The organism is Rugosimonospora africana (assembly GCF_016862975.1).
Classification (GTDB): domain Bacteria; phylum Actinomycetota; class Actinomycetes; order Mycobacteriales; family Micromonosporaceae; genus Rugosimonospora; species Rugosimonospora africana.
Genome location: NZ_BONZ01000030.1, coordinates 226,550 through 284,220, shown reverse-complemented (window position 1 = coordinate 284,220; position 57,671 = coordinate 226,550). Strand labels below are relative to the sequence as shown.

Sequence of the window (57,671 nt, the reverse complement as noted above, 5' to 3'; positions counted from 1 at the left end):
TGCGCGGCCAAGCGCAACGGGTACTGCAACCCGCAGCTGGACAAGCTGCTCTCCGAAGCCGGTGCGAGCAGCGACGAACAGGAGCGGGTGAAGCTGTACGGCGAGGCGACGCAGATCATCTGGCAGGACGCGGTCGGCATGTTCCCGATGGCGGTCAAGTACGCCTACGCCTGGAACAAGCGCCTCGCCGGGTTCAGTCCGGACCCGAACGGGCTGCCCGACTTCTCGCACCTGCAGGTGCGCTCTTGAGCGCAAGCGAAATGACCGCAACCGAAATGACCGCACGGATGCTCGCGGCCGGCTCCACAGCGCCGGCCGCCCCGTCGGAGCCGCTGCTGGAGGTCGACGGGCTCGTCGTGGAACTGCCCAGCACCGGGACAAACCCGCGACTTCGAGCCGGTGGCAGCCGGCCGGGAGCGGTCCGCGTCGTCGACGGGGTGTCGTTCGACATCCCGCCGGCAACGACGGTCGGGCTCATCGGCGAGTCGGGCAGCGGCAAGACGATGACGGCGAACGCCATCATCGGCCTGCTGCCCGACGGGGCCGCGGTCGGCGGGCAGCTGCGCTTCCGGGGCGAGGACCTGCTGCGGACCGACCCCGCGCGGCGGCGCGGGCTGCGCGGGCACGAGATCGCGATGATCTTCCAGGACCCGCTGGCCGCCCTCAACCCCACCCAGACCATCGCCCGGCAGGTCGGCGAGATCCTCCGCCGCTCCGGCCGGCCGCGCGCCGAGGTACGCCGCCGGGTCGTCGAACTGCTCGACCGGGCCGGCGTCCCGGAGCCGACCCGCCGGATGCGCAACTTCCCGCACGAGTTCTCCGGCGGCATGCGGCAACGGGCGATGATCGCCCTGGCGCTGGCCGGCAGCCCGGCCCTGCTGCTCGCCGACGAGCCCACCACCGCACTGGACGTCACCGTCCAGGCGCGCATCCTGCGCCTGCTGCACTCGATTCAGCAGGACGAGGGCCTGGCGATGCTCCTGGTCAGCCACGACCTGCGGGTGGTGGCGCACGTCGCGCACCAGGTGGTGGTCATGTACGCCGGCCGAGTCGCCGAGCGCGGCCCGACCGGCGCGGTCCTGGGGCGGCCCGCCCACCCGTACACCCGGGCGCTGGTGAACAGCGTGCCCGCGGTGCGCACCCGTACCGCACTGGCCCACCCGCTGCCAGGCACGCCGGCCACACCGGCGAACCGGCCGGCCGGGTGCGCCTTCCACCCGCGCTGCCCGATGGCCCGGGAGCGGTGCCGCACCGAACAGCCGGCGGTGCGGTCGGTCGCGCCGGACCGCTGGACCGCGTGCCACTTCGCCGAGGAGCTGTTGCAGGCATGACCGGCCAGAATCTCGTGGAAGTGCGCGACCTGCGGGTCAGCTTCGGCCGGCGCACCGGCAGCCGGCTGCACCGGTGGACCGGCACCGGCACGGCGCCGAGGGAGGTCGTCGCCGTCGACGGCGTGAGCCTCACCGTGGCGGCCGACGAGACCGTGGGCCTCGTCGGCGAGTCCGGATCGGGCAAGACGACCCTCGCCCGGGCGGTGGTCGGGCTCGCCCGGCCCGACGCGGGTACCGTGCTGCTCGACGGCGACCGGGTCGGCCCGGTGGGCCGGCGCACCGCAGCCCAGCAACGCGCCGTCCAGATGGTGTTCCAGGATCCGCGCTCCTCCCTCAACCCGCGGATGAGCGTCGCCGCGATCATCGGCGAGGCGTGGCGTACCCACCCGGTCTCCGCCCCCGCGGGCGACCGCGCAGCCGCCCTGCGCCAGTTGCTCGACGATGTCGGGCTGGACGAGAGCGTGGCCCGGCACCGGGCCGGCGAGCTGTCCGGCGGACAGTGCCAGCGGATCAGCATCGCGCGCGCCCTGGCCGTCAAGCCGAGGCTGCTCGTCTGCGACGAAGCCGTCTCCGCGCTCGACGTCTCCGTCCAGGCCCAGATCCTGCGGTTGCTGGACGACCTGCGGCGGCGACACCACCTGGCAATGCTGTTCATCTCCCACGACCTCGGCGTGGTGCACCAGATCGCGGACCGCATCGCGGTCATGCGGCGGGGCGTGCTGGTGGAGGAGGGCCGGGCCACCGATGTCCTCGGCTCCCCCCGGCACGAATACACCCGCAGTCTGCTCGACGCCGCGCTGGAGCTGGACACCGAGGACAGTCCACCGGTGCCCGACCCGGCCGGCGGCGAGCCGATGCCGGCCGGCGGCACCAGCGAACGTACGACGGAAAGGTGATACGTGAAGATCGAGCGGGCGATGTCGGCCGAGGTACTCATCGTGGGCGGGGGCCTCGGCGGTGTGGCGGCCGCACTCGCCGCCCTGCGCCGTGGCCGTTGCGTACTGCTGACTGAGGAGACCGACTGGGTCGGCGGCCAGCTGACCAGCCAGGGAGTCCCGCCCGACGAACACCCGTGGATCGAGCAGTTCGGGTGCACGCGCAGCTACCGCGCGCTGCGCGAGTCGATCCGCGACTACTACCGCACCTGGTACCCACTGACCGACGACGCCCGCACGGCGCGGGATCTCAACCCCGGCGAGGGTCGGGTGAGCCGGCTGTGCCACGAGCCGCGGGTGGCCGCCGCCGTCCTCGACGCCATGCTCGCGCCCTACCTCGCCGCCGGCCGGCTACGGCTGCTGCTCGGGCACCGTCCGGTGTCCGCCACCGTGGACGGCGACCGGGTCACCGGGGTGACGGTCGCCGACGCCTCGGGCGCCACCCGGGAACTGACGGCACGGTTTGTACTCGACGCGACCGAGCTGGGCGACCTGCTCCCGCTCGCCGGTGTCGAGCACGTCACCGGGTTCGAGTCCGGCGAACGTACCGGCGAACCGAGCGCCCCGCGGCACCCCGAGCCGGCGAACATGCAGGCATTCTCGTGGGTCTTCGCCATCGACCACCGGGCCGGCGAAGACCACACCATCGACCGGCCAGCCGGCTACCCCGACTGGGTCCGCTACCAGCCCCCGAAGTGGCCGAACCCGTTGCTCAGCCTCGTTGCCCCCGACCCGCGCACGCTGGAGACGGTACCCCGCACCTTCGTCCCCAACGCCGACTCCGGGCCGGTCGTCGCCGACCAGAGCAAGGACCCCGGCGACAAGGACCTCTGGGTGTTCCGGCGCATCCTGTCCCGCCGGATGCTGCGGCCGGGGCTCGCCGACAGCGACATCACGGTGGTGAACTGGCCGATGATCGACTATCTGCCGGGTCCCATCATCGGGGTCAGCGAGCAGGAGCGGGCCAAGCACCTGGACGGCGCGCGGGAGTTGAGCCTGAGCATGCTCTACTGGCTGCAGACCGAGGCGCCCCGCCCGGACGGCGGCACCGGATGGCCGGGGTTGCGGCTGCGCGGCGATGCCATGGGTACCGGTGACGGACTGGCCAAGGCGCCGTACATCCGCGAGTCCCGGCGCATCCAGGCGAAGCGCACGATCGTCGAGCAGGACCTGTCGCTGGCCGTACGCGGGGAGAACGGCGCGGTGGCGTATCCCGACTCGGTGGGCGTCGGGATGTACCGCATCGACCTGCACCCGTCGACCGGTGGCGACACCTACATCGACGTCGCCAGCTGCCCGTTCCAGATCCCGCTCGGCGCTCTCCTGCCGGTACGGATGCGCAACCTCCTGCCCGCGGGCAAGAACCTCGGGACCACCCACATCACCAACGGGTGCTACCGGCTGCACCCGGTCGAGTGGAACGTCGGCGAGGTCGCCGGCGCACTCGCCGCGCACTGCCTGGAGCACGACCTCGAACCGCACCAGGTCCACGCGACGGGACGGCTGCTCGACGCGTTCCGCGACGAGCTGGTCCGCGACGGCGTGGAACTGGCCTGGCCGCAGGTCAAGGGCTACTGACGCTCGCCGCGGCGGCAGCTCGGGCGTCGTGCCCGACCGGTCGCGTCGGGCTCAGGGCGTGTGCCGGCGGTGGCCACGCTCCTGGTGAGGCACGGTCTGGACGGTCGGCACCGTCGGCGACGGGAGGGTCGCCACCTCCTGCACCTCACGCTCGTACACGGGCGCGGGGTCGGGCAGCGACGGGAAGTGCGGGTTGTGGTGGCCCAGGCGCAGCGCCGAGGTCAGGTCGCCGACCGTCCTGCGGCGCCACGCGCTGATGTTCGGCTCGGCGACGCGGAACCGCCGTTCCAGCAGCCTCAGCATCGAGGTGTGGTCGAAGACATCACTGCACACCCAGCCGCCGCTGCTCCACGGCGACACGACCAGTGTGGGTACCCGGTAACCGAGGCCGATCGGACCGGCGATGCCGGCGGCGCCGGACGGCAGCGGCGACGCGGTCACCCATTCGCCGGGCGTACCCTCCGGGGCGGTCGGTGGTGGAACGTGGTCGAAGAACCCGTCGTTCTCGTCGTAGGTGACGATGAAGACCGACTTCGACCAGATGTCCGGCCGGGACGCCAGTGCCTCGAGCGCGTTGTAGATGTACTCCGCACCGGCTGCCGGCAACGCCGGGGCGTGCTCGTTCGCCTCCGGCAGCCCATACACCGACGGCAGGTACTGCGAGTCCAACCACACGACCTGAGGCAGCCGGTCGTTGACCACGTCGTCCGCGAAGTCCGACGGGTGGTGCGGCGTCATCCCGTTGACGTACAGGTCCGAGCCCGCCTCCGCGGTGCGGAACTGGTGGAACCAACCCAGGTCGGTGTCGAGCGGGTTCGCCGTGTAGTACTTCCAGCTGATCCCCGCCTGCTGCAACCGTTCCGGGTAGGTGGTCCAGGTCAACGGTGCGGTGGTCGCGAAGCTGTTGTCCACGACCGGCCCGCCGGCCTTGCCGTCCGGGTCGATCGTTCCGCTGATGGCCATCACCCGGTTCGGGTGTGTCGGGCCGAAGACCGAGCAGAAATACCGGTCGCACACCGTGAAGGCATCCGCGAGCGCGAAGTGGAACGGCAGATCTTCGCGCGTGTAGTAACCCATCGCCAGCGGCCCGACCACATTGCCGTCGGCGGCCCGGTGCGCGGGCATCCAGTTGTCCATCCTGCCGCCGTTCCACGACAGGTGCTGCGGCCCCCAGGCATGGGTCGTGGTGTGCACCGCCGCCGAACTGGTCGTGGTGGTGTCCAACCGGAACGGCAGCACATAGCCGTCCGGGTGGACGGTGTCGGGCTGGTAGAACACCGAGCGGCCGTTCGGCAGGCGCAGCGCGTGCGGGTCGTCGAACCCCGCCACTCCGGGCAGCGTGCCGAAGTAGTGGTCGAACGACCGGTTCTCCTGCATCAGGAAGATGACATGTTCGATCTGTCGCAGCGACCGCAGCGGTTCGGGTCGCTTCCCCAGCGCCTTGCGGACGGAGCCGGGCAGCAGAGCCAGACTCGCCGCGCCACCCGCGGCGCCCAGAAGCCTGCGTCGGCTGACCCCGTCGGACATTCCCTCTGGCATGACGATGCCTCCCCGGAAGACCGTTCTCGCCCCTGCGCGAGCCTGTCAAGCAGGCGTGTCCAGGGAGCGACGCGCGATCGATTCATTCATGAACGTAAGACAATCGATCCGACAATACGCCCGCTCACCTCACCGACCGGTGCCCGGCCGGTACGTGTCCTCACTGCTGTGCTGGATCCGCCGCCGTTCGCCGAAATTGCCGCCAATCGGCGCAATAGGTGATATTTTGTCAGCGCGGCCAGGCCGCCAGCTGTCAGAGGAGCCGTGCCGATGCCTTCTACCGAGAACGTCGACATTCTCGTCATCGGCAGCGGCGAAGCCGGCAAGTACCTCGCCTGGACGATGGCGGGCGAAGGCCGGCGCACCGCCGTGGTCGAGCGCAGCCTGATCGGCGGGTCCTGCCCGAACATCGCGTGCCTGCCGAGCAAAAACATCATTCACTCGGCGAAGGTCCGCTGGTTCGCGACGCGGGCGGCCGAATTCGGCGTCGAGGCCGAGTCGGTCGCGACGGACATGACCGGCGTCCAGGCGAGAAAGCGGGCGATGGTCGACGGCCTGCGCCAGCTTCACCTGGACCGCTACCGGGCCAGCGGCGCTGAGCTGATCATGGGCGGGGCGCGCTTCGTCGGTGAGCGGACCGTCGATGTCGAGCTGGTTGACGGTGGCACCCGCCGGATCAGCGGCGAGCGGGTGTTCCTCAATCTGGGTACTCACGCCAGCATGCCGGACGTGCCCGGGCTCGCCGCCGCGCGGCCGATGACCCACATCGAGTTGCTCGACCTCGACCGTCTGCCCGAGCACCTGATCGTCATCGGCGGCGGCTACATCGGCCTGGAGTTGGCGCAGGCCATGCGCCGCTTCGGCGCCAAGGTGACGGTCGTCGACCACGGGCCGCAGCTCGCCCGCAGCGAGGACGCGGACGTGGGCGCGGCGATCCTCGAACTGTTCCGCGACGAGGGCATCACCGTTCAGCTGGGCGCCGAGGTGCGCAGCGTCGAGGGGGCCTCCGGCGACCGGGTCCGGGTCGTCACCGGGTCGCGGGGCGGCGACGTCGTCGAGGGTACGGACCTGCTGGTCGCCACCGGCCGTACGCCGAACACGAGTGGCATCGGGCTGGAGCTAGCCGGAGTCACGCTCACCGAGAGCGGCTACATCGCCGTCGACGAGCACCTGGCCACCACGGCCGCGAACGTCTGGGCCATGGGCGAGTGTGCCGGCAGCCCGCAGTTCACCCACGCGTCCTTCGACGACTTCCGCATCGTGTACGACAACGTGAGCGGAGGCAGCAGCACCACCCGCGACCGCCTGCTCGCGTACTGCATGTACACCGACCCGGAACTCGCGCGCGTCGGATTGACCGAGTCCGAGGCCCGCCGCCGTGGCGTCCGGTACCGCCTGCTGTCCATGCCGATGGCCGCCGTGTTGCGCACCAGGACGCTGTCGGAGCCGCGCGGGTTCATGAAGATGCTGATCGCGGCGGACAGCGACGACATCCTCGGGTTCACCGTTTTCGGTGCCGAGGCCAGCGAACCGATGGCCGTCGTGCAGACGGCGATGGTGGGTCGGCTGCCGTACCCGGAACTGCGCCGCACGGTCTTCGTCCACCCGACGATGTCCGAGGGGCTCACGTTCCTACTGAGGAACACTCCCACCGCGCCGACCGGCTGAGGCACCCCAGTCCTCGGTCATGGCGACGATGCGGGCGGTCACCGCGTCCGGATCGACGAGTTGGTGCAGATGCTCGCCCCGGACCTCGTCGACGTCCCAGCCCCGATCCCGCGCCTCGGCCGCCATGCCGTCGTACGGCGGCCCGAACAGCAGGTACCCGCAGGGCCGGTCATCCCAGCCGGCAGGCACGGGAACCCGCTGCTCGTAGTAGCTCAACGGAAGCCGGGGCTGCTCGGCCGAGACCGCCGACCTGGTCTGCGGATCGGGAAACAGCCGCGCGACGTCGTCCTCGTCCCACCACGCCGTCCACTGCGGCAGCCGGCCCCCGGTCACGGTCGTCCGCAGGTAGTCCAACCGCTCCGGTGAGGCGGTGGGCGTCGGCCCGGTACGGGAGGGCAGCCGCGCGTCGACGAACAGGCACCCGGCGACCGGACGCCGAGCCGCCTGCACGACAACGGGAACGAACACGCCGGCGTTGCTGTGCGCGACCAGCAGAATCGGCTGGTCCCGCGGCAGGCTCGCCACCGCGTCGTTGACTCGGGCGGCGATACGTGGCCAGAACGGTGGGTCGTCCGCGTCGGTCACGTCCACCAACGACGGCACCGCCGTCACCGCACCCGAGGCTGCCAGTCTCGCCGCGACGGGAGCCCACGTCGAAGGGCCTAACAACAGGCTGTGTACGAACACGAACACCGGATCCACCCACCCATCATCGGCCACGGCCTGCCCCGCGCCCGCACGGCGTCGCGGTCACGCGTTCTTCGGAACGCGGTAGCGAAGGTTGGTGACCCGGCCGGCGGTGGACGGCGGGGCGGGTTCGAGCGCGATGGGGTGGCCGACCGTACAGTCGAACAGGCGGGTACCCGAGCCGAGGAGCACCGGGGCGAGGAGTACCACGATCTCGTCCACCAGCCCGGCCAGTGGGGCCCGTCTGCTCCGGGCACCCTGACCGGTCGAGCGTCAGCCGCGCAGGATGCCGACACCGCCGTACAGGTTGGCCTCGCGGGCGTCCCGCTCGCTCACCGGCTGCTCCGGGTGCCACCGCGGTAGCAGCGTGACGCCGGGATCGACGGGCTCGTAGCCGGCGAAGAAACCGGCGATCTCGGTCTCGGTGCGGAACACCGCCGGGGTGGGAGTGCGCGCGTACGCGGCCTGGAAGTCGGCGATCTGCTGGTCGGTCAGGGTGACCTGGGCGCCGTGCGACAGCGCCAGGTAACTGCCCGCCGGGCAGGCGTCCCGGTAGGCCGCAAGCATGCCGGACGGATCCTGGTCGTCCGGCAGGAAGTGCAGGATCGCCACCGCCAGCACCGCCACCGGCCGGGAGAAGTCCAGCAACTCGGCCACCTGCGGGCTGGCCAGCACCCTGGCGGGATCACGGATGTCGACGTCCGCCACCGCCGAGTACGCGTCGTCGCGCAGCAGCGTCCGGGCGTGCGTCACCGCGACCGGCTCGTTGTCGACGTAGGCCACCCGCGCGGTCGGGTTGTGGCGGCGGGCCACCTCGTGCACGTTGCCCACGGTCGGGATGCCCGAGCCGAGGTCGAGGAACTGGTCGATGCCCTGTCGCACGAGGTAGGTGACGGCCCGGCCGAGGAACTCCCGGTTGACCCGGACCGCGATGCGGAAGTGCGGGAACACCGCCGCCGCCTGCCGCGCGGCCTCCCGGTCCACCGCGAAGTTGGACGCGCCGCCGAGCAGGTAGTCGTACATGCGCGCGGAGTTGGGCCGCTGCCCGTCGATGGTCACGAATTCATCGGTCCCGAAGTCGCGGTCGTCTGCCACGGACCCATCCTGGCACCGATCGATCGATTGCTGGTTGGCGGCCGGTACCGATCCGGCCGCGACAGTCGTCCAGCCCCCCGCCGAACCCGCCGACCGTACGGCGTATGGTCTTCCGTACATCGTACGGGCGATAGTGGCGAGGACGACTGCCGCAAGAACGACTGCGGCAAGGACGACTGCGGCAAGGACGACTGTGACGAGGGCGACGAGCATGGCGAGCGGACCGGCACTGGCAGACTTCGGGCACGACGCATGGTGGCTGATCGTGCTGAAGATCATCGTAATCTTCGCGTTCCTGAACGTCATGACGATCTTCACGATCGTCTTCGAACGCAAGGTCGTGGCCCGCATGCAGCAGCGCACCGGGCTCAACCAGGTGGGTCCCCGGGGCTGGCTGCAGTCCCTGATGGACGGGCTGAAGCTGATCCTCAAGGAGAGCGTCATGCCGACGGAGGTCCGCCGGGTCGTCTACGTGATCGCGCCGGCCATCTCCGCCATCTGCGCCTTCGTCGCGTTCTCGGTGATCCCGTTCGGTCCCGAGGTCAGCATCGCCGGCCACCGCACTCCGCTGCAGCTGACCGACCTACCGGTGGCCGTACTGCTGGTGTTCGCCTGCTCCGCGATCGGCGTGTACGGCGTTGTGCTGGGCGGCTGGGCGTCCGGGTCGCCGTACCCGCTGTACGGTGCCGTGCGATCGGCCGCGCAACTGATCTCCTACGAGGTCGCCATGGGCCTGCCCCTGGTCGCCGTGCTCATCAACAGCGGGAGCCTGTCGACCTCACAGATCGTGGCCGGCCAGACGCGGGTGTGGTACGGAATCATCCTGGCACCGAGCCTGGTGAGCTATTTCATCGCCGGTGTCGGTGAGACCAACCGGGCGCCGTTCGACCTGCCCGAGGCCGAGTCCGAGCTGGTCGGCGGTTTCCACACTGAGTACTCCTCGGTCATGTTCATGCTGTTCTACCTCGCCGAGTACATCAACATGATCACGGTCTCGGCGCTCTGTACGACTCTGTTCCTGGGCGGCTGGCGGGCACCGTGGCCGCTGTCCATGGTCGACCACGGCGTACTGAACCGGGGCTGGTGGCCGCTGCTGTGGCTGGTCGCGAAGATCCTGATCCTGCTGTTCGTGTTCGTCTGGGTGCGCGCCACGCTGCCCCGGCTGCGGTACGACCAGTTCATGCGACTGGGCTGGAAGGTCCTGGTACCCGGAAATCTCTTGTGGATTGTGGTCGTCGCCGCGCTGCGGACGGCCGGCCTCGGCGGCCTGCCGGCGCGGATCGGGATCGGGGTCGGCGTCGCGGTGCTCGCGCTGCTCATCGTGAGCCTCTGGCCGGGTGGCGCCCGCCCGGCATCCGGGCCCGCCGACTCACCGGCCCCGGCACCAGGCTCGGCACCGGGTGGCTATCCGCTGCCGCCGATGGACCTGGTGGTACCCCCGTCTCCCCGGACCCGGCGCCTGGTGACGGATCGGTCGACGGCCCCGGCGGCGGGCGGCTCACCGGGTGCTGAGGCAGGCGCTGCGGCGGGTGGGTCACCTGGAGCCGAGGCGGGCCTCGATCCCGTCCAGCAGCCAGTCCAGACCCTGCTCGAAGCTCCGCTCGTCGGTCCTGCCGAGGACCGGCCGCAGGGCCCGCAGTAGCGGGAAGTCCTCGCTCTCGGTCACCTGTCGCAGGTACGGGTCGATGGTCGCCTCCCAGTCGTTCAGCGCGCTGCCCTGCTGGCGGGCGGCTTCGCCGTACACGGTCTCCCGCTGGACGAACCCGAGCGTGTAGTCGTCCACGGCGCAGATCACCTGCCATGCCGTCGCCGGGTCGGTGCGCAGGTCGTGCATCGCCGCCAGCGTCTCCTCGAACAGCCGCATCGCGTTGGGCCCGAGCAGGGGACGGCGACCGTAGAGCCGCACGGCCCAGGGGTGGCTCAGGCACAGAGCACGCTTCCGCCGGGCGATCGCGATCAGCGACGCCCGCCAGTCCGGCTGCGGCGGCCCGGTGACGCGGGCCTCGCCGATCAGCTCGTCGAACATGAGATCGAGCAGATCGTCCTTGCTCGCGACGTGGGTGTAGAGGCTCATCGTGCCGGCGCCGAGCTCGCTCGCCACCCGGCGGATGGAGACCGCTCCGAGGCCCTCGGCGTCGGCGATCCGCGAAGCCGCGGCCACGATCCCCGCCCGGTTCAACGCGTCTCGCCGAGGTTCCGAGCGCGCCCAGACCGGGCCGGGCGCCGCGGGCGACCGGCGGCGCCGTTGCCGTTCCGGCTCCCGCCGGGCCTCTTCCGCCTCGTGCACGCCGCCGATGCTACGTCGTGTGGGTCGGACCGTACGGTAGGCGGTACAGCACACACCGAATGGGCTTGTGGCGCACCTCACGCGGCCGGCCCTGTCACAGGAACCGGGTGGTCCGGCATCTCGTGTTCGTCACGTGCGACACGAGGAAGGACGGAAGTCATGGATACCCGGTTCAACATGTTCGGCAACGAGCTCGCCGCGAAGTTTTCCAAGCGGTTCGCCAACGCCAGCCTGGTGATCGCGCAGTCGTCGCTGCCGAACTCCATCCAGGAGCTGGTCTCGCTTCGCGCCAGCCAGATCAACGGCTGCGGTTGGTGCATCGACATGCACACCAAGGAGGCCGCGGCCGCCGGTGAAACCTCGGTCCGGCTCAACCTGGTCGCGGCCTGGCGCGAGACCACCGTGTTCACCGAGGCCGAGCAGGCCGCGCTGGCACTGGCCGAGGAGGGCACCCGGCTCGCCGACGCCTACCAGGGTGTGTCCGACGAGACCTGGGCCCTGGTGCGCAAGCACTACGACGACGATCAGACCGCCGCGCTGGTCTGCCTGGTCGCCATGATCAACGCGGCCAACCGGATGGGCGTGATCGTGCACCAGAAGGGCGGTTCGTACGAGGCCGGCATGTTCGCGGCCTCGCTCGGCTGATCGACGGCGGGACGTTGTCCCGCCGGGTCACGGATGGCCACGTGGCGGCCGCTCTCAATCCGGCCGCCACGCGGCCGGTCCGGCCGGTCACTCGCCCACGTCGGGAGCCGGCGGCTCCGCACTCACCAAGGGCCGCGCGCCGGTCAGCGCCTGCCGACCCAGCTCACGTCGGGATCCGGACCGATGCGCAGCGAGTCGGCGATCCGTACCAGGTCCGGCCGGGTCTGGGCACCGGCGACCCGCAGCGTCCGGCCCTTCGGCAGCGGGATCTGCAGGATCTGAGGGCTGACGAAGACGCCCCGGGTGCCACGCACCGTCACGGTGTCGCGCGCCGCGCCGCCCGCTGCCGGCACGGAGGGCCCGACATCGGCCACCGGACCGATGGTCGCGGTCACGCCGAACGACAGTGCGTCGGACACCGGGCCGAGTCCATCGGGCATGTCGAGGTGCGGCAGGGGCGCCCCGGCGCTGTACGGTTCCGAGTAGGTCGCCATCTCGGCCCACCCGTGCGGGGACGCCATCACGATGCTGCTGCCGTGGCTCTGCCGCCCCATCGACTCGTGGGTGTTGGCGGGCAGCCAACCGAAGGCGAGCCGCGGCGTGAGGGCGGATTTCCCGTCGCGGGTGACGGAGTTGGCGATGCGCATCGGTACGGCCAGCGATCCCGGCTCGTCGACGTCGACCACGACCTGCACCAGCGCTCCCAGCGCGGCCTCCCAGATGATGGCGACCGCGTTCTGCCGGGGAATGATGTCCGGGTCCACGAATCCGGACACCCCCTGCACGGTGATGCGCTGCCGGCCTTCGGTGACGACGCTGCTCGCACCGCCCACTATCAGCCGGACGCGCCGGCCGGTGCCGGGGTTTCGCCACTCGCGCAGCTGCAGGTCGGGATCGTTGACCGCGTCCGCGCCGACCATGCGGAGGACCTCCACCATGCCGGCGGGCAGCCACCCCGGCCGGTAACGCAGCGGAATCCCGTCGCCGCTCCCCGACGTGCCCGCCGCTCCGGCCGGCCTCGCGGCGTGCTGTCTGCTCATCAGGAACAGCGGTGCGCCGACGACCGCCCCGGCGGCCACCATCCCGCCGGCAAGCGTCAGCATCCGACGCTGACGCATCGCGCGTTGGCGGCCGGCCAGCCCGCGCAGCGTGCGCTCGGGGTCGGGACTGTGGTGGGCAAGGTGCTCCAGCGCGTCACGGATCGCGTCATCGGTGGTCATGTGCGGCCTCCAACAGCCGGGTCGACGTGCGCAGCGCCGCGAGCGCGCGCGAGCAGTGGCTGCGTACCGTCACCTCGCTGCAACCGAGCAGCGCGGCGATCTCCGCGTCGGTTCGGTCTTCGTAGTAGCGCAGCGCGATCACCGCGCGCTGCCGTGGCGGCAGCACCGCGATCTGGCGCAGCAGGGCATCCCGCTCGACCACGCGGGCGGGAGCGTCGGTGGGCGACACCGCCGCCGCCAGCATCGCCTCGGTCAGTGGCACCGCCGTGGCGTCGCGGCGACGACGCCACGACAGGAACTGGTTGAGAATCATGCGCTTGACGTACGCCTCCGGCTGGTCGGCAGCCGAGATCCTGGCCCACCGTTGCTGAGCCCGGACCAGCACGTCCTGCACGATGTCTTCGGCGAGATGAGGATTGCAGGTGACCACCGTCGCATACCGCAACAACGACGTCAGCCGCACGCCGAGGAATTCGTCGAAGGTCAACCGCCGCTCCCCACGATGGCCAGCATGTCACCTTGAAGACGCTGGCGACGGCGCGATTGTGGAGTCGTCCGTCGATTAATTCGGGCCGGCCGTGCCGGAGGCCCCGCACCGCCGACGGTGGGCGGGCGGAGGGTTGTCAGGCGCTCTCTCGGGCCATGCGGGCCACGTGAAGGGTGATGTGCGTGCGGACGGGAGAGTAGAGCTTGACCGGGTTCGAGTGGTACTTCCACGGCAGGGCGCCGATGTACCCGTCGACGAGGCGCAACTGTTCCGCGGCCTCGGGCAGCCGGCGCTGGGCCCACAGGAACCACACCAACAGGTGTCTCGCGGCCGGCAGCCAGGCGTGCTCTGGCGGGCATGCCCGGACGTCCACGAGCAGCGCGTCGATGGCTGCGGTGGTTGCCGGCGAGTGGTACCCGGGATGGTCGCTGCGTTGACCGATCAGCTCCTCGTAGATCGCCGCCAGCCGGAGCATCGGCAGCAGACTTCCCGGCTGGGCTTGCGCCGCGGCCGCCTCGGCGAACTCGTACATCAACGCGTGCGAACCGCGCCACTTGGCGCACCAGTACTGCAGGGCGACGACATGGGCTCCGACATGCTCGGGCGCGCGGGCCACGACCTCGCCCCACAGCGCTGCCATCCGCTCGTGCGGCCAGCCCTCGCCCAGCGCGACGGACATCATGCCGAGATATGGAGCGGGCTCCGCCGGTGCGATTCGTGCCGCCTCGGCGAGTGCGGACGGAGCCTGTGCCAGTACCCGGTGGAAGTTCTCGAATTGCTCCTGGTCGGTGTGCTCAGCCTGTTTCGCACCGCGCAGCTTCCAGGCCAGCTCGATCAGGCTCTGCGCGGCCACCAGCGCGGCACCGGGGTCATCCGGTCGCGTGCCGCGCCAGGTCCGGAGCCAGGAGTCGTCCTCGGCCGCCGCCTTGGCCAGCGACACCAGCCGGATCCACCGCCACTCCGGGTCGGAGCCGGCGAGCAGGGCGGAGGCCGGGCGCCAGTCACCGGAGGACGCCGCCCGCAACGCATCGACCAGGTGGGGGTCCGGGCCGGCCAGATCCGTGTTCACCTGATCGTCCGGCACGAGCCCGTAGTTTTCCGGGCGGAACTCCCAGACCGGCTCCTCGGCCGCCGGCGCCGGCGGGGCTTGCCGGGGAGCGTCGGGTGCCGGTCGCTTCCAAGCGCGGCGCAGCGAGCCGTCACGGTAGCGCACCACGAACCACAGGGCCGCGACGGCGACAGGGATGAGGAGGTAGAGAGCGGACATTCACGTTCCCGTCGGTACGAGGGATGGAGCGTGCCCGGGCGGACGACCGGACGCGGAGAGCAGGCGGCGCAGCGGTCGGGTGTCCGGAATCCCGGCGACCAAGGCGTCGAGTGCCTCGTCGAGAGCGTCCGCCCGTCCGGCGGCGTACCGCAGGTGCGGGCCGCGTGCCCAACTGTTCGTCCAGCCGGCCAGCCCGGCGTCGACCATCGCCAGGAGAGCCAACGGGGTGATGGCGTCGCGCAGGGCGGTACGCGCGAATTCGCGGGCGATCCGGCCCGTGGCCTGCTGGGCGCGCGACGACTTCGGAAGCGCTCCGGCGATGATGTCGAGCCAGCCGGCGTCGATCGCCGCCAGCAGCGCGGGCAGGTCCGGCACCGGCGCACCCACCGCAGCGGACGCGGTCCGCAGCACCGGGGCGCCGGCGTCGGAGAGCATGCGTCGGCCGGCGGCGCGGGCCAGTTCGTCCCAGCCGACGACGCGTTTGCTTGCCGCCGCCTTCGGGTCCAGCGCCGTCGCTGCGACTCTGGCGCAGACCCGCCCGGCGTCGCGGAGCAACGCGAGCGCGGGTTCACCGCCCTCCGGGGCGCGGCCGGCCTCCGGCAAGAGACGGAGGGCCGCGATCCGCTCGGTGAGCGGAGGATGGGAGTCGTACGGATCGGGCTCGCCCTCGGGCGATCGCTCGCGTACCGACTCCAGCGCGGCCCGCCGATCGGGCTCGGCGAGCAGCGCCCGCAGACCCGCGAAGAACTCCTCGGGCGGCGGCAACACGCCGGCTTCCCACCCGGGCGAGACGTACTGGTGGAGGTAGAGGTCGAAGGCGAAGTCCAGCACGGGAATCTCGCGCAGGGCCGCGATCGTGTTGTCCCGCCCGGCGATCCGCGCCGCCATGTCGTCGGCGGCGAACTCCTGGTGCCGGCTGATCGACTGCGAGGTCCGCAGGTACAACTCGGCGTACCAGGTGAAGAAGGTGCGGGTCACCTGCTGCGCGAACGTGTTGCCGTCCCCCACCGATCGGAGCACCGCCAGCACACCGATCCGGCCCCGCACGATGGTCGGGGTCAGGCGGGCGTCACGATTGCTGTAATGGCCGAGTTCGTGCGCGAGTACGGCGTCGAGCTGCGCCGCCGTCAAGCCGACGAGCAGTGGCACGCCGAGGTACATCCGCCGCCGTCCGGGTATCAAACCCATCAGGTGCGCGACCTCGTCGACTCCCGCGTTCACGTCGGACACCAGCCGGATCTCGGCGGGCGGCCGGACACCGACCCGATCGCAGAGTTCGAGCACCCGGCCCCACAGCGCGGGTTGTTCCTGCCGGGACACCGAGACGCCGGCAGACCCGGCGCCGTGACGGCGCCGGGTCAGAACCAGCCCGCGTACCAACGGGACGGCGACGAGCACGCTCCCGCCGATCACCTTGGATTCGGTGAAGACAGGGCTGGAACTACTGCTGTGCAGCACCAGCAGCACGTCGATCGCGGCCAGCGCCACGAGCGTGCCGACGGTGCCAGCATAGAAACCGGCGAGGATGCCGAACGCCCGAAGAGCACGTCCAGATATGCGCATCAGAACAGGTCGACTACCCGCGTCCGTGTCCGCGCACGGAACAGAGCGGAGCGGTCACGACAGGGCTCAACCTTCCTTGCGGGGGTAGACGGGAGCGCTCGTCGACGCTGGGGCCTGCATCCGCGCCTTGTTTGCCCGCCGCGCCGAAACGATGCGGAAAATGACCAGGAACGGTACCACGAAGGCGTAGTAGAACACGCGGTACTCGCCGCCGGTGAAGATGAACGCCAGGTAGAAGCCGTAGCCGAAGAAGGCGACGCCGATCAGAATGCTGAGCACCCGCGATCCGGTCCCCTGGCCGCTCACCGCCGCACCGAGGACGACGAGCAGCAAACCACTGAGCATGAGCAGGATGGTGTACGCGTTGAACACAGTCTTCCTTCGAGATGATTGAGGTGGCCAGGTGTATCCGGTGCGAAGGAGCGACCGGCCGGGCCATCGCGTTACATCCGATGGCGCCGCCGTGAAGTTCAGTGCCACTCGCTAGCGGTGTGGGCTTGGAGTGGGGCGGGCGCCGTTGTTCCCGTCCGGGTTGCCGCCTGTGCCGCCATTGCCCTTGCCGTTGTCCGAGTGGCTCGGGGTCGCGGTGGCCGGCACCGGGTGCGTCGTGGCGGCATTGTCCGGCGGCTCCCCGAGCAGCGCGGCGCAGAACGCCGGTACACGCGACTGACCGCCGGCCGCCGCGGACAGTGCCCGACGGTCCTCCGCCGCCATCGCCTTGCCGTGCGGGTCTTTCCGCTCGGCATCCCACGCCCGGCACAGGGCAAGCATCGCCGGGTCTTTCGGCCCCGGGGTGGTGCCGCTGGCGCCCGGGGTCGGGATGGCCGGCGTCGATGGCCGCACAGATCCGGCGACGCCGGCCGGTCCGGCACCGGTGGGCCGACCACCGGCATCGGGAGCCGGCACGCCCAGCGTAGAGAACATGCTGTGCGCGTGCTCTTGCGCGCCGGCTGGGAGGTTACCGGTCTCCGCCGCCACCGCGGTGCCGCTGGCCAGCAAGACCGCCACTCCGGCCGCCGCCTTTACCGCGAGTCCTTTGGCGGACAGTGGTATCCACGCACGGCGTCGTCGTTTCGGCACACCGGTCGGCACGGCACCCCGATACGCCGCGGCGAACCCGGCGACCGCGGCCCGCTCCCCGGCCAGTTCCTCCTCTGACGCGGGTGCCTTGGCCACGTTCAGTAGTGCGCCCAGCCCCCGACAGTCGGGACCGGACGGTTCACCGGCAACCAGCCGGTCCGCCTCCGTCAGGCCGATCCGACCAGTTCGCCACGTATGCATCGCACTCCAAAGAGCGCGCCGCCACCGCATCGCGTTACATCCCCTCGGCCGGAGAAACGGCCGCTGCGCTGCCGGTTCCCGCCGCGCCTTCCCAGGCCCGCACCCGAGGGTCCGCCGCCAGGCGTCGCAGACCCCGCATCGTCGCCACCCGTACCGTCCCCGCCCGCTTGCCCAGTACCTCGGCCGCCGAGCCCACGTCCAACCCGGCCACGACCCGCAGCATCACCGCCTCGGCCTGATGCTGGGGAAGCGTCGCGATCAGCTCCAGCGCCCACGCGGTGTCCATCTCTTCCAGCACCTCGGCGGCGACATCCCGGACCGGTGACTGGGCGGCCTGCTCCTCGATGGACTCTGTCGGCTCTTCCCGCCGCCGCCCCCTCCGGCGCAGCTCGTCGATGCCGCGATGCCGGGCAATCCGGAACAACCAGACACGAAACGCCGGGACACCGCCGTCGAAGCCACGCAGATCGCGAGCGGCCTGCAGCCAGGTCTCCGACGCGACGTCCTCCGCCGCGTCACCGACCACCACACGCAGGTACCGCAAGACCGCGGGTTGCAGGGATCGCCACAGAACGGCGAAGCCCTCCTCGTCCCCGGCGACCGCCATCTTCAGCGATGCGGCGAGCTCATCGTCCTCAAACACCGTGTTTCAGCCGATTTCCGTATCCATTCCACGACGACCGTGACCCGACAAGGTCAGCACGCTACACGCCGGGGCCGCCGTCCCGGCGTCGTGGACGGTAACCGTCAAACGAGTACGGCGTCGCCATCGACGAGGATCGAGGTGCCGGGGTCGCGAGTTGCCGGGTCAGGGCGTCCAGCGCCCCACAGTTGCTCGCGCCGAGCGCCCAGCCGGCCGCGGGGCGCTGACCGGCATTGCCGCCGGTGAGCACGATGGAGCCACCGTCGCGTACGGCGCCAGCCTGGGTGATCGCCCAGACCATGCTGAGCGCGCCGAAGTAGCGGGTCTCCCAGAAGCTACGGGCGACCTCCGGCGTGAGGTCGGGCATCATGGTCAGCCGCAGGGGCTCTCCAGCCGTGTAGGCCAAGTGGTCGATCGGCCCGGCGATATCAGTACCCGTCGCCGGCCCGGCCCTGACTCACGTCGCGGTGTCTTGTCGTACCCGTGTGGCAACGTGCTCCGTGCGGTGATCGCGGTGACCGCGGTGACCGCGGGCGACGGCGCGCGAGCGACGAGTGTTCGCTCGCGATGGAGCGGAGACGACATTGGGAGTTGACATGGCCGCTGTGGACGGACTCGCCGATGAGCTGCTGGAGGCGTTCTTCGACAGCAGTCCGACCATCGCCACCCTTCTCGGGTTCTCCGGTCCGCGCGACCATCTGTTGCCCGACTATCGCGAGGCGGCCGAGCACGCGTTCGGCGCGCGAGTCGCGGAGATCGAGGCGCGGGCGGCGGCGATCGACGTGAACACGCTGACGCCGGAGGAACGGGTGACCCGCGCCGTGGTGATGCGCCAGGCAGCTGACATGCGGACCTGGGGCGCGTGTCGCCTCGCCGAGTTCACCATCTGCGACTCCTTCACCTCGCCGGCGGCCGACGTCCTGTTCACCCTTCCGATGACCACGATGTCGACCGGCGAGCAGGCCGACGCGTATGTCGACCGGCTGGGCGCCATTCCCGGCCTGCTGGGTGCGCTGGCCGAGCGCCACCGCGCGGGCATCGCGACCGGGCGGCTGCCGGTGCGGCACCTGGTCGAAGCGGCTGCCGCGCACATCGAGCGGTATCTGGCGAACGCCGACGACCCGTTGCGCGGGCCGGTTCCAGCCGGCGACTCGGGTATCGACGTGGCGGCCTACTCGGCGCGCCGGGATGGAGTCATCCGCGACGAGGTGCGGCCGGCCTACGCGGCGTATCGGGAGACGTTACGCACCGAGATCGCTCCCCACAGTCGCGACGCCGATCACCCGGGGCTGTGTTTCCTGCCGGACGGCGAGGACTGCTACCGGCGACTGATCGCGATGCACACGACAACCCGGCGCTCCGCCGAAGAGCTGCACGAGACCGGATTGCGCATGGTCGCACAACTCGCCGAGGAGTATCGCGAGATCGGCGGTCGCGCGTTCGGCACCACGAAGCTGCCGGACATCTTCGATCGGCTCCGCAACGATCCGGCGCTGCGGTGGCGCGACGGTGACGAGTTGCTCGACGCGGCCCGCAGTGCGGTCGCGCGCGCCGAGGCGGCCGCGCCGTCGTGGTTCGGCCGTCTACCGGACCGGGGTTGTGAGGTCCGGGCAGTACCGGCTGACGAGGCTCCCGGCGCGGCGGGCGCGTATTACACGCCGCGGGCGATCGACGGCTCCCGTCCCGGCATCTACTTCGCGAACACCCACGAAGCGCAGGAGCGGGACCGGACACAGTCCGAATCGACCGCGTTCCACGAGGCGGTGCCCGGGCACCATTTCCAATCCAGCATCGCCATGGAACTGACCGGCCTGCCCATGCTGCGCCGGCTCGCGCCGTTCACGGCGTACACGGAAGGCTGGGGTCTGTACAGCGAAAGGCTCGCGGTCGAGATGGGACTCTACTCCGACGACATCGCGCTTCTCGGCATGCTCAGCACCGACTCGCTCCGGGCCGCTCGACTGGTGGTCGACACCGGGATGCACGCCAAGGGTTGGAGCCGGGCGCAGGCCGCGCGCTACCTGATGGAACAGACCCCGGTCATGCCCATCGAGGTGGAGAGCGAGATCGACCGGTACATCGCGGCACCCGGGCAGGCTCTCGCGTACATGGTCGGGAGGCTGGAAATCCAACGGATCCGTGCCGCGGCGGAGAAAGCGCTCGGTCCGCGCTTCGACATCCGGGGCTTCCACGATGTCATACTCGGCAGCGGCGCACTGCCGCTGAGCGTGCTCGCCGAACTCGTCGACGAGTGGACAGCCGAGCGGGCGCTGCCCTAGCCGCCGTGGGTCTCGACCAGCTCAAGAAGACGATCCAGTCCCTGCGCCTGCGGACCCAGGTCATCGAGCCCAGTCACCTGCGGGTCCCGAACTTCTGAGCGGGCACACCGGCGACTGCTCCCCTCACGCCCCGGGGCAGAAAGTGGGTCAGGAGGCCGTGGCGGGCTTTCTGGTGGGGTCGGCCGAGGGGGCGCCGCGAGTGGGGCGGCGGGTCAGCACCCGCGGTCCGGAAGTCGTAATGGCGACCGTGTGTTCGGAGTGGGCGGCACGCGAGCCGTCGGCGGAGCGGATCGTCCAGCCGTCGCTGTCGAACGTGATTCTGTCGGTGGAGCGGCAGAGCCAGGGCTCGATGGCGATGGCGAGGCCGGGGTCGAGTCTCATGCCGCGGTGGGCGCGGCCGGTGTTGGAGACGTGCGGGGCCTCGTGCATGGTGCGGCCGATGCCGTGGCCGCCGAACTCGGCGTTGACGCCGTAGCCGTAGGAGCGGGCCACCTCGCCGATCGCGGCGGAGACGTCGCCGAGGCGGCCGCCGGGTTGGGCGGCGGTGATGCCGGCCTCCAGCGCGACCTCGGTGGCCTCGATCAGCTTCAGGTCGGCCGGATCGGGAGTGCCGACGATGACGGACAGCGCGGAGTCGGCGACCCAGCCGTCGATGCCGACCGCCATGTCGATGCTGAGCAGGTCACCGTCCCGCAAGACATAGTCGTGCGGGAGGCCGTGCAGCACCGCGTCGTTGACCGACAGGCACAGTACGTTGCGGAACGGGCCGCGGCCGAACGACGGGGCGTAGTCCCAGTAGCAGGATTCGGCGCCGCGTTCCCTGATCCGTCGACGGGCGTGGTGTTCGAGGTCCATCAGGTTGACGCCGACTGTGGCGACACCGCTGAGCTCGGCGAGCAGCTCGCCGACGAACTGGCCGGTCACCGCCATCCGGCCGATCTCCTCGGCGGACTTGAGCTCGATCACGACAGCCTCCCTCTCCAGATGCGGTATTTTTATACCACGTCGGATCGGGGACGCTCGGAGGGATATCCTGCTGGCATGGTTCGCCAACCACTCACCGCCGAACAGATCGCAGCAGGCCAGCGCCTCGGAGCCGCCCTCCGGGCCGCGCGGGCCGGCCGCAGCTCCGCCGCGGTGGCCCTGGCGGCCGGCATCTCCCCCGAGACGCTGCGCAAGATTGAGGCGGGCCGCCTTCCCGCACCGGCGTTCGGCACCGTGGTCTGCCTCAGCCAGGCCCTCGACGTCCCGCTCAGCGACCTGGCCGACGTCTGGCTGGCCGACATGCCCATCCGCCAGGCGTCCTGAAGACCAGCGGTCATCGAACGCGTCGGCACGGCTCCTCCACCGCAACCCTGAGATCACGGCTCCGCCACCGCAACCCTGAGGTCACGGCTCCTCCACCGCAACCCTGAGGTCGCGGCGGCGGACGTCTGAACCGGGCCGGCGGATTCGCCGGCGTCATCGCCGGAAAGGGCCACATCATCAAGGAGAGCGATGTGGTGGAGTTCGCTTCAACGGGTAGCAGGTCGAAGGCAGCCGATCGGATTAGGGGCCGAAAGGCATGCACGGGATAAGGTTCCGGCATGGCATGGTCCGCAGCCGCCCGGCTCGGGCTGCTCGCCGCGGCGGCGGTCGGGGTCGTGATGGTTTTGTCGCTGCCCACTTCGGTGGCTTCCGCGGGGCCAGCGGAAGACGGGGCGATTGTCTACTGTCTCGCGCACCGCGCCGAGTTGGTCGATGCCGCGGTCGCACTGGGAAAGGGCGGGGAGGGAACATCGCCGGATCTCATTCGGGTCGGCGGCGCCGACTTGACGATCGAGCAGTGGCGACTGGACCATCCGGCGGCGTTCCAGACAACTTGCGCGGCACTGCGCGCGGCCGCCGGCACATCCGGCGCGAACACCCGTCCCAGCAACACGAATCTCGTGATCACCGCGGCGACCACGTTGTTCTCCGCGGCGATCGGGGCCGGGTTCACCTGGCTGGTCACCGCCGGCCGGGACCGAGCGACGCGCCGCCGGCAGGACGCCGCGGACCTGCGCGGATCGGTACAGTCCCTGGCCGTCGCCGTGCAGCTCTATCTGCGTGGCTGGCAGGACGGGGCACCGACGAGCGTGAGTGAATGGGGAGTCATCGAACGCCTCAACGATCTCGAAGCGAAGTTGGGCCGGATCGGATCCGCACGGTCGTCCTGGGATCGCCCCGGCGAATTGCTGCGGGAATTGCGCGGTGCCCGGTTCGGCCGCGCAATGCTGAATACCGAGCGATGGGCGGCGATACCACGCGACCAGCGGCGGGCCAGTGCTGGTGCTGTCGAAGACGAGCTTGATAAATTCGCGCGCGATGCCGAGCATGTTGCCTATCGACATGAACATTGGCGCCGACGGGCACGGGACACAGCGGAGACCCGATGAATCCGTTCCTCGTTCAGGGGTGCGACACCCCGAAGACGCCGCTAGACCCGACTGTCCACGGTTCCATGGAGGACTACGTCGATGTCGACCGGGCCGAGGAATCGTTCGGGCGGTTCCAGGCGGACTTCGGTAACGGGGCGCGGGTGCTGCGCGAGGGCCGCCTGGTGGTGGCCCTCGGCGCCACCGGTTGCGGGAAGACGGCGCTGATCAATCGGTGCGTGCGCTGGCTGGAGTCGGCGAACGAGCCGAGCTGGTTCCAGCACGTCTTCCGCAAGCGGCCCTACTCCGACAAGGACCAGAGCGTGGCGGCCCGCCGGAGGGCGACGGGTCAGCAACTCGTGGACAAACTGCGCAGTGTCGGGGTGGTCCGGCCGGACACTCCGATCCACGACGCGAAGGACGATGCCGACCGCATCTACCCGCTGCTCGACGAGGCGCTGCCCCCGAACACCTTCGTCACGCTGGTGCTGCCTCCCTCCGACGAGTTGATCGACGAGTTGCTGTACTACGCCCAGATGATCGGCCCGAAGATGCTGGTCTTCACCGAGACCTCCGCGACCCACGCGCTCGAGAACAAGCTGGGCGAGTTTCCGTCCGAGGCGCTGTTCCTCGACGTCGGGCCGCTGCGCAAGGCAGACGGTGACACGTTTGTGGCCCAGCGGTTCAAGCCGGTCGTCGACGCCGGCACGTGGCCGCTGGGCGGCACGCCGCCGCCGATCGAACCCGACCTGCTCCCCGGGCTCATCGCCGCCCGGGCCATGTCGATCGGCGAACTGCAGATCATGCTGCACGGCATCTACGACGAGATCCTGTCGAAGGGGCCGCCCCAGCCGGCACAGGTGACGAACAAGGAACTGCTGTTGTATTACCACTTGCGGCGGGGCAACGAGAGGGGCGGCTGGTGACCGTGAACCCCTTCCCGACGAACGCGGCCGAGTCCGGTGGGCCGATCGATCCGTCGACCGCCGTGACCACCCCGGCCGTCCAGGCGGCCCTCGACCTGTTCCGGTCCTATCTCGCCGTCGACACCGGATCCCGGCCCGTCGATCAGCCGGGCGAGGTGCTCGCGGTGACCGGAGTGCCGGGCAGCGGCAAGACCTTCCTCACCGGGGTGCTGCGGTCGGTCGCCGAGGCCGCCCAGCCGCCAGCACTCTCGGTCTATCTGCAGGCCGAGTCGACCGAACTGGCCACCATGCTCAAGCCGTTCGCGGAGGCGCTCAGCGGCAACGACGGCATGCTGTGCGAGGGCGTACGCGACCTCTACGCGCACGTGGTGGCCGACGCGCTGGCTGGCTGGGAGCCGGGCGAGCCGCTGGTGGCGGATCTGCGCGCGGGCCGGTTGGCCGACCCGGTCGGACTGGTGCAGCGGCTCGGCCTGATGGAGAGCACCTACCGGCAGGAGTTGGGCGAGCGGCTGCGAGCCGTGACTGGCAACCGGCACGTCGCGACCGCGCTCGGCCTGCTCGTACGGCCCGGCTTCGGCGCGGCGGTCGAGGGCTGGTTGCGCGGCGAGGAGCCGGCCGAGGTACTGCGCGACCGCGGCATCGGTGCGGCACTGCGCGGCGACGTCGAGGTGCTCTCCGCGATGGGGGCCCTGGTGGCCGCGCTCGGGGCGACCGGTCGCAAGGTGCTGATCGTACTGGACGAATTGGATTTGGTGTTCCCGGCCGGAGTACCGGTGAGCGCCGCGGTCGCCACCGGTTTCCGGCGGTTCCTCGCGGCGGCCACCGGGGCGGGCGCCTTCGTCGTGCTCGCCGGGTTGCCGTCGTTCGTGCAGGCTCTACCCAATCAGGTGCGCGACCGGATCGGCGAGATCCAGCGGACCGCGCCGTTTCGCGACGGGCAGGTGGCCGACCTGGTCGCGGCTCGCTCGCCTGCTTCGCCGTTCGACCGGGAGGCGCTGGCGGAGGTCGCGGACCTGACGGCCGGTATTCCCCGGGCGATTCTGCGGCTCTGCCGCCGGCTGATGCGGGTCGGCGCCGGGCCCGGCGGCACGATCGACCGGGAGACGGTGCGTGCGGCGGCCCGGCAGTACGTCGAGGAGCAGGACCGTGAGTCGGTCGTCGATGAGATCGCCCGCGCGCTGAACGAAAACAGCTGGGCGTACGAGGACGACTACTACCCGGGTGAGTCGCAGGCCAGCCACGTCGACTTCTGGATCGAGGCCGGCGACGACGGGGCGGCCTGCGCGATCCTGGTCGTCGACAACGTGCTGGACGCCGACGATCTGACGGCCGAGCGCCGGCGGATCATCGGCCTGGCCAAGGACGCGCCGCTCACCGAGTTCCTGGTTGTGGTGGTGGGTCTGCTCGCCAGCGATGCTCAGGCGGCCCTGACCAGGTTGACCGGAACCGAACCGGTCGTGGCCAACGCGGGCCGGGTCGTCGCCGACGTCAGCGCGGCCGTGCGCACGATCCTGGGGCGCCTGTCGTCGAGCGCCCGAGACCCGGTCGTGCGGGTCGGCGACCGGGTCGACGAGATGAACCGCCGGCAGCTTCTGACGCACACCTACGTGGCCGAGGTCGCGCTCGCGATGGACACGTTGCGCGAGACCCACGCCAAGCAGCTCGACCAGGTGCTGGAGCAGATGCGGCGGATGCAGCCGGCGCCGGAGACGGCATCCGGCACCCCGCCGGCTCTCCCGCCGGCGGTGACGTTGCCCGCGGTCGCCGAGGGGATGCTGGACGACGCGCTGCGGGTCCTGGCTGATGTGCTCGAACGCGTGGACGCCGTGCTGGCCGAGGTCTTCGGCACCGACGCGCAGGGAGCCCGGGCCACGTTGCGGATCCGGCTGCGGGAGGACGACAAGGTCGCCAAGGCGGTCGGCGTGGTCGTCCTGCTTCAGCAGCTGATCCTCGCGTTCCGGAATGCACTGCGCGACTGGTACGAGAACTTCACGCAGGCGCCCCACCGGTCGGCGATCGACGCCCTGGACGAGATCTGCGCGACGTACTCGAACACGTGCCAGTTCCTGCCGCTGTTCCAGGTGGACGAGTTGCGCCAGCTCACCGTCCGGTTCCCGGCCGATCTGGACGACCCGTTCGGCGAGCTGGCGGCCGGCCCCGGGGTGATCCGGGCACCGGAGTTGTTCGGCAACCTCGCCGCCCGGGTGCAGGCCGAGCTGACCGGCCCCACCGCCGTGCGGCGTGCCTGATCAGGAGAGACCGACGAGACGGTCGCCCAGTTCGGCGAACATCCGCTCGGCGGTGTGCACCTGCTCCTGGTGCACCGTGACGCCCATCAGTTGGCGCTCGCCGGGCAGCCAGCGCACCAGCACCGCGCCGTGTTCGACGTCGAGTACCGCGGTGTGCGCTGCCCGGCCGAGCACCGGGGAGACCCGCCGACGCAGTTCCCGCAGGTCGGTCTGCAGGTCGTCGGCGAGGCTTCGGTACACCCGCCGGCGCCGGCCCGGCGACGTGCTGCCATCGGTGGTCGGCTCGAACAGGTCGAAGTGGTCGACCGCGAAGACCCGGCCGCCGGTGCCGAGGTAGAGGACGTACTGGAGTACCTCGTTGACGCTCGCCTCGCACGCTTCCAGCACCCGCTCGTCGACGATCCCGGTGATGACCGGCTCGGTACGGGGCGGCTCGATCGGCTCGTCCGGCGAGGGGGTCAGCCAGCCACCGGGATTCTGCAGGGTCAGCATCGCGAGCTCGCGTGCCGTTGAGGCGAGGTCGGACAGCGCGCGGTCGGCCTCGTCGATCTCGGCACGCCGGGTGCCGAAGCTGAAGCCGATGAGGTGGCCACGGCCCGGAACCGTGTATGCCAGCAGCGCGCCTCGGCTCGTGTGCAGCAGCAGCCGGATCAGCGCGCCGGTCCGCGCCACCTGCAGCGCCTCGTGTATCTGCAGGAATGCGTGCACTGCCGCCTCGGCGGCCAGCCGGGCACGGATCTCGGCGCTGTTTTCGCGGTCGACCGAGAAGCGGTGCTCGCCGTCCATGATCAGGCTCAGGTGGACCAGATCGGGCACCTGACCCAGCAGCGCTTCGCAGGACTCACGCAGCGAGTCCTCCTGCTCGGACAGCCGCGAATGCTCGCGCGTCACCGTCACACCTCCGGCACGTCGATGTCGATGAACGCGACGGCGGTGTCGCCGGGCGCCCGCGCCGCCGCGTCGGCGGCCGCTTGCGTGTACGGGTGGCCGGGATGCAGGAACGCGCGGCACAGTTCGAGGATGTGGCGCAACTCGCCCGGCGACGTGTCCGGATTCATGCCCGCGACGTTCAGCTGGGTGGCCAGCACCCACGGGTGTGCGTCGCCCAGCCGGGCCTCGAGCCCTTCGGTGGCCTGGGCGGCCAGGTCACGGGCGGCGGGTGCCCGGTCGGCGCTCCACGAGACCAGCGCCAGATCGGCCCGGCACACCTCGATGAACGGGTGGCCGGCGGGCAGCGAGGACTCGTAGCCTGCCAGGCACTCGCCGGCCAGCTGCAGCGCGGTGGTGAACTCGCCCAGGTAGTACTGGTCCATCGCCAGGCTGAGCTGGCAGGCGCGGGTACTCGGGTGGTTGCTGCCGAAGGCGTGCCGGTACCCGTTGAGCCCGTCCCAGTCGAGTTGGCGGGCGACCGCGTACCGGCCCAGCCGGCGCTCGGCGATCGCCAGCTGTCCCTTGATGCGCAGCACGTCCGGATGGTTGGCGGCACGGGAGACGCGCACCCGGTCGAGCGCGTCGTACAGCTGCCGGCTGGCTTCCGCGTAGAGGCCGAGCTCCCGCTGGTAGGCGGCGGTGTGCGCCATCGACCACCAGGTCAGCGACTGGTCTTTGCCGAACAGCGCCAGCCGCCGGTCGAGGGTGTCCTGCTCGTGACGCAGCGCCAGTTCCGGGGCGCCGGCCAGGAAGTAGGAGGTGGCGAGGTTGTGCGCGGCGGCCAGGGTCTGCGGATGATCGTCGCCGAACTGGTCGCGGAACTGCCGCCAGGTGCGCTGGTCGAGTACCAGAGCCTGATCGAATTCACCGAGCCCGCGCAGGTCACCGCTGGAGCCGCGGCGGGCGGTCAGCGCGCGTACCGAGCGCGGCCCGTGCACCTCGACCGCCAGCTCGAGCAGCTCCCGGTCGTTGACGAGCGACAGGTGCGGCAGGCCCATCATCCGTTGCAGGTCGGCGCGCCACGTGGCCAGTTGCAGGATGAGTTTCTCGGTCGGATCGCCGTCGAGGCTCCAGGCGCGCAGGGCCTCTTCGACCATGCGCAGCGTGCCGGTACGGGCGACCACGTCGTCGTCCTCGGAGATCCAGCGAAGCTGCTCCTGCACCCACCGGCGTACCGGCCACTCGGTCGAGGTGAGCGCCCCGGAGGGAAGCAGGTGTGGGCGCAACTCGGCGAGGACGCCGGGGTCCCGCAGCCGGCCGGCGGCGTAGCCGGCAAGCCCGAGCGCCGCCTGCCGTTGCCGTTGCGCCCGCTCCTCGGGGGACATGGCGTCGCGGATCAGCGACCGCACCAGGCCATGCATCCGCAACTCGGCCCCCGCCCCCCAGAAGACCGAGAAGATTCCCAACTCGTGGCCCACCCAGATCACCTGGTCGAGGTCGAGCGGCTCGTCCAGCAAGGACCGCGCGTCGATGCCGGCCGCGGCGGCGAGTTGTTCTACCATGGCGGGCCAGCGCAGCAGCGACAGGCTGATCCGGGCCGGGTCGAGGAAGCAGCACAGCTCAGCCAGGCGCCGGGTCAGCCGAGTGGTCGCGTCGTGTTCGTCCAGTGTGGTCAGTGTGATGCCGAGGATGGCGGCGAAGGAACGATCCGGCAGTTGCCGGCGAACGTCGTCCGCGGCCCGGGCGGCAGCCTCGGACGCGGAGAATCCCCGGTCCATCTCGGCGTGCCCGGCGGAGTGCCGGATCAGTGCGCCCACCAGGTGCAGGCTGAGCGGCAGCGGGTCGGTCGCGGCGATCAGCGCGTCGGCTTCCCGCATCGGCAGGGCCGGGGCGTAGGTGCGCAGCACCGCCACCGCCTCGGCCGGTTCGAACGAGTCGAGCCACAACGTCCGGTACGGGACCGCCAGCACCGTGCCGGTCGTCGTCGTGGCCGCGGTGACGATGACGTGCCCATCGCTGTTGATCGGCAGCAGGCCGGCCACCGCCGCCAGGTCGTCCGCGGCGTCGTAGACGAGCAGGGTCCGCCCGGGTGGGCTGAGGCGCAGCGCCTCGAAGGTGGCCGCCACCATGTCGGCCGACGGTTCCACGCCCATCGCGTAGCCGAGCCGGGCCAGGCTGGTTCGCACGCTCTGCTGGTCGGTGGCCGCGATCCACCAGATCACGTCGTAGTCGTAAGCGAAGCGGTGGGCATATTCCTGAGCGATCGCGCTCTTGCCAGCGCCGCCGTCGCCGTCCAGCACCACCAGCCCGACCGCCGCCGAATCCACCAGGGCGTCGCGGATCTGTTCCAGGTAGTCGTTGCGGCCGATCAACTCGCTGCGACGGGGAACGGACAGCGTCGCCGCCCGGACGGCCACCACGGACCGGGGATAGCGGTATCGCGGCTCCCGCCCGTCGCTTTCCAGCCCGGCGTCGGCCAAGCCGAGCCCGGCGAGCAGCCGGCGGGTGCCCTCAAACTCGACGGCCGTCGTCAGGTCGATCGGCCGAGCCGCCGGATAGGCGTCGGCGCCGCCCGGCTCGACCTGCACCAGAACGGCATCGACATCGGTGCGCGCCCGCACCACGTCGGTGATCGACACCGAGGTGGTGGAGACGCTGAACGCTCCCGATCCGATCACCACGAGCGTGCAGGCGACCCGATCGTCCAGCCAATCCTGGTCGGCCGGCCAAGCGCCGACCCTGAACCCGGCGTTGCGCAACTGCTCGCCCGCCCAGTCCGCCCAGGGCCGGTCGGCCGGCGCGTACACGACGATCGCCCGCATCTCGGTGCGCAACGGGCGCCCTGCGAGGCCGCGCCGGTACCGCTCGCGTACCGCCCGCGGTGTGCGGGTCAGCGCGGCGGTGTGCCCGTCGAGGATGAAACTCAACAACTCGCCGTACGCCTCGATCGCGCCGGCCGGCCGCCGCTGCGCCGGGTCTTCCAGCAGCAGCCCGAGCGCCCGGGGGCCGGAGTGGCCGGGCACCCGTACGATCCGGTCGTCCAGGGTCGGGCCGAGCACGCTGAACTGCTGCCGGACGTCACTGATGGTCTGGTTCGCGCGCGGCGCCATGCTCGCGTCGAACGAGGTGACCGCGATGGTCCGGGGCGGTGCGATGGCCGCGTCCCGGATGCCGACCGCCGCCTTGGCCGCGTCCCGGATCCGGCTGTACTGCGGGGCGAAACACATCGCCACCTTGTCGGACAGGTCGGCGATCAGCCGGACCTGTGGTTCGGTCTCCGCGGTCATGCCGAGCAGCACGACATCGTAGGGAGTGCGGCGCAGGATCGCCCGCAACTCGCCGCCCGGCCCGCCGTCCAGGTCGTCACCGATGATCCGGGGAAACGAGTGGAACGGTCCGAGCACGTCTATCAAGCCACGGCCGGTCGGCGATGCGTGCCGGAACAGGGTGAGCGGCTCGTCGGCGAACCGGCCGGCCATCCGGGCGCCCTCGGGATCGAGGTTGTCCGTCGCGTCGCTGGGGCCGATCAGGAACGGTGCGAGGAAGTCGAGCACCAGTCCCCCGCCGGCGCCGGAATCGAGCACCAGCACGCTACGGTCCACACCGGACAGAGCCACCGCTGTGTTGGCGACGATGCCCGCCAGCCCGACATCGCCGGAAGCCGGCGCATTGTCACCGCGGACGGTCGCGAAGGTGACGACGACCGGAGCGGGCGCCCGGGTCGCTTCCGTTCGGCCTCGATCCGTCATAGCGCTCCACGTCGGTCACGAGGGAGTGGGCGGCTCTATTCTCCGATCAACCATCGCGTTTTGGAACCCGTAAAAAGCGGCGGCGGTGCCGTCCTCGTCGCTGAGCAGGCGGCGAAGCGAGGACAGCACTGCGCCGTCCGGCACGTCGTCAAGTTCCCGCAGGCCCTTACCCCTGAGGTCCAACAGATCCGAGATAAGATCGGCGTCGTCAACGCCCATCCACCAACCACCGCCCCTGGTACCCGCCTCGATCAGGAGGAACCGCGCCATCATAGACCCCTGATCAGCGCGTCCGAGTCAAATCCTCCGGTTCGGCATTCCGGAGAGGAATGGTTCGATGAATGCGACGACGCACCGCGTCAATTCGGCGGTATTCGGGGCGATCTGCGGCGGCCGGGGTGGCCCGGACGCCATGAGGAGTTTACGGGCGGCGCAACGCAGCAAAGTCATTCTTTCCATCGGCGCGGTCGTCGCCCTGGCCCGTGACACCGGGCATCCGCACCGGACGCTCACCACGGACGCGTACGAACTGCTGCGGGAGGTCGAGCGGTCCGCGCCCGAGGCGGTCGGGGCGGTGCTGGACTACCCGCCGGTGGGCGCTTGGGCGTTGCGGACCGCACTGGCCCTGCACGGTGGCGACTCGGCCGGTGGCGACCCGGCCGGTGCCGAGCCGCAACGGCTCACCGCGGTGGCCGCGGCCGCCGCGACCCGGGCCGCTCGACCGGCCCGGTTACCGTTGCCCGGTTGGCCGGCAGGGCAGGTCGTACTGCCGTCCCTCGGCGTCGCCGTACTGCCGGCCGGGGACGCGCCGGTGGAGTTCGTCGCCGGGCCGGCGGGCCCGGAAATCGTTGCCGCCACCGGGCGGGTACCCGTCGGCGGGCCCGGCTGGCACCCCGTGCCGCGGATCCGTGCCGCGCACCGGGACCTGGCGCTCACGCTGTTCTTCGACCGGCTCGACCTGGGAGCCGGGCCGCGCACCGACGACCCCACCGCGGCACGCTGGCAGGCCGGGGTGGAGTCGGGCTGGCGGGTACTGGTCGAGCGGCACCGCCCGGTGGCGGACGAGTTCGTCGAGGCGATCACCCTGCTGGCACCGTTGCCCGAGCCGGCAAGCGGCACGGTCAGCGCGACCGCCCGGCACGCGTTCGGCGCGATCGCGATGTCCAGCCCCACCGGTGCGCGGTCCGTCGCGGTGACGCTGGCTCACGAGTTGCAGCACGCCAAGCTCTCCGCGCTGATGGACCTGTTCCCGCTCCTGTCTCCGGGCCCGGCGGGCCGGCACTACGCGCCCTGGCGGCCGGATCCGCGCCCGTTCAGCGGTGTGTTGCAGGGCGTCTATGCCCACCTCGCGATCGCCGACTTCTGGCGGCGGGAGATGGGTGGTGAGCATTCCGCGCAGGTGGAGTACGTGCGGTGGCGGGATGCGGTGCGCACCACCGCGGCCCGGTTGCTCGCCGCCGACCGGCTCACCGAACTGGGCCGGCGGCTGGTCACCGGCGTACTCGCGGAGGTCGAGGGCTGGTCCGAGACGGTACCCGCGGCGGCTCGCCGGGAGGCCGCCGAGGTGGCGGAGCGGCACCGCGACCGCTGGGTGCGCGCGCACGGGCCCATCGGCCGCCCGGACCCCGCGCCCCGATTTCCCGGCGCCGGGCTCGCCGCCCGCGATGAGCGGGCTGCACGACATCCGAGGAAGGTCGGTGAGGTGGACAGATTCGGTGAGGTGGACAGATGAAGCCGCTGACGGCTGGTGAGCTTCGTGGGGTCTGGGGAACGATCCTGCTCCCGCTGGACGACGACGACCGGATCGATGAGGGCCGCCTGGCGGACCAGCTCGATGCGCTCCTGGCCGCGGGGCTGGACGGCGTGTACGCCCACGGTACGGCCGGCGAGTTCATCACGCTCGACGAGGACGAGTACGACCGGGTCAGCGAGCTGCTGGCGAGCGCCTGCACGGCCGCCGGGACGGCGTACCAGATCGGCGCCAGCCATCCCGGCGCACAGGCGACCCTCGGTCGGGTACGCCGGGCCAAGCACTTGATGCCCGGCGCGTTCCAGGTGATCCTTCCGGACTGGCTGCGGCTGCACGACGACGAGGTTGTCGCGTTCGTGGCCAGGGCCGCCGAGGTGGCCGACCCGGTCCCGCTGGTCCTCTACAACCCGCCACACGCCAAGACCCCGGTACCGCCGGCGTTGCTGCGCCGTCTCTGCGAGCTGGTGCCGAGCCTGATCGGCGTGAAGATGGCGGGCGGCGACCACGACTGGTTCGAGGCCATGAGGCGGGCCGCCCCGGACTGCTCGATTTTCGTGCCGGGCCACACCCTCGCGTCCGGCATCGCACTCGGCGCCCACGGCAGCTACTCCAACATCGCCGCCATGTCACCGACCGGAGCCGTTCGCTGGTACGACATCATCGGACAGGACCCCGACGCCGGCATGGACATCGAACGACGCATCGCCGTGTTCTTCGCGCAACACGTCGCGCCGCTCCAGGCCGACGGCCTGTCCAATCCGGCGCTCGACCGGTTTCTCGCGGCCGTCGGAGCCTGGGCGGACATCGGTACCCGTCCACGGTGGCCACTGCGCGGTGCCCCGGACGAGGCGGTCGCCGCCGCCCGCCGTACGGCTCGCCGGATCCTGCCGGAGTTGTTCGCGCACTGAAGCTCGTTGCCGCCGGCGCTTCCGCTCGGCGTCCGGGCCCGGCTACGACCAGGGTTTACCCCGCACGTCCACCTACCGCCGGATGTCGACCCGCGTCACACGGTCAACGATCGTGGATGAGACCGGGGCGGAATGCGGAGGTGGCGGCGATGGTGACCAGGCGACGGGTACTCGGCGGGGCCGCGGCGGCGACGGTGGCGGCGGCAGCCGCCCCGGTACTGGGTGCGGGCACGGCTCACGCCGACTACACCACGATCGTCGACCCGAGTGCCGGCTACGGTACGTGGGAGGGTTGGGGTGCCGCGTTGTCCTGGTGGGCCAACGTTTTCGGCACCAACGACACGCTCGCCGACCTGTTCTACACTCGCGACACGGTCACCTACCAGGGTGCGCAGTATCCGGGGCTGGGCCTGAACGTGGTGCGTTACGACGTCGGGGCGTGCACGTACCGCGCCGTGGGTTCACCACCGGTGACCATGACCATGCCGGCGACGTGCGCGCCGTACAAGCGGACCGAAGGCTACTGGCTGGACTGGAACAGCACCGACCCGGCCTCGGCGAGCTGGAACTGGCAGGCCGACCCCCGGCAGCGGGCGATGATGACCAGGGCGCGGGATCGCGGCGCCAACGTGTTCGAGATGTTCTCCTGTTCCCCGCTGTGGTGGATGTGCCTGAACCACAATCCGTGCGGGGCGGCCGACGGCACGAACAACCTGCAGTCCTGGAACTACCGCCAGCACGCGGTGTACCTGGCGACGGTGGCTCGATACGCCCAGGACGCCTGGGGAATCCCGGTCGGGTCGATCGACCCGTTCAACGAGCCGTCGGCGAACTGGTGGACCGCGAACGGCACTCAGCTCGGCTGCCACGTCGATCCGGCGATCCAGCGGCAGGTGATCGGATACCTGCGCGACGAGCTCGACAGCAGGGGCCTGACCTCGACGCTGGTGGCAGCCTCCGACGAGACCAGCTACGACGCGGCGCGCGCCACCTGGACCGGGTTCCCGGCGGCCACGAAGGCCGCGGTCGGGCGGGTCAACGTGCACGGCTACGAGTACGGCAACGACGGCACCGCGCGCTCGCCGCTGTACAGCGCGGTGCACCCGGACGGCAAGCGGCTGTGGCAGTCGGAGTACGGCGAGGGGTACGCGCACGGGCTCTACCTCGCCTACGCGATCACGCTGGACCTGCGGTACCTGCACCCGACCGCGTGGTGCTACTGGCAGCCGGTGGATGGGCTGACCTGGGGCATGGTCGCGGCGACCTACGACACGACGACGGTCAGCGGGACACTCGGCGGGGTGGCGAACAAGTACTTCGTCTACGCCCAGTACGCACGGCACATCCGGCCCGGCATGACCATTGTGGACAGTGGAGACCAGGCCACGGTCGCGGGCTACGATCCGGTCGCGCGCCGACTCGCGCTGGTCACCGTGCGCGGCGGCGCGGGGCAGCGGGTCACCTACGACCTGTCCCGGTTCTCTTCCGTCGGCGGTGCCGCGGGCGCCACGGTACGCACCTGGACCACCGACGCCGACCCGAACGGCGCGATCGGCCGGCAGTACCAACGCGGCGCCGACCTCACCCTCAACGGCAAGTCGTTCACCGCGACCCCGCCGACCAACGCCGTGGTCAGCTTCGAAATCGACAACGTGAGCCGGTGACCGCCGCCGGGCGCCGCCGGTCCGGCACCGGCGGCGCCGGGCGGCGCGGGCTTACCGCCGCCGGGGCTACCGTGGCGCCGGAGCGCGCAGGACCGTACCCAGCACTCGCGCGAGGGGGAAGTACCCGATCTGCCGGGAGTCGAAGCTGGACCGCTGGTTGTCACCGAGCAGCACCAGCGCACCGGCCGGTACGGTGCCACCTGGCAGACCGGGTACCGGCGGTGTCGGGTCACCCGGCACCGCGGCAACCCGTTTGATCATCCATCGGCGGGCAGCAACCGCCCGGGCTCCCGCCCCGCGCGCGAGCACCGGGCCGGGCCAGCCGCCGGCATCCGATGGTTGTTCGACCACCACCACGTGCCCCACCCGAATCGATACCCGACGGCGGGCGATCACCCGGTCGCCGTCGCGGTAGGTCGGCGACATGCTGTCGCCGTTCACCCTCACCGCGACGAGTCGCCTGGCTGCCACCGCCCCGGCCACCATCAGCACGAGCCACGGCCCGCAGGCGACCGCGCAGGCCGCGACCCAGCCGGACGTCTGACCCAGCGCGGCGGCAAGCAGCGCATCACCGAGCAGGGCCACGGCAATCACCACCGCGCCCCACCGGTGGACGCGACGGCCGCCGCGACCGCGGCTTTCCATCCCGTCGATCGGCATCGTCCGGATCGCGCCGGGCGCCGGTTGGTCGCTCATCCGGAAACCGACGGTTGAAGCTCGTCCCGCGGCTGGTATCCGGAAGCCTGAAGCGCGAACAGGCGGGCGTACTCGCCGCCGCGGCGCATCAGTGTCGTGTGGTCCCCCAGTTCGACCACGCTTCCGTCGGACAGCACGACGATCAGATCCGCGTCCCGTACGGCACCGAGGCGGTGTGAGATGAGCAGGCTGGTCTGTCCGCTGCGCAGGCGCCGCAGTGACGCGTGGACCTCGTGCTCGGCCTCCGCGTCGAGCCCCGCCGACGGCTCGTCGAGGATCATCAGGTCCCGGCGGTTGCGCATGAGCGCCCGGGCCAGCGCGATGCGTTGCCACTGGCCGCCGGAGAGCACCACACCGGTCTCCGGGTCGTCCCGCTCGGATTCCATGAAGAACATCCGGGTCAGCAAGGTGTCGTATCCCTGCGGAAGGCCGGCCAACTTGTCGTGGATTCCCGATTGCCGGCCGGCCGTCTCGATCCGCTCCCGGTCACCGAAGCCGTCCACGTCGCCGAGGCCGATGTTCTCCGCCGCGGTGAGGTCGTACTCCATGTAGTCCTGGAAGACCGCACCGATACGCCGTCGCAGTTCGGCCGGGTCGACCTCGCGCAGATCCCTCCCGTCCCAACGGATCACGCCACGGGTCGGGTCGTAGAGCCGGCACAGCAGTTTGACCAGAGTCGACTTGCCCGCGCCGTTGAGACCCACCAGCGCGCACGAGCCGCCGCTGGGAATCCGCAGGTTGACCCCCCGCAGTACCCACGGATGCTGGTCTGAATAGCGGAACCAGACGTCCTGGAACTCGATGCCCTCGCGCAGTGGAGCCATGGACGCGGGCGGCGCGGCGATGGGCAGATCGGGGCGGCTGTCGACCACCGCGCGGTAGTGGTCGAACATGAGCAGTCCATGGTGTGCCCGGGCGACCTGGTTGGCCAGCGTGGCCATCGCTCCCTGCATGCCGGCGACCGCGGCGACGAACACGGTCACGTCGCCGACCGACAGCCGGCCGGCGCGCGCCGCGCTGACCGCCCACATCAGCCCGGCGCCGCACACGACCGCGGCGATGAACCCGAGGCCGGCTTGCTGGAGCACATCCCGCCGGTCGACGGCGCGCTTCGCCGCGTTGGCGGTGCGCCGCTCGGCGAGCATCCTTTCCCGGAGAAAGGTGCCGATGCCGAACAGGCGGATCTCCTTGGCGGCCTCCACAGTGGACAGTAGGCTGCCGTAGAACGCCTCACGACGTTCGGCCGGGCCGATCCTCCAGTACATCCGCGCTCGCCGCCGGGACATGGCCAGCTCGGCGACCAACGCCGGCAGCCCGGACGCCAGCGCGGCAACGGCCATCAGCGGACCCAGCACCAGCAGGGAACTGAGGAACCCGGCAATGGTCAGCGCGGCCCGGCCGATGCCCAGCACCCCGTCGACCACCTGATTGGGCGTCGTACCGCCGGACTGTTGGGCCAGTCGCAGCCGGTCGAGAAAGACCGGGTTCTCGAACGGGCCGATGCCGACGAAGCCGTCCACGGCGGTGAACAGCCGGTTCTGGGCCAGGAGGCCGACCCGGCGATCCAGTTCGGCACGGAGGTACTGGGTCAGCGGCGGCTGCACCGCGGCGATCACGCCGACGGCGGCGAGACCACCGACGATCGCGAAAAGCGAGCCCAGCGGGCCGCGCTGGACGAGGTTGTCGAGGGCCAGCTTGGTCAGCCACGCGGCCGCCACCGGCGCCAGACCGGCGGTGAGGGTGAGCACGACGTACCAGGCGACGGTCGCCGGGGCGGCGACGAGGGCCAGCGCGCACGCGGCGGCCACCCGGCGCGCGAGCGTTGTGAGCCGCAGGCCACGACGGATGCGGCCGAATCGACGACCGCCGGGACCCGCCCCGGAAGTGCGTGCGGGACCGGTCATGCCGCGGCGACGACCGCGCGGTCCAACCGGATCCGGTCAGCGGTGACCAGGACGCGACCGTCGGGGTCGGGCGCGACCATGAGTACGGTCGGGTAGGCGCTGACCCGGAAGGCACGGGTCGCCACGCCGGTGCTGTCTTCGAGCACCACCCTGGCGACCTGCCCGAGTTCCGCGACGTAACCGGCGGCCTCCGCGGGATCGGACGCGACGACGGTGGCCAGTACTCGGTCGCGCCCGCCCGGCAGCGTGCGCGCATAGGCGACGAACTCGGGAAGCCTCTTCTCGCAGGGCCCGCAGCCGGGGGTGAAGAAGCCGACGAGGGTCTCGGCGGTCACGTCTTCGTAGCTGACCGACTCGCCGTTCACGGTCGTGGTGGCGAACGCGTCCACCGCGTCGCCGATCGTCAATGCCGGCTGGGACGGCACGCCGGTGGCCGACAACAGCGCCGTGTGCTCGCGCAGCCGCTTTATCACGCCGACGCTGAGCACCAGATTCACAACGCAGACCATGCCAACAAGAGCGATGGCGGCGATTACGAAAGGCATCGACATCTCCGGTCGTCTCGACTCACTGTGACTTCACGATCTGGCCCGACTCGACACCGGCCGCCGGCGGGGTGGTGACGCTGGCACGGCGGGGCGGCGCGGCGCCATCGGTCAGGGGCCGGAACAGGTCGACGATGTCGTCGAGCACGGCGACCAGCCCGCCAAGAATCAGGCCGGCGAGCACCGCGAGCACGACACCGCCGGGCTGCACGCCTCCGGCGGGATGTCCGACGACCAGTCCGCACGCCGCGACCAGCGCCAACCCGGCGTTGCGGGCGATGTGGTGCCGTCCCAGCAGCGCGCCGGAACTGCCGAAGCACCGGCAGGACGCCCGTACGCCGCGGGCCAGGGCACCCGCGATGGCCACCGAGAACCCGACCAGCAGAGCCACCGCGAGCGCGTATCCCACGACGACCAGGTTGGCGCACAGCAGCGCACAGACCGCGAACTCCGCCGCGACCACCACGACCGCCGTCGGCACAACGGGCAACGCCGTGGGCGGGCGCAACCCGCGCACGGAGGCGACGAACTGCCCGAAGGCGGAGCGCCCCGCCACCTTGCTGATCGACGAGACGATGAATACCGTCCCGATCAGACATCGGATACCCAACGCGAGATATTGCACGGTGTCCTCCGCTGCCGCTACGGCCTACCGGTGACGCGCCCGCGTCGGCGCTTCCGGACCCTGGTCGGGCCCGGAAGCGCGGCGACTGGCGAGATTCAGCATGAACAGAGAACGACCTCACAGCCGCAGCCCGACCGGCACCGGGCAGCGCAGCTTGCCCAGTAGCCACACTGACTCTGACACTGCCAGCACGAGCTGTAGGACGTCAGGTACTCCGCGCCGCAGGCTCCGGCGTCCACCTTCGGTACGAACAGCGCGAGCAGACCGCTGCCCATCGCTTCCAACTTCCGGTACATCCGCACTCCTCACGGGATCGGAACGTGTCAAGCGAGCAGACAGGCGCGGCGACGTTCAGGAATCAGCACTCGCAGTAGATGACCTGACAGCCACAGCCCGACCGGCACTCGGCGGCGCAACTGGCCCAGTAACCGCACTGGCTTTCGCACTGCCAGCAGGAGCCGTAGTGCTCCAGTTGCTGGGCGCCGCACGCGCCGGCATCGACTCTCGGCACGAACAGCCCGAGCAGGCCGCTGCCCATCGCTTCCAGCTTGCGAAACATCCCTACTCCTCACCCGAACGAAACGTGTCACTCTCCAAGTGCCGGCCGCCACCTGTCAAAGAGTGAGGCTATGGGCGGGTTCGATGGTTCACGTCCGCCCCGGGATTGATCCCGACCTACAACCCACGCGGTAGCCGGACAGGGCGCGACGGGCCGCGGGGCGCGTTGAGGGGCTGCTGCACGGCGTGCAGCAGCCCCTCAACGTGCGGTGACCTACCGGCGGGAGATCACTTGATCTGGATGTCGGTCGCCCCCGAGAACGGGACCGTCAGGCGCCGGGCATCCGGATCGAACTGGAAGCCGTGACCCGCAGCCAGTCTCACACCGTTCCTCGTGACCCGGGAGAAGTGGTCGACGTGAACCTGCACCGCACCGCCGGTACCCAGGTTGCCGAACCGCAGGCGGATGGCTCCCGTGTGGGTCGTCGAACAGGTGATTCTCCGCACCTCGCCGCCGGTGTAGTAGTCGAAGAAGCCGTCGACTCCCCGGGCCGGGAAGACCTCCAGGGACAGGGTCGGCGCCCAGTCGGGCGTCCAGTTGTTGTTCGACCGCACGATGTCGCCACGCGGGACGATCGCACCCGCGCGGACGTACACGGGGATGGTGTCCAGGGGCGCAACCGCGGTGATGGTGGCCGGACCGGTGAACGTGGTGGTCTTGTCGTTGTAGTCGATCCAGGTGCCGGCCGGCAGGTAGACCTGACGACTGGTGGCTCCCGCCATGATGACGGGGGCCACCAGCAGTTCGTTGCCGTACAGGTACTCGTCCCACATGTCGGCCACGGCCGGGTCGTTCTCGAACATGATGGGCATGGCGCGGACGGCGGCCATCCCGGTCTTCGTCGAGGCGTACTGGTATGACCGGGCGTAGGGAATCAGGTCGTGATGGGCCTGGGTCTGGGTACGAGCGATGTCGATGAGTTGCTGGTCGTAGTTGGTCCAGATGGTGCGGTTGGGGCCGAGTAGCACTTCCATCATCGGCACGTACGTGCTGAACTCCAGCCAGCGCGCGAAAGTCTCCTTGTTGGGAGTGCCGCTGTAGCCACCGGTGTCCGAGCCGGCCATCGAGAAGTTCATCACTCCGGCCCGGATGACCTGCTTGACCGAATCGGCCAGCCCGGAGGCGTTGGCGTCGCTGTCACCGTTCCAGACCGCCACGTATCTGCGGGACGTGTCGTGCGCGTTGCGACCGAAGACGAAGCCGTCGCCGGGGAACACCTCTTCGACCGACTCGCGGGCCATCCTGGTCATCAGGACGCCGAGCTCGTTTTCCAGCGCGGCCGGGTACTCGCCCTGTTCGCCACGGTCGATCTTGTATCCCCGTACGCCCAGGTTCACGTACCCTTCCTGCAGCCTCTGCCTGAAGTGGTCGTATGCCTCCCGCTGCCGCAGGTCCACGCCGGGATTGGCGGTGTCGATCGGCCATCCGTTGGCGGCGTCGAACAGGTACGGGGTGAACGCCGGGTCGGTCAGCATCGAGTTGTTGGCCCGGTTGGCGATCCAGACCAACAGGTGCATCCCCCGTCGCGCCAGATCGGCGATCATCGCCTCGGGATCGGGGAACGAGGTGGCCCGCAGGTCGAAATCGAAGTTGCCCCAACCCACCAGTCCGCCCCCGCCGGAGCCCACCGGGCGGTCGATCCACATGGCCGCCGACGGGATCTGGTAGCGCTGCAGGTTGTCCGCGTCGATCCTGACCAGCTCCTGCGCGCTGGCGGCGCCCTGCTGGGCCTGGCCCGTCGCGTTCGTGTGGTCGTCACGCCAGAAGATCGGCTCGAACGCCCACAGCGGCGGCATGAGCGCGCCGCCGGCCAGCGTGTTGAACCGTTGCAGCATCTGCGCGTAGGTCGGCCCGTAGATGACGTGGTAGGTCAGCGTCGGGGAGTCGAACTCGAAGTTGGTCACCCCACCGACGCCCGTGGTGTAGCGGGCGCTGGCTTCCGACGGGGCATAGACGGCGTACCTGCCGGAGGTCAGGTAGAAGGGTGCGCGGGCCGACGGGTCCCCGCTGCCCACCGGCGGATTCGAGGACCCGCGCAACGCGACGGCCTCGGCGCCCCGGTTGTCCAGCGCGCCGCCGGTGCCGTTGTAGGAATACTCCCAGAGGCCGTAGTAGTGCTCGCCCCGGTCGACGAACTGTTCGCGGATGGCGCTCGCCGCGCCGTTGTCGAGTGCCAGCGACACCTGCAGCACCTCGGGGCTGGTGAAGGTGAAGCGCACCCGCGCCGTGTCACTCGTCCCCACCAGGCTCAGCCGCGCCTCCAGCGCCTTGCTCCTCCGGCTCGTGACGGTCGCCTCCGCGGCGATGAGCTGGCTGCCGGCGGTGAACCGCGTCTCCGACTGGCTGACCAGCACGTGGCCGGTCGACTTCTCGATGACCCGGTAGGAGTAGGGCGACGCCGTGACCTCGACCCTGAGGGCGGAGGACTCCAGCGTCGAGTGTTCGTGGCCAGTCGTGCGCGGCTGGGATCCGGGATCCGCGCCTGCCTTCTCCGGTAGGGCCATCGGGGCCAGGGCCGCGGCGGTGAGCCCGGTGAGCACCGATCTTCGGGATACACGATCGCGCATTCCGGCGTTCCCTCCTCAGGGTCGTGACGGAGTCATCGACGCATGTACATTCAAGATCGTATTCCGGGCGGGCTCGCCGCTGTCAAGCGACCCGGACAGTTTTTCCGGCTGGCGGCAGGGTTTGCGACTCCGGCGCGGCAGGGTTTGCGGCTCCGGGGCGGCAGGGTTTGCGGCTCCGGCGCGTGGACGTGCCCGCCGCCCACAGTGGACGGTCGCCGTCGCCTGGATCGTCGCCGTCTTTCTTCATCCTGTCGAAACCTTGCGAGGATACGTCGATCCTTGTACCGTGATTCGGACATTAGACTCCCTTCCGTCGTCGCGGTCCGGTCACCGGATACGCCGCCGTCCCCGGACTCCCGGGATCCTCGCCGCTCACGAGGACCGACGGTGCGGCCGTCGGTCGCATCCCCCGGCCCCACCGCGACGAGACCGTCCCCGAGGAGCCGAGATGCGTCCGCGTACCGATCCCCTGCACCGAGAACGCGCCCACGACCAACATGCTCACGACCAACGCGCCCACGACCATCGACCGCCGGCACCGCACCGGCACTCCCCCGCCGCCGGGCTGCTGCCGGTGGCGACCCTGGCCGCCGCCGCGCTGGCCATCTGCGCCGCGAGCCCGGCAGCCGCGCACGCCAACCCGGTGGCGGCCCACCCCGCCGCGGCGACCTGCATCGCCTCCGGCACCGACGCGGCCATCAACGCCGCGCTCGCCGGTACGGGCGCCGAAGCGGTGCTCTGCCCCGGCGCCGTCTTCCAGCTCGGCAACCCCATCACGTTCACCGCACCGAACCAGAAGATCTACACCCAGGGGCTGCCCACCGACGCGACCCGGGCCAACCTGGTGGTCACCGGCAGCGGGCTGTCCACCGCGATCCAGGGCAACGGCCAGCCGGGCGTGGTGGTGCGGAACATCCAGATCAACGGCAACCGGCCGGCCCTCGGTGTGGTCTCGGGCGGCGGCGCACTGCTGGAGATGGGTGGCGCCGGGACCAACCAGACCGTCCAGAACATCTACGCGCACGACACCCGCAGTTGGTCGACCCTGCACTTCATCGAGGGCCGGGTCACCGACAACACACCGCAGTGCCAGGGCGGGCAGATCCTCGACAACCAGCTCGGACCGGCCGGCACCGCGACCCCGGACGCCACCGGCGTCTGGGCCGACGGCATCTCGCTGGCCTGCGGCGGCAGCCTGGTGCAGGGCAACACCATCACCGACGCCACCGACGGGGCGATCGTCGTGTTCGGCGCGCCCGGCTCCACCGTGCAGAACAACACCATCGTCGCGAAGAACCAGTTGCTGCTGGGCGGCATCAACATGGTCGACTACGCGCCGATGAACGGCAACTACACCGGTACCGTGGTCACCCACAACACCATCGACGCGCTCAGCGCGTTCATCAAGATGGGCATCGCGCAGGGCCAGCAGGCGTGGAACTGCCTGACCGGCACCAACTACGGCGCCACGGTCACCGGCAACACCCTTGAGGGCCAGTACATGGGCTACGGGTACGCGGTCGACGGGGTGAGCGACTGGACCGTGACCGGCAACGTGGACAACTCCCGGCACGTCGGTACCCAGACCGCCGGTGGGTGCTTCGGCAGTCCCCGCGCCTCCCAGCCGGCCGGGTACCAGGTCGAGTCGGCCACCTCCAGCGACCTCCAGCCGGAGTTCACCAGCGCGGTGCTGACCAATGCCCTGGGTACTCTCAACTCCCCGCCCATCACCGCACCCAGCGGTCCCGCGCTGGCCGCCAGCCCGTCCAGCGTCTCGTTCGGCAACCAGGCGATCGGCACGACCAGCGCGCCGCGTACGGTGACCGTCACCAACACCGGCGGCTCCGCGGCGGCCATCTCCTCCATCACGGCCAGCGCGCACTTCGCCCAGGCCAACACCTGTGGCACCGCCCTGGCAGCCGGCGCCTCCTGCACCGTCACCGTCACCTTCAGCCCCGCCGCGGCCGGCGCGGCCAATGGCAGCGTCGCCATCGCGAGCAACGCCGCCAACTCACCGACCACGATCGCGTTGTCGGGTACCGGTACCGGTACGGCGACCAACCTGGCGCTGGCCGCCACCATGACCGCCAGCAGTACCGCGCCGGGTTATCCGGCGACGAACGCCAACGACGGCAACGGCGGCTCGTACTGGGAGAGTGTCAACGGCTCCGGATTCCCGCAGACGCTCACCGCCAATCTGGGCTCCTCGCAGAACCTGGGCTCCCTGCGGCTGCGCCTGCCGCCCTCGACCGCCTGGGCGGCCCGCACCGAAACCTTGTCCGTGCTCGGTTCGACCAACGGCACCACCTACACCACCGTGCTGCCCTCCGCCGGGTACACGTTCGACCCGGCCACCGGCAACACGGTCAGCGTCAGCCTCCCGGCCGGTACGGCGGCGCAGTACCTGCGGCTGTCCGTCACCGCGAACACCGGGTGGCCGGCGGCGCAGGTCGCCGAGTTCGAAATCTACTCGAGCGGCGGCACCACCACGCCGACCAACCTTGCCCTCAACGCGCCGATCACCGGTTCCAGCCACACCCAGACCTACCTGGCCGGCAACGCCGTCGACGGCAACACCGGCACCTACTGGGAGGGTGCGGGCGGCGCCTGGCCGACCACGCTGACCGTCGACCTGACCACGGCGAAGGCGCTGGGCTCGGTCGTGCTGCACCTGCCGCCGGCGACCGCCTGGTCGACCCGCACGCAGACCCTCACGGTGCTGGGCAGCACCGACAACAGCGCGTGGAGCACCCTGGTCGGCTCCGCGACGTACACCTTCGATCCGGCCACCGGCAACGCGGTGACCATCACCCTGCCGGCCGGCACCACCGACCGGTACCTGCGGCTGTCCGTCACCGCCAACACCGTGCAGAACGCCGCGCAGGTCTCCGAGTTCCAGGTTTTCGGCGCCTGATCCGATCCACTATGGACGGTGCCGATCGGAGTCGTCCTCGCAATGCGAGAGGGGCCGGGCGGGCACGCCGCCCGGCCCCCGCGCAGGGCCACCGGGCTCAGCCGTCGGAGCGCCGGCGCTGCAGCGTGAACGTGTCGAACGGCCGCACGTCGCCCCCGGTGCCGACGACGTCGTAGTAGGTGACGGTGATGGTGGTCAGGTCGCCCTTGTGCTTGCCGGGGTCGACGGTGAAGGCGGCGAAGCCGTACGAGTTGGCGGCGTCGCGCACCGCCGACCACGGAGCGTCCTCACGCGTGTAGACCGGTGCGTGCTTGCCGGTCGTCGGGTCGGGCGCGGTGACCGAGGTGATGACGCGGCAGGCGGGCGGGTTGAAGAACAGCTGGTTCGACGGCGCCGACGTGCCACCGCCGCCGATGACCATGTGGACCGTGCCCTTGCTGGTGTCGATGACGTCGGTGCGGGTCGAGGCCGGGATCGGGGTGAGCGTCGCGTTGGCCTGCCGGCCACGGATCGGGTGCGAGCGCTCGTAGTGGTGCTCGTGCCCGCACACGACCAGATCCACGCCGTACTTGTCGAACAGCGGCAGCCACTCCTGCCGGATGCCGAGGTCGGCGCCGTTGAACTGGTCGGCCGTGCTGATCGCGACCTGGTGCATGCAGACCACGATCCAGTCGATGTCGCGGTCGGCGCGGGTGTGCTTCAACTCGTTCTCCAGCCACGCCTTCTGAGCGCCGCCCGAGTAGCCGCGCACATAACTGTCGCCGCCGTCCTGCAGGATGATGTCGTCGTTGGCGAGGAAGATGACCCGCACCGAGCCGACCGTCATCGCATACCACAGGCCCCGGGTGACGTCGGTCTGCCCCGGCTGGCGGGGCGTCGCGAAGTACGTCTGGAAGGCGGCGTACCCGATCGGGCCGTTGCCGCGCTCGTTCTCGTGGTTGCCGGGGGCCGGCATCCACGGACGGTTGCGGGCGCTGCGCGTGTTGTTGTCCCAGAAGTCCGACCAGGTACGCACCCGGTCGGTGGCCAGGTTCGCGTAGCACAGGTCGCCGTTGAACAGGTGGAACAGCGGCTGTACGCGCTCGATGGCGGTGGGCAGGTTCGCCGACGCCGGCCCGCCCAGGTTGTCGTTGACAAACGGTGGGTTGGGCAGGTTGACGCCGGCCGGCGGGACGAACACCTTGCCGGTCGTCGGCGTGCCCTGGTCGCCGAAGCTGGTGAAGGTGAACGCCTGGCGCCCCTTGGGTGCCGTCGCGAACGACCCGAACACCGGCTGCGCTCCCTCGTGAACGGCGAGGTAGACGTACTCCTGGTCGGGCTTGAGGCCGGTCATCCGGGCGTGCTGCGCGTAGACGACCTGACCGGACTTGCCGTCGGTGTAGCTGACCGTCTCGGCGTGGTACGTCCGGCTGTACCGGCCGTCCGTGCCGCCGAGCAGCACGCGGGCGCCTTCCACCGGCTGCAGCGTGTGCCACGACACCACGACCTCGATCGCGGCGTCCGCTCCGAACTGCAGGTGCACACCGTTGACCGCGGGCGTGCGCAGCGGGTCGCCGGCGGCACCACCGATCGCGGTGGACGCCGAGGAGCCGGAGTGCTTGCTGGATCCGCTCGCGGCGGATGCGGTGCCCGCCAGCAGCGGGGCCGCCGCGACACCGGCACCGACGGCGCCGGTGGCCGCGAGCAGGCCGCGCCGGGACATGTGTGAGGTGAAGAGCTGTTCATCGTTCGCCATAGCCGACACGATGCCTAGGCTGCCGGACGGCTGTGCGACGGCCGGGTGAACCCTGGGCCAAATTCTTGCCGGTACCGCGGCTGCCCGCGGCCGGTGCTCGGATCGCCGCCGCCCGGGCCGTGGCGAGGCCACGACCCGGGCGGCCGGCGGGATCAGTTGTCCGCGCCGTGGTCGATGGGCGGCGGCATCGGGCTGTCCGCGCCCTTCACGCTCTCCCAGATGGCCTGGTTGAGCTGCTGTTCCGGGGCGAGGTCCGCGTCGCTGAAGTCCATCTGTTCCGACTGGGCGGCCATCGGTGCATCGGCGCCGTTGACCTGGGTCAGCGACTGGCTCGGCGTAATCGCCGAGAACGGTGTGAGGTTGGGCTTCTTGGCGAAGCTCGCGGTCATCGGCGTGGCCATCGCGTCGAACTGGGTCAGCGGGCCGATGCCGGCCAGGAGCTCCATCGTGCGCATCATCGCCACCGTGCTGTACTGCGTCGAGTCCACCTTGCCGGTCTGGGTGTACGGGCTGACCACCAGCGCGGTGGTGCGGTGCGCGTCCACGTGGTCCGGACCATCCTGGGCGTCATCCTCAGTGATGAAGACCGCCGTGTCCTTCCAGTACGGGCTGTGCGAGACCGCGTCCACGACGCGACCCACCGCGAGGTCGTTCTCCGCGACCATCGCGGCCGGCGTGAGCACACCCGGCGTGGTGCCCTGCGTGTGGTCGTTGCCGAGCCGCAGGAACTCCATCGTCGGCAACTGGCCGTCCGCGACGAACTGGTTGAACTCCTTCGTCCACTCGTCCACCCGGCTGTTGTCGGTGAGGGTGAGGTTCAGCGCGGCGAAGTTCGGGTCGGTGTGCGCGGCCAGCCGCGGCTCGGTCGGGAACACCTTGGCCGGCAGCGGACCGTTGGCCCACATGCCGTAGTTGCGGTACGAGATGCCGGCGTCGTCGAGCCGGTCCCAGATCCGGGAGTCCCCGGTGATCTTGCCGGGATCCGTGGCCTGGTTGGTGTAGACGTCGTCCGAGCGCCCGCGACCGCTGTAGGCCACCGGCCACAGGTGCTCGTTGTAGCTGTTGGATTCGGATCCGGTGGCCCACTCCCAGCCGTCGGAGGACACCGCGCCGTCGGCGTAGAAGTTGTCCAGTGTGACGAAGTCGCGGGCCAGCGCCCGCTGATTGGGGGCCGAGTCGTCGCCGAACAGATTCAGCGACGGATCGCCGTTGCCCTTGCCCAGGGAACCGAAGACCTGGTCGTAGGTGCGGTTCTCCTTGACGATGTAGATGACGTGCTTGATGGGCGTGGGGTCGCCGGGGCGGGCCGGTACGACCGACTTCGGGCCGCGGGCGGACTGGGCCGAGGAGTCGAACCGGTCGTTGTCGCGCACCTGCCGGGTGAACTTCTTCAGCTCGGCCTTGCCGGGCACGGGCACCGCGGACAGGGTACCCATAATCATCGAGCCGACGTACTGGGACATGTCGTCCACCACCGGGTTCGGGCCGCCCGGGTTCGGGCCGGCACCCAGCCCCTTGGCGTTGGTCACCAGCAGGCTTCCACCGTTTCCGGCGACGGTGACCGTGGTCGGGTACCACCCGGTCGGGATCAGCCCGTCCACGGTGCCGGTCGCGGCGTCGACGACGGCGACGTCGTTGTTGCCGGCGTTGGCGACGTAGATCGTGCGCCCGTCGGGCGACACGTCCAGGCCCTCGGGGCTGGTACCGACCGGGGCGCCCCGGTACGGGGCCAGGTCGAGGTAGCGGCTGACCGTGGTCGCGTTCGGCCCGATCACCGCGACCTTGTCGGTGTCGGTGACCGCGATGTAGAGGTCCTTGGTGACCGGGTTGCGCGTCATCGCGGTCGGGTGGCTCCCGACCGTCAGCGTGGCCTTCGTGCCCAACGTGGCGGCGTCGAGCACCGAGACGGTGTTCGTACCCCAGTTGGAGACGTAGGCGGTACTGCCGTCCGCGGACAACGCCACCGTGTACGGGTTCGGTCCGGTCTTCGCGGTGGCGGTCACCGTACCGGCGGACGTGTCGAACTCAGCGACCTGGCCGTTGCCGTTCTCCGCGGCGTACAGGCGCTTGCCGTCGGCGGACAGCGCCAGGCCGGCCGGGAAGGTGTTCGCCGGAAGGGCAATCGGGGAGCCCTCGGTGAGCGTGTCACCGCTGTGCGCGTACACGCGAATCTTGTTGTTGCCGCCGGCCGAGGCGTACAGCTTCGTGCCGTCCGGGCTCCACACCAACCCGATGAACAGCGCCTCGGGGGCCTTGTAGTCGATATGCTGCACGACCCGGTGGGTCGCCGCGTCCAGCAATTGCAGGGACTGCAGGTTGTCGCCGTCGTTGCTGACGGCCAGGTACTTGCCGTCCGGGCTCAACGCCGCACCGAACGGCTTCTCCCCCAACCGCACCTGGCTGCCCGCCGGTGTCACCTGCCATCCATAGGTGGTCAGCGCCGTGCCGTCCGGACGCGGGCCGACCAGCCCGGAGCCGCCGTGTGCCGCAGCCGCCACCGCCGAACCCGCCATGACCAGGGTGAGCGCGCCCAGCCCCACCCACCATCGTCTCAGGATGTCTCGCATCCAGCCGTCTCCTTCGCATCGGACACATGGGACCGGCTTGACGTTAGGCAGGCGAACCATCCAGAAACCGGGTAGACGAGTGAAGATCACGCGAACAATGGTGAGGACCCGTAAAACCAATCAATCGGCCATAGCCCGTTGTCTACGATCGTGTCGCCTCCGCGTTCCCCGAATGTCGCCTTCGCGCTCTAGCGTCGACCTCCGTCGCCTCACCGACGCACCGGCACGACCGTGGAGGATGTCTGGATGCCCGCTGCCGCACCGCTCGCGCTCGAGGCGACCGCACTGGCCAAGCGTTACGCGGGCACGACCGCCCTGGGCGACGTCGATCTGCGGGTCACGACCGGTAGCGTGCACGGGCTGCTCGGCCCCAACGGCGCGGGCAAGACCACGCTGCTGCGCCTGATTTTCGGGCTGGCCCATCCGGACGCCGGCACCATGACCCTGTTCGGCCGGCCGGTGACCGCCGGGCGCACCGACCCGCAGCTCGGCGGATTCGTGGAGGCGCCGCAGTTCTACCCGCACCTGTCCGGCCGGCGCAACCTGGAGATGCTGTCCGCCTACGACCACCGCTCGGACCCGGCCCACCTGGAGACGTTGCTGGAACAGGTCGGGCTGGCCCAGCGCGCCGGCGACCGGGTCGCTGGGTACTCCCTCGGCATGCGCCAGCGGCTGGGCATCGCCGCCGCCCTGCTGCGCCGGCCGCGGCTGCTGGTGCTCGACGAGCCGAGCAACGGCTTGGACCCGGCCGGCATCCGTGACCTGCGCACGCTGACCGGCGAGCTGGCCGCCGACGGCCTCACGATCCTGCTCAGCAGCCACCGCATGGATGAGGTCGAGGCGGTCTGCGACGCGGTCACCATCCTGCACCGCGGCGCGGTCGCCTACGCCGGCACGGTCGACGCGCTGCGCGCCCAGGCACCCGCGCCGGAGTACCGGCTGCACACCGCCGACGATGCCGCGGCTGTCGCCACCGCCCGGGCGCACAAGGCGGTCACCGTCGAGTGGTACCTCACCGGCGGGCTGCTCGTGCGGGCGCAGCAGAGCGACCTCGACGGGTACGTCGTCAACCTGGGCCGGGACGGCATCGCCGTGCAGGCGCTGCACCGGTCGACCAGCGCGCTGGAACAGATGTTCTTCAGGCTCACCAAAGCCGACGGCCAGACACGGGGCGCCGTAGACGCGCAGGCTCGACAGGAGGCCGCGGTCGGATGAGCACCTGGACCGTGTACCGCTGGGAGATGGAGAAGCTGGCCGCGCTGCTGCGGGTACGGTTGGCCGCCGGCGCCTGTTTCGTCGCCCCGTTCGGGTTCGCCGTCGCGCTGCGCCTGCAGGACGCCGTACCGGCCGACACTCTCTTCGGCGAGTGGGTTCACCTGAGCGGCTTCGCCACCCCGATGGTGCTGCTGGTCTTCACCAGCCAGTGGGCGCTGCCGCTGATTGCCTGCCTGGTGGCCGGAGACATCTTCGCCGCCGAGGACCGGTACGGCACCTGGAAGACGATCCTCACCCGCGCGGCCAGCCGTACCAGCATCTTCTGGGGCAAGTCCCTGGCCGCCATGACGTACTCGGTGCTGATGGTCGCGCTGCTCGCCCTCGGCGGGCTCAGCGCCGGCGAGCTGCTCATCGGGCACCAGCCGCTGATCGGCCTGTCCGGCACCCTGATCCCACCGGGGCAGGCCGCCGGCCTCGTACTGGCCAGCTGGGGCGTGGCGGTGCTGCCCACGCTCGGGTTCACCGCGATGGGCCTGCTGTTCTCGATCGCCACCCGCAACGGGCCGGCCGGCATCCTGACGCCGACGGTGATCGGTCTGCTGATGCAGCTGCTGGCGCTGATCAGCGGCGCCGACCTGGTACGACGGGTCCTGCTGACCACGCCGTACAACGCCTGGTTCGGATTCGTGCGCGCCGACCGGTACTACGGCCCGCTGCTGTGGGGCACGGTCGTCAGCGCGGGGTACGTCATCGGCTGCCTCGCACTCGGCTACCTCCTGATGCGGCGCCGGGACATCGACGCGGGTTGAGAGGAGCGACGGAATGAGGGTCTTCCGCTGGCGGCCACTGGCCGTGATCGGCGCCGCCGCCGCGCTGATCGCCTCGGCGTCGGGCTGCGGCTCCCCGAGCATCACCGGCGCCGGCCTGCAGCGCGACTTCGGGCCCAACTTCGCCCAGCTGTACCTGATCCAGCAACAGCTCATCGGCCACCCGGACGCCGTCGCCGACGCTGGAATGCACACCGCGATCTGCACCAGGGGCGGGCCGGAGACGCCCGATCGGGGCGCCGGCACCAACTGGAGTTGCCAGGTCTACTGGCCATCCGGTCCCGGCGGCCAGACGCAGACCCTGAGCTACGAGGTGGACGTCAAGCCGACCGGCTGCTACACGGCCCAGGGGCCGGCCAGTCTCGTGGGCCAGCAGACGATCCGCGCGGTGGACGGCCGGATGGTGACCAACCCGCTCTTCGAGTTCTACGGCTGCCTCGACGTCGGTTGAGGGAGAGGCCGTCGGTTGAGGGAGAGGTCGTTGGTTGGGGGAGAGGTCGTCGTTTGCGCGGGGCTCGTCACCCGGCTATTGTTCGAGCCGAATTCGTTCAGGCGCGCGCTGTCGTCGCGCACGACCCAAGGAGGTGAGTCCGATTTTCGTTCACGGTCGGGTGCTCACCCCTTCGCGCCGGAGCCTCTAGAGCTTCGTCGTCATCGGTCCTCGGGCGCCCGCATCTCGGATGCCTTGAAAGGGACCACGACATGTCGCAATCTCACGAATCGTTCCCGTCGACCGGGGACGAAGCCCACTCCCTCACGCCCGACTCGGTGCGACGCGCACCGCACCCGCAGGTGGGTCGCAACATCGCTCTGGTTGTCGGTGCCGGTGGGGCTGCCGGAAACGCATGGGCGGTCGGTGTCGTCGCGGGTCTGGCCGAAGCCGGTCTCGATCTGACAGAGGCCGCCGATCTGGTGGTCGGCACCTCGTCCGGTGCCACCGTCGCAGCGTGGGTGCGCAGCGGCATACCGCCGGCCGAACTGTTGGCCTCGGTGCTGTCCGAGCCGAATCGACCGGTCGGACAAAACCGGGAACAGCCGCCGTCCCTGCCGATGGCCGCGGTGTTCGAGAGGATGAGGGCCATCGGCGCCGCCGCCACCTCGGCAGCCGACCTGCGACGTGCGATGGGCGCGTTCGGGTTGGAGAGCGACGCCACATTCGGACCGGCGGCGGCGGGACAGCGGCGCGCATTGGTCGCCGCCCGGTTGCCTCGCCGTGAGTGGCCGGACCGGCCGATGGTCGTGGTGGCCGTCGACGCGCGTACCGGCGAGTTGGCCGCGTTCGACCGCGATTCCGGAGTCGAGCTGGTGGACGCGGTCACCGCCGCCACCGCGCTGCCCGGTGCGGGCCCCACCCACAGCATCAACGGCACCCGCTACATCAACGGTGGCGTGCGCTCCGCCGACAACGCTGACCTTGCCTCGGGCTACGCGAACGTCGTGGTGCTGTCGCCGTTCAGCGAGCGGAAGGGGCCGCTGCCGGCAGGCCAGTTCGAGGGCCTGCGCAGATTTCCGGGCGCGGACCTGGCAGGCCAGGTCGAGGCCCTGCGCGAGCAGGGCAGCCACGTCGAGGTGATCACACCGGACACCGACTCCCGAGCCGCGATGGGCACGAACCAGATGGATCCGACGACCCGCATCCCCGCCGCCCGTGCCGGTTTCGCCCAAGGCAAGCGGGAGGCGACCCGCGTGACGCTCCTCTGACGATCGCACGCCGCCCCGCCTAGGATCGTGACGTGGACGAGACGAGCGGCACGCCGGAAGGCGGACGCACCCCGTTCGCCACCGGTCGCGGCATGGCCGACCTTCACCTGCACACCAACCTGGGCGACGGCTGGATCAGTCCGTCGCGACTGGTCGAGACAGCCACGTGCAAGCGACTGACACTGATCGCGGTCACCGATCACGACCATGTCGAGGGTGCGCGGCGGGTCGAGGAGTTGCTGGCCAAACAGGACTCCGGAGTGCGGCTGATCACCGGTGTCGAGGTCTCGACCCGTCAGGGTCACCTCCTCGGCCTGTTCGTCGGGAAGGCACCCAGGCCGATGCGGCCGGTCGAGGAGAGCATCGACGCCATCAAGGAGCAGGGCGGACTGGTGATCGTGCCGCACCCGCTCGGGCGGCTGGTGCCGAGCCTGAGCCGGCGCAGGATCGATTCGCTGCTCACCGCGGGATACGAGATCGACGCCGTCGAGGCATACAACCCCAGTCCGGCCAACGCGGCTCAACGCGCGGCTGTCCGTTCGGCGAACCAGGAGTGGGGCCTGGCCGAGATCGGTGCGAGCGACGCGCACTTCTGGCAGCACGTCGGTGCCGGGTACACGCTGTTTCCCGGTACCACACCCGATGACCTGCGCCGGGCCATCATCGACCGCACGACGCGTGCCGGCGGACAGGAGCAGCGGCCGGCTCGCCTCAACCCCGCGGCCTACGTCGCGCAGTGTGCGTGGAGCTGGTTTGTGGACCCCCCGCGCCGCATGGCCCGTCGGCGCCGGCAGTCCCGTGCGGAGCGCCGGGTTCGAGAGGGCTGATCCCGGTGTCGACCGGCCAGAACTGGCGGAACATGAACCACTGCGTCGGACACTGCCGCACCACCTCCTCCTGGCACGCGAACATGTACTGTGTCAGGCGCTGAACCTCCCGCATCCTCTGCGAGTTGTCGCTGACCGGGCGCGGGAACATCGGCGGGAACGCCCGGATGTAGTAGCGGTTGTTGGGTGCGTACCAGACATAGCCCGGCATGATCGCCGCGCCCGACTTGACGGACAGCGCCGCCGAGCCGACGGGTACGTAGGTCTTGTGGCCGAAGAACGTCACCTCCACGCCTCGTCCCCTGGTCACCGGACGGTCGATGACGATCGCGACCGCCCGACTCGCCACCAGTTCCTGCAGTGCGCCGCGGATGGCGCTGGACACCGGGATGATCTCGACGCTCTTGTCTCGCCGGTGTCCCTGCAGAAGGTGGTTCAGTCGCGGATCCTTGAACGTGTCCGCGACGGCCGACAGCGGGACGTGGCGCGCGGCGATGGCACCGGCGAGGTCCCAGCTTCCAAAGTGCCCGGTCGTGACGACCACACCCTTGCCGGGTGCCATCGCCAACCGCAGGCACTCCTGCCAGGTCATGCCCTGTGTCAGATCCTGTGTGCGTGCGTCCACATCCAACATGTCCAAATAGGGCAGGCAGATCAGTGATGCCGCGGTTCGGCCGTAGTTGCTCCACGAACCGAGGGCCGCACGCTTGACGCGCGGGTCGGAGACGGGCAGACCGAGAACCTTGGCCATGTTCTCCTGCGTCACCAGGCGTTTGGAGCGCCACCCCAGGTAGCTTGCCGAGGTGACGGTTGACGCGAGCCCGTGCCTGACGCGACGCGGCGTCCTGCCCGCGACAGCGATGCCCGAGCGCGCAAGCCAGTATACGGACGACACCTCCGGCCTCCCGAACTCCCGAGAGGTCCATCATCGAAGACGGACAGCGGAAGCGGACAGTGCGGATGTCTGAAATTTGTATGGCCCGATGGTTAAAGCAACGACACCGATCGACGCCGTACCCTCGTCACCGATGCCGCACGACCTTGCCGCCGTCGCGGACACCGGCCATGGAATGGAACGAACAGCTGTTCCGCCAGGTTCGCGGCAGTGCCGCCGACGGTCCCGTGGACCTCCCGTGGCTGGATGCCGAACGAGCCGTCTTCATCGCCGTCAACCGCGTCCCCGGGGACGACGTGGCGATCGCGCTGGACTACCGTACCGATCCCGCAGACCCCAGGATCGTCGCCAGCGACTTCTGGACCGACCCCCAACCGGTGCTCATGGCGGATGGTCACCCCGACCTTCTCGCAACTCGCGGACCGGCTCGGTCTACCGCCAGCCTGAGCGGCTGGACGGCGACCGGCGGGGGCTGGACGACCCTGTCACAGCTTTCAGAATCCGATGGCTTCGCGCAGCAGCAGAACGGTGCCGCGCCCGGGGTGGGGTTCGATGTTGAGGATGAGCAGGCGGCTGATGGCGCTGGGCGCCCCGTAGACCCGCTGGGCGCGGTCGTTCTCCAGCGGAAGGCAGTGGTCTTCGACGCGGCGCAGCGCGGTGCTCAGGTCGGGTACCACCTTCTGCGCCCCGACGATCCAGATCGCGCGCGCGGCACCGCCGGCATATCCGGGCAGTTGGCTGCCGCTACCCGAGGCGACCACCAGGGAGCCGGTCTCGGTGACCGCGGCGACGCTGCCCACCGCGACATCGGGGCTGGCGATCAGCCGCCGGATCTCGTCCCCCTGGGTGGCGCGGTCCATGGCCAGGACGCGTGGCCTGATGGCCTCGTACCGCCCGCTGGCGTTGATGTCGTCATCGATGCCCGACAGCCGGAGGGTCTCGCTGGCCCCGGTGAAGACGCTGGCACCATCGGGAATCAGGTCTTTGACGCGGGTACGCGCGGCGGCGACGTCATCGAGGATTTCGACGGCGAAATTCTTCGCCGCCAGCGCGGCGGCCGCCCGCTCCAGGCTCTCGGTGGGAGCCGGGTCGGTGAACCGTGTTGCCGAAACCGAGGTAGTCATCGTTTCCTGAGCTTCCTGTTCGCTGGATGATTATCCGTCCAGCCAGTACGACAAGACAGCCCAGCGAAATGTGAGGCGAGGCGGCGACCTCACATTCCGGTGCGCTGTCTTGTCGGAATGTGAGGACAGCCGCCACGGAGGGAGCCGACGACACCATGACCACCGAGCCCGGGCCAGGACACGGCCGGACCGATCCGACCCTGGACGTGATCATGAGCGAGCGACGCCAGCTCATCAACCTCGCCTACCGGTTGCTCGGCTCCGTCGCCGATGCCGAGGATGCCGTCCAGGAGACCTACGCCCGCTGGTACGCCATGTCGCCGCAACAGCAGCGGGCCATCGAGTCTCCCGGCGCCTGGCTGACCACCGTCGCCAGCCGCATCTGCCTCAACCTGCTCAGCTCGGCCCGGGTTCGGCGAGAGACCTACGTGGGCGAATGGATTCCCGAGCCGCTGCCCCAACCCGTCGGGCGGTTGGGCAGCGCCGTCATGGATCCGGCCGACCGGATCACCCTCGACGAGTCGGTCAACATGGCGTTTCTCGTCGTACTCGAATCGGTGACCCCGGCCGAGCGCGTCGCGTTCATCCTCCACGACGTCTTCGGCTACCCCTTCGCCGACGTGGCCGAGATCGTCGGCCGTACCCCGGCGGCCTGCCGCCAGCTGGCCTCCTCAGCCCGCCGCCGCATCCGCGCCTCGCAGTCTCCCCCGGCCCCCACGGCCCGGCAGGCCGGCATTGTCAGGGCCTTCAAGCAGGCATGGGAGGCAAAAGACATCGAGGCTCTGATCGGCCTGCTCGACCCCGGCGCCAAGGCGATCGCCGACGGTGGCGGCATGGTCAACGCCGTGCTCGAGCCGGTCGAGGGCGGCGAGCAGATCGCGCGGGCCTGTGTCCGTCTCGCCGACCGGGCGCCCGGCCTCACGCTCCTGGAGCGCATGGTCAACGGCCAGCCCGGCCTGATCAGCCAGCAGAACGGCGTCACCGTGGCGGTGCTGGCCTTCGACACCGCCGAAGGCCGGATCAAGCACATTTGGTCGGTACTCAATCCCGACAAGCTCCGCCCCTGGACGGCGGCCTGACGCGCGGTCCGGCCAGCCGTTTGACATGAAGTCGGGTTGAGGTTTTAGCCTGCGCGTGTAGATCACCTAACGATGAGGTCGCGCGTGGACATCAGCCTTGAATCCGGCGTCGGTGAACAGCTCAAGACGGCTTTTCGGCGGCATCCGGCGGGCTTGGCGGTCATCACCGCGCAGGGGCCGGACCGGCCGGTGGGGTTGACCGCGTCCAGTGTCACGTCGGTGTCGGTCACGCCTCCGGCACTGTCGTTCTCGTTGGGGGGCACGCCGACGGCCCGGGCCTTGGCGGCAGCGCCGAGTTTCGTCGTACACCTGCTCGGGCCGCGGCACACCGAGCTGGCACGGGAATTCTCCCGCGTCGGCGGCCCGCGATTCACGCCCGAGCAGGGGTGGAGCCGCTTGCCGACCGGCGAGCCGGTCCTGTCCGGCGCCGCCGCCGCACTCCGTTGCGCGCCATTGCAACTCGTCCCCGTCGGCGAGTCGACCGTCGTCGTCGCCTCCGTGTCCGAGGTGTACCTCGGCTCCGCCGGCGGGCGGCTGGTCTATCACGACAGAACGTTTGTCAGCTTGCCAGCACCCGGTCACCGTCACTGAAAGGAATCTCATGCGACTGCCCCGCCTCCTCACCCCGAGCACCGTGGTGAGGGCTCACTGCGACTTGCCCTGCGGGGTCTACGATCCGGCCCAGGCGCTGATCGAGGCCCAGTCGGTCAAAGCCATCTGCGACAAGTACCAGGCCAACCAGGACCCCGAGTTTCGCAGTCGGGCGCTGATCATCAAGGAGCAGCGGGCGGAACTGGTCAAACACCACCTGTGGGTGCTGTGGACCGACTACTTCAAGGCACCACATTTCGAGAAGTACCCCGAGCTGCACGCC

The 57,671-nt window shown here is 70.4% G+C and carries 51 protein-coding genes (2 of these 51 running past the window's edge); 24 read left to right on the top strand and 27 right to left on the bottom strand.

Going from position 1 to position 57,671, the window contains the following annotated elements; translation table 11 throughout:
- The 4 genes in view from Raf01_RS16350 to Raf01_RS16335 are tightly spaced (at most 11 nt apart) and all read left to right on the top strand, a layout consistent with a single transcriptional unit that may run on beyond the window.
- Window positions 1–249: the 3' portion of an ABC transporter substrate-binding protein gene (locus tag Raf01_RS16350; protein WP_203918731.1), read on the top strand. The gene continues 1,275 nt to the left of window position 1, outside the view; only the last 249 of its 1,524 coding nucleotides appear in the window; the start codon falls outside the window, past its left edge; its stop codon occupies window positions 247–249.
- Between the two features lie 11 nt (window positions 250–260).
- Window positions 261–1,331 (top strand): ABC transporter ATP-binding protein, encoded by a 1,071-nt coding sequence (locus Raf01_RS16345; RefSeq protein ID WP_203918730.1) that lies wholly within the window; start codon window positions 261–263, stop codon window positions 1,329–1,331.
- Window positions 1,328–2,227 (top strand): ATP-binding cassette domain-containing protein, encoded by a 900-nt coding sequence (locus Raf01_RS16340; RefSeq protein WP_203918729.1) that lies wholly within the window; start codon window positions 1,328–1,330, stop codon window positions 2,225–2,227. The genes Raf01_RS16345 and Raf01_RS16340 overlap by 4 nt, the downstream gene beginning before the upstream one ends.
- A 3-nt stretch (window positions 2,228–2,230) precedes the next feature.
- Window positions 2,231–3,844, top strand: a complete 1,614-nt coding sequence (locus Raf01_RS16335; RefSeq protein ID WP_239133654.1) for an FAD-dependent oxidoreductase — start codon at window positions 2,231–2,233, stop codon at window positions 3,842–3,844.
- Between the two features lie 51 nt (window positions 3,845–3,895).
- Here Raf01_RS16335 and Raf01_RS16330 read toward each other — a convergent pair whose 3' ends face one another.
- Window positions 3,896–5,383, bottom strand: coding sequence for an alkaline phosphatase family protein (locus Raf01_RS16330; RefSeq protein ID WP_203918728.1), 1,488 nt, complete (start codon window positions 5,381–5,383; stop codon window positions 3,896–3,898).
- A gap of 270 nt (window positions 5,384–5,653) precedes the next feature.
- Between Raf01_RS16330 and Raf01_RS16325 the strand changes: the two genes are divergently transcribed.
- Complete coding sequence (locus Raf01_RS16325; protein ID WP_203918727.1) at window positions 5,654–7,051, top strand: dihydrolipoyl dehydrogenase family protein; 1,398 nt, start codon at window positions 5,654–5,656, stop codon at window positions 7,049–7,051.
- Here Raf01_RS16325 and Raf01_RS16320 read toward each other — a convergent pair.
- The 3 genes from Raf01_RS16320 to Raf01_RS16310 all read right to left on the bottom strand — a co-directional run bounded on the left by Raf01_RS16320 (window position 7,016) and on the right by Raf01_RS16310 (window position 8,833).
- On the bottom strand, window positions 7,016–7,654 hold the full coding sequence (locus Raf01_RS16320; RefSeq protein WP_239133653.1) for an alpha/beta hydrolase: 639 nt from the start codon (window positions 7,652–7,654) through the stop codon (window positions 7,016–7,018). The genes Raf01_RS16325 and Raf01_RS16320 overlap by 36 nt on opposite strands.
- Before the next feature lie 147 nt (window positions 7,655–7,801).
- Complete coding sequence (locus Raf01_RS16315; RefSeq protein WP_203918725.1) at window positions 7,802–7,960, bottom strand: dihydrofolate reductase family protein; 159 nt, start codon at window positions 7,958–7,960, stop codon at window positions 7,802–7,804.
- A gap of 51 nt (window positions 7,961–8,011) precedes the next feature.
- Window positions 8,012–8,833 (bottom strand): SAM-dependent methyltransferase, encoded by an 822-nt coding sequence (locus Raf01_RS16310; protein ID WP_239133652.1) that lies wholly within the window; start codon window positions 8,831–8,833, stop codon window positions 8,012–8,014.
- 211 nt (window positions 8,834–9,044) lie between these two features.
- Here Raf01_RS16310 and nuoH point away from each other — a divergent pair, with 211 nt between their 5' ends.
- Window positions 9,045–10,475, top strand: coding sequence for an NADH-quinone oxidoreductase subunit NuoH (nuoH, locus tag Raf01_RS16305; protein WP_203918765.1), 1,431 nt, complete (start codon window positions 9,045–9,047; stop codon window positions 10,473–10,475).
- Here the strand turns inward: nuoH and Raf01_RS16300 are convergent.
- Window positions 10,368–11,120 (bottom strand): TetR/AcrR family transcriptional regulator, encoded by a 753-nt coding sequence (locus Raf01_RS16300; protein ID WP_203918723.1) that lies wholly within the window; start codon window positions 11,118–11,120, stop codon window positions 10,368–10,370. The genes nuoH and Raf01_RS16300 overlap by 108 nt on opposite strands.
- 159 nt (window positions 11,121–11,279) lie before the next feature.
- Between Raf01_RS16300 and Raf01_RS16295 the strand changes: the two genes are divergently transcribed.
- Window positions 11,280–11,765, top strand: coding sequence for a carboxymuconolactone decarboxylase family protein (locus Raf01_RS16295; RefSeq protein ID WP_203918722.1), 486 nt, complete (start codon window positions 11,280–11,282; stop codon window positions 11,763–11,765).
- A 143-nt stretch (window positions 11,766–11,908) separates the two neighbouring features.
- On the opposite strand, the gene Raf01_RS16290 is transcribed toward Raf01_RS16295, so the two are convergent.
- From Raf01_RS16290 to Raf01_RS16255, 8 genes are all read right to left on the bottom strand, one after another.
- Complete coding sequence (locus tag Raf01_RS16290; RefSeq protein WP_203918721.1) at window positions 11,909–12,985, bottom strand: hypothetical protein; 1,077 nt, start codon at window positions 12,983–12,985, stop codon at window positions 11,909–11,911.
- Window positions 12,972–13,472, bottom strand: coding sequence for a SigE family RNA polymerase sigma factor (locus tag Raf01_RS16285; protein ID WP_203918720.1), 501 nt, complete (start codon window positions 13,470–13,472; stop codon window positions 12,972–12,974). Before Raf01_RS16285 ends, Raf01_RS16290 begins: the two co-directional genes overlap by 14 nt.
- Before the next feature lie 136 nt (window positions 13,473–13,608).
- On the bottom strand, window positions 13,609–14,739 hold the full coding sequence (locus tag Raf01_RS16280; protein WP_203918719.1) for a hypothetical protein: 1,131 nt from the start codon (window positions 14,737–14,739) through the stop codon (window positions 13,609–13,611).
- Window positions 14,740–16,302: a M48 family metallopeptidase gene (locus tag Raf01_RS16275; protein ID WP_203918718.1), complete on the bottom strand. Its 1,563-nt coding sequence runs from the start codon at window positions 16,300–16,302 to the stop codon at window positions 14,740–14,742.
- 66 nt (window positions 16,303–16,368) lie between these two features.
- Window positions 16,369–16,674 (bottom strand): hypothetical protein, encoded by a 306-nt coding sequence (locus Raf01_RS16270; protein ID WP_203918717.1) that lies wholly within the window; start codon window positions 16,672–16,674, stop codon window positions 16,369–16,371.
- A gap of 111 nt (window positions 16,675–16,785) precedes the next feature.
- A complete protein-coding gene (locus tag Raf01_RS16265; RefSeq protein WP_203918716.1) occupies window positions 16,786–17,478 on the bottom strand; it encodes a hypothetical protein in 693 nt (230 codons plus the stop codon).
- Between the two features lie 139 nt (window positions 17,479–17,617).
- Window positions 17,618–18,226 (bottom strand): RNA polymerase sigma factor, encoded by a 609-nt coding sequence (locus Raf01_RS16260; RefSeq protein ID WP_239133651.1) that lies wholly within the window; start codon window positions 18,224–18,226, stop codon window positions 17,618–17,620.
- A gap of 61 nt (window positions 18,227–18,287) precedes the next feature.
- Window positions 18,288–18,641 (bottom strand): Rossmann-fold NAD(P)-binding domain-containing protein, encoded by a 354-nt coding sequence (locus tag Raf01_RS16255; protein WP_275412993.1) that lies wholly within the window; start codon window positions 18,639–18,641, stop codon window positions 18,288–18,290.
- A 181-nt stretch (window positions 18,642–18,822) separates the two neighbouring features.
- Here Raf01_RS16255 and Raf01_RS16250 point away from each other — a divergent pair, with 181 nt between their 5' ends.
- A complete protein-coding gene (locus Raf01_RS16250) occupies window positions 18,823–20,505 on the top strand; it encodes a DUF885 domain-containing protein (protein ID WP_203918714.1) in 1,683 nt (560 codons plus the stop codon).
- A 147-nt stretch (window positions 20,506–20,652) separates the two neighbouring features.
- Here the strand turns inward: Raf01_RS16250 and map are convergent, their stop codons facing one another.
- Complete coding sequence (gene map, locus Raf01_RS16245; protein WP_203918713.1) at window positions 20,653–21,471, bottom strand: type I methionyl aminopeptidase; 819 nt, start codon at window positions 21,469–21,471, stop codon at window positions 20,653–20,655.
- 75 nt (window positions 21,472–21,546) lie between these two features.
- Between map and Raf01_RS16240 the strand changes: the two genes are divergently transcribed.
- The 4 genes from Raf01_RS16240 (at window position 21,547) to Raf01_RS16225 (ending at window position 26,076) form a co-directional block, all read left to right on the top strand.
- A complete protein-coding gene (locus tag Raf01_RS16240) occupies window positions 21,547–21,813 on the top strand; it encodes a helix-turn-helix domain-containing protein (protein ID WP_203918712.1) in 267 nt (88 codons plus the stop codon).
- Between the two features lie 278 nt (window positions 21,814–22,091).
- Entirely contained in the window at window positions 22,092–22,922 is an 831-nt protein-coding gene (locus Raf01_RS16235; protein WP_203918711.1) for a hypothetical protein, read from the top strand.
- Window positions 22,919–23,827, top strand: a complete 909-nt coding sequence (locus Raf01_RS16230; protein ID WP_203918710.1) for a hypothetical protein — start codon at window positions 22,919–22,921, stop codon at window positions 23,825–23,827. The genes Raf01_RS16235 and Raf01_RS16230 overlap by 4 nt, the downstream gene beginning before the upstream one ends.
- A complete protein-coding gene (locus Raf01_RS16225; protein WP_203918709.1) occupies window positions 23,824–26,076 on the top strand; it encodes a hypothetical protein in 2,253 nt (750 codons plus the stop codon). Before Raf01_RS16230 ends, Raf01_RS16225 begins: the two co-directional genes overlap by 4 nt.
- Here Raf01_RS16225 and Raf01_RS16220 read toward each other — a convergent pair whose 3' ends face one another.
- The 3 genes from Raf01_RS16220 to Raf01_RS16210 are packed head-to-tail and all read right to left on the bottom strand — an operon-like array spanning window position 26,077 to window position 30,965.
- On the bottom strand, window positions 26,077–26,967 hold the full coding sequence (locus Raf01_RS16220; RefSeq protein ID WP_203918708.1) for a hypothetical protein: 891 nt from the start codon (window positions 26,965–26,967) through the stop codon (window positions 26,077–26,079). It abuts the gene before it with no gap.
- Between the two features lie 2 nt (window positions 26,968–26,969).
- Window positions 26,970–30,695 carry an FxSxx-COOH system tetratricopeptide repeat protein gene (gene fxsT / locus Raf01_RS16215; RefSeq protein WP_203918707.1) on the bottom strand — a complete coding sequence of 1,242 codons (3,726 nt, stop codon included), beginning with the start codon at window positions 30,693–30,695 and terminating at the stop codon, window positions 26,970–26,972.
- A 15-nt stretch (window positions 30,696–30,710) separates the two neighbouring features.
- Window positions 30,711–30,965 (bottom strand): FxSxx-COOH-like cyclophane-containing RiPP peptide, encoded by a 255-nt coding sequence (locus tag Raf01_RS16210; RefSeq protein WP_203918706.1) that lies wholly within the window; start codon window positions 30,963–30,965, stop codon window positions 30,711–30,713.
- 142 nt (window positions 30,966–31,107) lie between these two features.
- Between Raf01_RS16210 and Raf01_RS16205 the strand changes: the two genes are divergently transcribed.
- The 3 genes from Raf01_RS16205 (at window position 31,108) to Raf01_RS16195 (ending at window position 35,017) form a co-directional block, all read left to right on the top strand.
- Window positions 31,108–32,427, top strand: coding sequence for an HEXXH motif domain-containing protein (locus Raf01_RS16205; RefSeq protein ID WP_203918705.1), 1,320 nt, complete (start codon window positions 31,108–31,110; stop codon window positions 32,425–32,427).
- Complete coding sequence (locus Raf01_RS16200; RefSeq protein WP_203918704.1) at window positions 32,424–33,353, top strand: dihydrodipicolinate synthase family protein; 930 nt, start codon at window positions 32,424–32,426, stop codon at window positions 33,351–33,353. The genes Raf01_RS16205 and Raf01_RS16200 overlap by 4 nt, the downstream gene beginning before the upstream one ends.
- A 149-nt stretch (window positions 33,354–33,502) precedes the next feature.
- Window positions 33,503–35,017 (top strand): glycoside hydrolase, encoded by a 1,515-nt coding sequence (locus tag Raf01_RS16195; RefSeq protein WP_203918703.1) that lies wholly within the window; start codon window positions 33,503–33,505, stop codon window positions 35,015–35,017.
- Window positions 35,018–35,083: 66 nt separating this feature from the next.
- Here Raf01_RS16195 and Raf01_RS16190 read toward each other — a convergent pair whose 3' ends face one another.
- The 6 genes from Raf01_RS16190 to Raf01_RS16165 form a co-directional block, all read right to left on the bottom strand.
- The gene (locus Raf01_RS16190) at window positions 35,084–35,713 is read right to left on the bottom strand and encodes a S26 family signal peptidase (protein ID WP_203918702.1); all 630 of its coding nucleotides are present in this window, start codon (window positions 35,711–35,713) and stop codon (window positions 35,084–35,086) included.
- Window positions 35,710–37,521, bottom strand: a complete 1,812-nt coding sequence (locus Raf01_RS16185; RefSeq protein ID WP_239133650.1) for an ABC transporter ATP-binding protein — start codon at window positions 37,519–37,521, stop codon at window positions 35,710–35,712. The genes Raf01_RS16190 and Raf01_RS16185 overlap by 4 nt, the downstream gene beginning before the upstream one ends.
- Window positions 37,522–37,613: 92 nt before the next feature.
- Window positions 37,614–38,114, bottom strand: a complete 501-nt coding sequence (locus Raf01_RS16180; RefSeq protein WP_203918700.1) for a TlpA disulfide reductase family protein — start codon at window positions 38,112–38,114, stop codon at window positions 37,614–37,616.
- Between the two features lie 70 nt (window positions 38,115–38,184).
- Window positions 38,185–38,772: a MauE/DoxX family redox-associated membrane protein gene (locus Raf01_RS16175; protein ID WP_203918699.1), complete on the bottom strand. Its 588-nt coding sequence runs from the start codon at window positions 38,770–38,772 to the stop codon at window positions 38,185–38,187.
- Between the two features lie 373 nt (window positions 38,773–39,145).
- Window positions 39,146–39,346 carry a hypothetical protein gene (locus tag Raf01_RS16170; RefSeq protein ID WP_203918698.1) on the bottom strand — a complete coding sequence of 67 codons (201 nt, stop codon included), beginning with the start codon at window positions 39,344–39,346 and terminating at the stop codon, window positions 39,146–39,148.
- A gap of 227 nt (window positions 39,347–39,573) precedes the next feature.
- Window positions 39,574–41,913: a glycoside hydrolase family 31 protein gene (locus Raf01_RS16165; protein WP_203918697.1), complete on the bottom strand. Its 2,340-nt coding sequence runs from the start codon at window positions 41,911–41,913 to the stop codon at window positions 39,574–39,576.
- 448 nt (window positions 41,914–42,361) lie between these two features.
- Between Raf01_RS16165 and Raf01_RS16160 the strand changes: the two genes are divergently transcribed.
- Window positions 42,362–44,827, top strand: coding sequence for a discoidin domain-containing protein (locus Raf01_RS16160; protein WP_203918696.1), 2,466 nt, complete (start codon window positions 42,362–42,364; stop codon window positions 44,825–44,827).
- 97 nt (window positions 44,828–44,924) lie between these two features.
- On the opposite strand, the gene Raf01_RS16155 is transcribed toward Raf01_RS16160, so the two are convergent.
- Together Raf01_RS16155 and Raf01_RS16150 are read right to left on the bottom strand one after the other, a co-directional pair.
- Window positions 44,925–46,562, bottom strand: a complete 1,638-nt coding sequence (locus Raf01_RS16155) for a purple acid phosphatase family protein (protein ID WP_203918695.1) — start codon at window positions 46,560–46,562, stop codon at window positions 44,925–44,927.
- Between the two features lie 152 nt (window positions 46,563–46,714).
- The gene (locus Raf01_RS16150; protein WP_203918694.1) at window positions 46,715–49,129 is read right to left on the bottom strand and encodes a bifunctional YncE family protein/alkaline phosphatase family protein; all 2,415 of its coding nucleotides are present in this window, start codon (window positions 49,127–49,129) and stop codon (window positions 46,715–46,717) included.
- A gap of 246 nt (window positions 49,130–49,375) precedes the next feature.
- Here Raf01_RS16150 and Raf01_RS16145 point away from each other — a divergent pair, with 246 nt between their 5' ends.
- From Raf01_RS16145 to Raf01_RS16125, 5 genes are all read left to right on the top strand, one after another.
- Window positions 49,376–50,344 (top strand): ABC transporter ATP-binding protein, encoded by a 969-nt coding sequence (locus tag Raf01_RS16145; RefSeq protein ID WP_203918693.1) that lies wholly within the window; start codon window positions 49,376–49,378, stop codon window positions 50,342–50,344.
- Window positions 50,341–51,153 carry an ABC transporter permease gene (locus Raf01_RS16140; protein ID WP_203918692.1) on the top strand — a complete coding sequence of 271 codons (813 nt, stop codon included), beginning with the start codon at window positions 50,341–50,343 and terminating at the stop codon, window positions 51,151–51,153. Before Raf01_RS16145 ends, Raf01_RS16140 begins: the two co-directional genes overlap by 4 nt.
- 13 nt (window positions 51,154–51,166) lie before the next feature.
- Entirely contained in the window at window positions 51,167–51,622 is a 456-nt protein-coding gene (locus tag Raf01_RS16135) for a hypothetical protein (protein ID WP_203918691.1), read from the top strand.
- A 251-nt stretch (window positions 51,623–51,873) separates the two neighbouring features.
- Window positions 51,874–52,872, top strand: a complete 999-nt coding sequence (locus Raf01_RS16130; protein ID WP_239133649.1) for a patatin-like phospholipase family protein — start codon at window positions 51,874–51,876, stop codon at window positions 52,870–52,872.
- A 32-nt stretch (window positions 52,873–52,904) separates the two neighbouring features.
- Entirely contained in the window at window positions 52,905–53,699 is a 795-nt protein-coding gene (locus tag Raf01_RS16125; protein WP_203918690.1) for a PHP-associated domain-containing protein, read from the top strand.
- On the opposite strand, the gene Raf01_RS16120 is transcribed toward Raf01_RS16125, so the two are convergent.
- Both Raf01_RS16120 and Raf01_RS16115 read right to left on the bottom strand, forming a co-directional pair.
- Window positions 53,584–54,594 (bottom strand): lysophospholipid acyltransferase family protein, encoded by a 1,011-nt coding sequence (locus Raf01_RS16120; protein WP_203918689.1) that lies wholly within the window; start codon window positions 54,592–54,594, stop codon window positions 53,584–53,586. The genes Raf01_RS16125 and Raf01_RS16120 overlap by 116 nt on opposite strands.
- Before the next feature lie 494 nt (window positions 54,595–55,088).
- On the bottom strand, window positions 55,089–55,718 hold the full coding sequence (locus Raf01_RS16115) for an LUD domain-containing protein (RefSeq protein ID WP_203918688.1): 630 nt from the start codon (window positions 55,716–55,718) through the stop codon (window positions 55,089–55,091).
- 155 nt (window positions 55,719–55,873) lie between these two features.
- Here Raf01_RS16115 and sigJ point away from each other — a divergent pair, with 155 nt between their 5' ends.
- The 3 genes from sigJ to sodN form a co-directional block, all read left to right on the top strand.
- A complete protein-coding gene (gene sigJ / locus Raf01_RS16110) occupies window positions 55,874–56,797 on the top strand; it encodes an RNA polymerase sigma factor SigJ (RefSeq protein ID WP_239133648.1) in 924 nt (307 codons plus the stop codon).
- 84 nt (window positions 56,798–56,881) lie between these two features.
- The gene (locus Raf01_RS16105) at window positions 56,882–57,388 is read left to right on the top strand and encodes a flavin reductase family protein (protein WP_239133647.1); all 507 of its coding nucleotides are present in this window, start codon (window positions 56,882–56,884) and stop codon (window positions 57,386–57,388) included.
- Window positions 57,389–57,398: 10 nt separating this feature from the next.
- A protein-coding gene (sodN, locus tag Raf01_RS16100; protein WP_203918686.1) for a superoxide dismutase, Ni crosses the window boundary here: on the top strand, window positions 57,399–57,671 show its 5' portion. 132 nt of this gene lie beyond the right edge of the window; 273 of the gene's 405 nt are visible here — the first part of the coding sequence; its start codon is at window positions 57,399–57,401; its stop codon lies beyond the right edge, outside the window.

Bases quoted from the DNA above. Each gene is read 5' to 3' on its own strand.
- Raf01_RS16130 (WP_239133649.1), top strand. From the start codon at position 51,874: ATGTCGCAATCTCACGAATCGTTCCCGTCGACCGGGGACGAAGCCCAC.
- Raf01_RS16205 (WP_203918705.1), top strand. From the start codon at position 31,108: ATGAGGAGTTTACGGGCGGCGCAACGCAGCAAAGTCATTCTTTCCATC.
- Raf01_RS16115 (WP_203918688.1), bottom strand. From the start codon at position 55,718: ATGACTACCTCGGTTTCGGCAACACGGTTCACCGACCCGGCTCCCACC.
- nuoH (WP_203918765.1), top strand. From the start codon at position 9,045: ATGGCGAGCGGACCGGCACTGGCAGACTTCGGGCACGACGCATGGTGG.
- Raf01_RS16230 (WP_203918710.1), top strand. From the start codon at position 22,919: ATGAATCCGTTCCTCGTTCAGGGGTGCGACACCCCGAAGACGCCGCTA.
- Raf01_RS16275 (WP_203918718.1), bottom strand. From the start codon at position 16,302: ATGCGCATATCTGGACGTGCTCTTCGGGCGTTCGGCATCCTCGCCGGT.
- Raf01_RS16290 (WP_203918721.1), bottom strand. From the start codon at position 12,985: ATGACCACCGATGACGCGATCCGTGACGCGCTGGAGCACCTTGCCCAC.
- Raf01_RS16155 (WP_203918695.1), bottom strand. From the start codon at position 46,562: ATGGCGAACGATGAACAGCTCTTCACCTCACACATGTCCCGGCGCGGC.
- fxsT (WP_203918707.1), bottom strand. From the start codon at position 30,695: ATGACGGATCGAGGCCGAACGGAAGCGACCCGGGCGCCCGCTCCGGTC.
- Raf01_RS16190 (WP_203918702.1), bottom strand. From the start codon at position 35,713: ATGAGCGACCAACCGGCGCCCGGCGCGATCCGGACGATGCCGATCGAC.
- Raf01_RS16145 (WP_203918693.1), top strand. From the start codon at position 49,376: ATGCCCGCTGCCGCACCGCTCGCGCTCGAGGCGACCGCACTGGCCAAG.
- Raf01_RS16240 (WP_203918712.1), top strand. From the start codon at position 21,547: ATGGTTCGCCAACCACTCACCGCCGAACAGATCGCAGCAGGCCAGCGC.
- Raf01_RS16235 (WP_203918711.1), top strand. From the start codon at position 22,092: ATGGCATGGTCCGCAGCCGCCCGGCTCGGGCTGCTCGCCGCGGCGGCG.
- Raf01_RS16160 (WP_203918696.1), top strand. From the start codon at position 42,362: ATGCGTCCGCGTACCGATCCCCTGCACCGAGAACGCGCCCACGACCAA.
- Raf01_RS16340 (WP_203918729.1), top strand. From the start codon at position 1,328: ATGACCGGCCAGAATCTCGTGGAAGTGCGCGACCTGCGGGTCAGCTTC.
- sigJ (WP_239133648.1), top strand. From the start codon at position 55,874: ATGACCACCGAGCCCGGGCCAGGACACGGCCGGACCGATCCGACCCTG.
- Raf01_RS16195 (WP_203918703.1), top strand. From the start codon at position 33,503: ATGGTGACCAGGCGACGGGTACTCGGCGGGGCCGCGGCGGCGACGGTG.
- Raf01_RS16165 (WP_203918697.1), bottom strand. From the start codon at position 41,913: ATGCGCGATCGTGTATCCCGAAGATCGGTGCTCACCGGGCTCACCGCC.
- Raf01_RS16330 (WP_203918728.1), bottom strand. From the start codon at position 5,383: ATGCCAGAGGGAATGTCCGACGGGGTCAGCCGACGCAGGCTTCTGGGC.
- Raf01_RS16170 (WP_203918698.1), bottom strand. From the start codon at position 39,346: ATGTTTCGCAAGCTGGAAGCGATGGGCAGCGGCCTGCTCGGGCTGTTC.
- Raf01_RS16280 (WP_203918719.1), bottom strand. From the start codon at position 14,739: ATGTCCGCTCTCTACCTCCTCATCCCTGTCGCCGTCGCGGCCCTGTGG.
- Raf01_RS16295 (WP_203918722.1), top strand. From the start codon at position 11,280: ATGGATACCCGGTTCAACATGTTCGGCAACGAGCTCGCCGCGAAGTTT.
- Raf01_RS16135 (WP_203918691.1), top strand. From the start codon at position 51,167: ATGAGGGTCTTCCGCTGGCGGCCACTGGCCGTGATCGGCGCCGCCGCC.
- Raf01_RS16325 (WP_203918727.1), top strand. From the start codon at position 5,654: ATGCCTTCTACCGAGAACGTCGACATTCTCGTCATCGGCAGCGGCGAA.
- Raf01_RS16345 (WP_203918730.1), top strand. From the start codon at position 261: ATGACCGCAACCGAAATGACCGCACGGATGCTCGCGGCCGGCTCCACA.
- Raf01_RS16150 (WP_203918694.1), bottom strand. From the start codon at position 49,129: ATGCGAGACATCCTGAGACGATGGTGGGTGGGGCTGGGCGCGCTCACC.
- Raf01_RS16140 (WP_203918692.1), top strand. From the start codon at position 50,341: ATGAGCACCTGGACCGTGTACCGCTGGGAGATGGAGAAGCTGGCCGCG.
- Raf01_RS16200 (WP_203918704.1), top strand. From the start codon at position 32,424: ATGAAGCCGCTGACGGCTGGTGAGCTTCGTGGGGTCTGGGGAACGATC.
- Raf01_RS16210 (WP_203918706.1), bottom strand. From the start codon at position 30,965: ATGGCGCGGTTCCTCCTGATCGAGGCGGGTACCAGGGGCGGTGGTTGG.
- Raf01_RS16250 (WP_203918714.1), top strand. From the start codon at position 18,823: ATGGCCGCTGTGGACGGACTCGCCGATGAGCTGCTGGAGGCGTTCTTC.